A 53317-nucleotide genomic window follows, 5' to 3' on the forward strand; every position below is an offset into this window, starting at 1 on the left:
AAGCAGTGCATTCGTGCGCACAAATGCAAATTTTGCGTTGCAAAATGCTTGTTGGGAAATCCCAAACCCTTTCTGATCTGCACCGTTCCGGTGCAGGCTGCGCATTCTTTCCGAACGCTATTGAATGTGTCAATGCACACTCTCTCCGAAAATCCGGGGCGCTTTTTGGTGCAAGCGTCAATGGCATAATTCCTAAGTTCATGATAGAATAGGTGCGTTGTGTGCCTGACACATGAAAACGGAAAGGACGATGCAGAAATGGAGCAGCTTTATCTGATGCCCGGTGAGGAACGCTACACAAAGTTTCGGGATGAGAACGGTGTGCCCAAAATCCGTTACACCTACTGCTCCCTGCACGGCAAGCTGTTCAATTGCGTGTGCCGCTCAACAGATGAAGCCCAACGGCTGTGTGAAGATTGGCTCGTAACGCAGGATCGCTGCTACATAAACTAAAAAAGTCGCCGAGGATTCCGCCCCATGAAAGGGTTAGAATCCTCGGCGACTTTCGTTTATCGGGTCTGCTGCTTTTCCTGTGCGTCTTTTTCTTCTGTGAAGAACAATTCAATATTTTTCTGTGCCTTTACCAACTCCTGCATTTCTTCTCGTGCCTTGCGATAGTCCGGGTAGGCTGCTTTCTTTTGGGTCAGAAGATCGGAATACTCTGCATTCAGTGCTTTGACCTTCGGCAGCTTTTTTAAGCCAGTTTCATCGAAAGCGGCCTTGGCTACTTTGTGCAGTGTGATTTCTTCCCGGTGAGTATCCAGAAACTTTTTGCTATATCCCGCTTTCCGGTAGGCATCGTAGACTGGGTGGGTCTTGGCGTAATTGACGATGTGCGTTTTCAGCACAGCAATTTCCGCCATCCGTGTTTCGGCGGCTTTGATGGAATCTCCCAGCTGGTGATATTTTTCTGTTGCCGCCGCTGCGCGTTCATTCAGTTCATCTGTGCTGCCAATTTTGTGCTCCTGCAAGAAAATCAGCGTCTTGGACATTTCTTTCAGATTATATTTTTTCGCCCATCGTGCATAGCCTTCGCTTTTGCCCTCGGAGAGCTTTGCCTGAATGTTAACCAGCAATTGGAACGGTTGCTCTTGGGGCGGCTGCTTCTGGTGGGGATGGTGTTCTGCTTTTCCTGCAATCACTGCTTTCAGTTCGTCCTCGCTATAGCCTGCGCCCAGCGTTTTGAATCGGATGAACCGTTTTTGTCGTGCGCCCTTGACGGAAGTGTATTTTCCACGCTTGACCTCATAACCCTGTTGTTCCAGTTTTTGCAGAAAATCTTCGTAATCCTTGGGCTTTTCTGCAAGGATACTGTCGATGATGCCACACAGCCTATCACGATTGCTTTCTTTGGGTGGATAGAGGGTACGTTTCTGCCGTTCCCGGTAGGGCTTTATTTCAATAACAGAGAGTTGATGCTCCAGACAAATCAAGTCGCTCAACCGCTGAACGGCCAGTGCCGAAAAGAAAAAATCCCGGAACTTTTTTGAACCGTCCAATGCGGTGGAGTTGAAAATCACATGGTTATGGATGTGGTGACGGTCCGTGTGCGTTGCCACCACAAAGGCGTGTTTGCCCTTGGTAAAGCGCATGGCTAGTTCGTAGCCCACCTTGTTGGCTTCTTCGGCGGTGATCTCGCCGGGTTTGAACGACTGCCGGATCTGATAGGCAATCACGTCACTTTTCTGTCTGCGCCCGGTAGCAAGTTCATACTGCCGCTTGGTAAGCATAAATTCTTCATCGACTGTCAGAGGACTGCACTCGTGGCAACTCACCAATTCACCTTGCTCGGTCTTATCGGGGTTCTGCACATAATCTGTGCGGCTTTTCAAACAGGCCGCAACGGTCTTTCCCTTATTCTTGTGCAATGCGATCAATCGTGTCGCAGCCATCACGAATCACCCCCTATAAAATGAAAATGCCGCCCGAAGGCGGCAAAGGATTAAAACTATTTCTTACAGTTCTGCAAGCCATTCACTAAAACGCCCGATACCCTCGGTGATGGCAGTTGCACCGAAAAAGAGGATGAAGCAGATGAACTCGGACACCAGCAGGATAAGAAACTGATCCCAAGTTTGACGGCAGGCGGTGTAGATGCCGCAGCCGAAGATGTAGAGCATCAGCGGAGCGACCACATAACTGGACAAAGTGAGCAGCCACTTTGCCATGAGAGCCAAAAACGCCACAAAGAGAGAAATCGGGAAAAGAACAACTTTCTTCAGCATAGACATCATATCAAGCACTTCCTTTCTGTTCGCCCTTATTATAAAGGTATCGACTACTACGTTGCAAGGATGTCAAGCATTATATGTACACCCGCAGTCCTCCAACTGCGGGAATTTTTATAGCTCTGCCAGCTTGGAAAGAATCTGCTTACCGATATCAATCAGTTCATCCAGCCGGGTGCGTAGATCGGCAAGGTCGGCAGAATAGATCTTGCCGCTTTCGTTGACGCGTTTTGCTACCTGATTCAAGTTGTTGCTGCAATTCTGGAGCAAATAAGCCATGCGCCGCAGCTGCGGAAGGTCGAGATTCAGGCAGTAGCCATCCAATGCCATTTTGCGGATATAGGCACTCAGGCTGTGGATGCCCATGCCATACATCTTATCTAAAATGCAGTTCCGTTCTTCATCAGTCACACGAATAAAGAGACGGTGTTCCCGCTTTTTCAAATTATCGGCCCTCCTTATCCAGATAGCTTTTGAACGGCTTAACAGGCTCTGGCTGATTGGCTTTTTCTTCCAGTGCAGACAGCACAGACGGACGAGTTGCGGGTGCTTCGGTTTCCTCTGCTTCTTCGGGAGCATCCTGCGAGGAACTGCGGTCACGGTCGATATTCAATAGAGCATTCAGTTCGGCAAGGCGAGCAGACTTTTCAGCCAGTTCTTCTTCCTGCGCGAAGGGCTTTGCCACTTCAACCTCTGCAGCCTGTTTCTGCTGCTCCAGATTTTGCAGAGCATTTTCGGCGTCTGCAATACGGTCCGTAAAGTTGTCGATGGCATTGTCCAGACGAGTGATATTGCCGCGCGCATCATCGCCCAGCGACACCGGGTAACTCAACTCTGCCCGGAGTACGGCCTGATGCTCATTCTTGAAGCTGTCGAATCGAATGTTCAGTTCAAACCCACGGTAGGTGCCCAGCAGCATCATATCAGCATTGGGCATCTCCTGCCGAGCCAGCAGCAGCCGTTCGCCCGCAGCCTTTTTGTCATCGTACACCATACCTTTGATGGTCATACCGCAGAAGTTTTCTTTGTCCTGCGGGTGTGCTGCTGCAATCTGCGAATCCTGCTGCAAAGCAGCAATGCGGGTTTTCTGTTTCTGGATTTCTTCTGGGAATGTTTTGAGCAGCTTATCTTCCAGACGATATTTCTGATTCTGGAAGTCACCGCGCAGAACTTTCAATTTTGCCACCTGCACGTCCAAATCCATCTTTTCCCGGATGCGCGGGTCACCAGCACACAGAGCCTTGATTTCAGCGTAAGACAGAGCCTGCTCATCAATATCATCGCAGGAGCGCATAGGCGACTTGCTCGTCATGATCTGCGAAATGAACTTCTGCTTATTCTCTAAGGTCTGGTACAAGTAGGCGTCAAATGTCGATTCAGTGACGTAATTATAGACGTACACTTGTTTGTTTTGATTGCCTTGACGGATGATTCTGCCATTGCGCTGAGTCATATCCGACGGACGCCAGCCTACATCCAGATGATGCACTGCCACAAGAAGCGTCTGGACATTTGTACCGGCTCCCATTTTTGCAGTGCTGCCCAGCAGCACACGCACCTGTCCGCTGCGCACCTTGGAGAAAAGTTCTGCTTTCTTGTTCTCCGTATCTGCGTTGTGGATGAACTCGATTTCCTGTTCTGGCACACCAGCAGTGAGCAGCTTGGAGCGGATATCGTCATAGACGTTGAACGAACCGTCACCCTTTGGAGTAGACATATCGCAGAAAATCAGCTGGGTCAGCATCTGTTCCTTGGTGTCGTTCCAGATGCGCAGGACGTTGTTGACGCAGGCATTCAACTTACTGCTGGGGTCATCAGGCAGAGCCGAGTTCATCAACCGCTGATCAAGACCGATTTTGCGGCCATCCGACGTAATTTTCAACATATTATCCACAGAAGGGTCAACAGAACCGCTGTGGACTTCGGCTGCACGTTCGCTCAACGCCTGCACCATGTCCTGCTGGATTTCCGAAGGCTTGACCACTACGGTTTCAAATTTAGCTTGGGGCACTGGCAGGTTCAACTGATCGCTGGTCTTGATATCCGCCGCTTCTTTGAACATCGCCATCAGTTCAGGCAAGTTGAAGAACTTTGCAAAACGAGTGCGTGCACGGTATCCGGTACCTTCGGGCTGGACTTCGTCAAGAGGTTTTCGGTAATTTTTCTAAATTCATCAGGTTGTCCGCAAGGAAGCCCCTTGTGACCTCATGTCTGCACATATCCTTGAACATCTTTTCAATCGGCTTTTTGGCAGTTTCGGACTGCTTCACACACACAATAAAGGTGGTCTTGCCAATCTGTACCGAATAACTCGAATTCTGATTCTTCATTCAATTCCTCCTTAAATCGTCATTTTTTCAATTTGGCTGGCAGACTGGCAACTGTGGGTGTACCATGATTTTCTTGCCAGCCAAAATTTTCTGCCAGCCAAATGGCTTATTCCATCCAAAAGACCTTCTTGCGGCCTTCCACGATCTTGCTTTTCAGGGCATCGCCCAGTTCACGCTTGGCATCCCGGACAGTTCTGCCGGGGATGCCCCTTTCCAGCGCCGCCTTGTCGATGTCCTCGCTGAACACCTGCTTTCCTCCGGCAAGCAGGGTGCAGATCAGGTCTTTGGCTTGCTGGGTCTTGGTTTCACGCTGCGGTTCGATGCCGGACAGCATTTCGTCTGCGGTAATGTCGTACTCGCCGACCCAGCGGAAACCGCCCTCGTCCCCCAGAGAGAACGCCAACGACACTCCCGGCGGGGCAAGGGAACTTTTTTCGTGGGTCAGGATGCGCATGGTGGGGTCGTGCTTCAGCTTGCCGATAAACATGACGCTTCGGACGGCGGCGGCAATGTCGATGGAGCCGAGGCCCCGTTGCAGGCTCTGCATTCCGGCGGCTTTGTTCAGGTGTCCAATCAGCAAAATAGCGCAGCCTGTTCGCTGCGCTACCTGTCCCAACCGCATGAAGATGGGCCGGACTTCGTTCGCCCGGTTCATGTCCACATCGGCACCGAGATACGCCTGGATCGGGTCGATGATGACCAGTCGGGCGTTGTTCTCAATAATGGCTTTTTCAATTCGTTCATCGGAGAGCGTCAACTGCACCTCGCTGTCGTCAATGACCAGCACCCGGTCAAGGTCTGCCCCGGCTTCGATCAGGCGGGGCTTGACCGTATCGCCCAGACCGTCATCTGCGGTCTGGTAGATCACGTTGAAGGGTTCCATGCGCTCCATGTTGGGCAGCAGCTTTCCGTTGGTGCAGGCAGCGGCAAGGTGCATGGCAAAGTAGGTCTTGCCCTCGCCCGGATTGCCTTGTAGCACACTGAGTTTTCCAAAAGGCAGATACGGCTTCCAGAGCCATTCCACCGGGGTCAGTTCCACGTCGCTCATGCGGATAATCTTCACCGTTTCCGGTTTTGACGGCTCTTTCAGCACGATGCTTTTGAAATAATTGCGGTTCGGGATTTCTGCCCGGTGCACGAGAACTTCGTTCCAGTCTTTCATGCAGGGCTGGATGCGGGTCACGCTCACGGTGTCCGGCAGCAGAGCAGCCAGACGCTTGCAGGCATCCTCTCCGGCTTTGTCAGCATCCAGACAGAGGAACACCCGCTCCACGTCCGGGCGTTCTGAGAGAAACTGCCGCAGCGCCTTGCCCGACACCCCGCCCAGCGACAGATAATTGTGTTGCTGCCAATTTTTCGGGAACAGTTCGATGAAAGACAGCAGGTCGATGGGCGCTTCAAAGACCAGCAACTGCTTGTCGGTGCCGCGATGGGCAAAGCCAAATGCCTTTTCTGCACCGGCTGCATCCTGCCGAAACTTTTCCCGAATCCCACGGCTGCTTGCGTAGCGGGGATGCCCGTCTGCATCCCGCCCCACAAAGACCACGTTGTGGTGGGCGGCGTCTTCGTAAATATCTCCGGCGGCGATGAAGAAGTTCACCAGCGAGGGACTGAGTTTCCGTTCCTGTGTCAGATAGTTCAGGATGTTGGCGTTGGTGACATTTCGCAGCGGCAGACGAAACGCCGGAGAGGGGGCGGGGTCAGCCTCCGGCTGGGCTTTGCCCGGCTCTCCGGTCAGCATCTGCACCGCTTCGGGGAAGGACTTGCCGTAAAATTCCATCACGAAATCCACCGGAAAGCCGCCCCTGCTCTGGCTGTGCCGGAACCATTTGTTTCCGCAGACGGTCAGGCTGTCGTGGGTTTTCCAGCGATACTCCTTTCCGCTGCGCACCAGCGTTTCGCCCTGCGCCCGGAGAAAATCTTCCAGATTGGCGGCGTTTGCACGGTCGATCTGGGCTTGGGTGTAGGTCATGCTGCTTCCTCCTTAAAGCTCCTGTGTGTGATTTTTCTGCTCGGCCTTCTTCTGGGATTGCGCCGCCTTGGCTTCTTCCAGCTTTTTCAGCACCGACTCCTTCTCCGGGGTCTTACCGCCCGGTGCGGAAAGCTGCTGCTTATTCAGCACCATGTCGATATACTTGCGGATATTTTTCAGGGCAGAGACGTCCGGCTGCAAGGTTTCCAGTTGGGTGCGCAGCTCTGCGCTGCCGGATTGCAGCGCAGAAAATTCGGCATCCAATGCCGAAAAATCCACCGCTGTGCTGCCGTTCAGCTTCATCAGGGTGCGGACAGCTTTATTGAAGGTGTCCAGCTCGTCCTTGTGCTGGGCGGCGTAAGCGTCCTTGGTCAACTTGAAGTTCTTCTTGATAAAGGTATCGTGGATGGGCTTCAGCTTGGCATGGACGGCGGCAGCATCCTTGATCTGGGCGATTGCCCGCATACGGTTTTCGTTCTGCTTCAACTGCTTGCGGAGAGGGGCGGCGGTCTGGTTCAGGTTAGAAATTGCGGTATCCAGATCCTCGATGGTGTTCAGAGAATGGGCTTTCAGATAGTCCACCGCCCGTTTGACTTCCTCAAAGTCCCGGACAGTGCATTTCAGTTTTGCCTTGCCAGACCAATCGCTGCGCTGCTCGTTGCGAAGGTTGAAGTAATCCACCAACAAGTCGGACAGCGTGGGCTTCTTCGCCTTTTCCAGTGCGTCCAGAAGAATCTGCTTCTTTTCGGTCAGGTCTGCAATCCAGCGTTGCAGCCCACGAATTGCGCTGCGGATGGACTGCATCAGACTGTTGGCGGCTCGAATATCTCGGTTCAGGTTGCCGAGAAAGGTTTCCACTCCACGTTTTTCCATCTGGTGTGCGGCGGGGCCGAGATGCACAGTCGGTATCTGCTGGACGCCCTGCCGCTCAAAGGAGCGCAGGTCAACACGTTCCGGTCTGCCAGCAGCCTCCAGATAGCGGTTGGTGATGGTTTCCCAGCTATGCCGCCAAACCTCGGCGTACTTCTGGTCGTTCCAGTCCACGGTGTTTTCCTTGTGGCACTTCCAGTTCCCGGAGGGGAGTTGAATGCGCTTGCCGTTTTCATCAAGGTCGTATACCTTTCGGGCTTTCGGGAGCCACCTGCCGTGTTCATCCATTGCCCGGAGCGTCAGCAGAATGTGGGCGTGTGGATTGCCATCTCCCTTGTCGTGGATGGCAAAGTCGGCTATCATGCCCTTGGCAACAAACTGCTCATTGCAAAATTCTTTGAGCATGGGAAGATACTGGTCTTTCGGAACTTCTCTCGGAAGTGCCAGCACGATACGGCGGGCAAGCTGGGAATTCCACTGGTTCTCTATGGCTTCCACGGCGTTCCAGAGGGTTGCCCGGTCTGCAAATCCGGGCGGCGCATGGGACGGCAGCATGACTTCGGCGTGGACAAGTTCTTTCATCTTGTTGTAGAATTTCGTTTTCTGGTCGTACTCGCTGAACAGCCGTTCACCGCTCTGATAAGCGGCCCCGGCAACAGCGGACTGTCCTTGGCTGCGCTTGACGATGGTGATTTTGAAATGCGGACACGGAATAGGCATCACCCCCAAACAAAAAGACCGCCCAGCAAGATTGCTCTTGATGAACGGTCTGGAATCATATTCGGTTGTGCTCGCCGCCTTGGAACGGAGTGCTGTGCGCTTCGGCCTCAGGCGGGAGCCGCAAAAGGATAGCTGCAAAGCAGCGCAAGGAAAATGCAGTTTTCCTTGGGATGGAATCGGGCTGGCGCACAAACGCCAGCTTCGATTTCATCGAGCCGTCTGCAAGACCGCAATTTCACCGGAACGGTGTATAATTGCGCCCTTTATTCTAAAGGGTTTTGGACGTTGCTGCGTTCGTGAACGTCATGCACCATCTTTGCAAGTGCCAGCACGACTTCCGGTTGACGGAACGAGATTTTCAGAAGCTCCATAACCTGATCATCAGTCAGTTCTCCCGGACAGACCAGAAAGCTTTCCAGCATTCCGGCACGGGTGCAAAGGCGATGCACACGCTCTCTCCGGTTCAGCTCCGACATCCTGCGTTCAAGGATCTTTTCCCGGTGCTGGCAAGAGCGCAGCTTCTGCTCTGCTTTGGCTTTTTCGTTGCGGAGATAGGCAAGGTCGGTTTTGGGTTGGGTCAATGGCATCACGCTCCTTTTTCAGAAAATAAAAAGCCAAACAATCAGACCTGCTTTGCAACTGATTGTTTGGCGAGGAAAAGCGTATATGGTTTTGGCAGTTGAATCAAACAATGATAACGTGAACAGCACGCTCGTAATCAACTTTGCGAACGTATATTGTGTAGAGCGTTTGATAATTGACCTTTTGAAATGCAGTTCCGGCTCTTTCACGGGTTCCCATTGAAAACAGAGACGGTGATGATAAATCGCGTGCTTTTGTTCGATAGGCTATTCCTGCCTTTTCTAAAAGCGATGTGTATTTTTGGTATTGAGATTGATTCGAGCAAACAACCAGCTCTTTTTGATTGAAAAATGGCAACATAGAAACTCCTAAGCATCTCACTTCTTGTCGAAAAATTTCAGCAGAAGTCCGATTATCAATGCAACGCCGCAGACCAATATAACCAGAATGGTTTGTGATGACAAGACGAAAAGCGGTTGAGGAAGCAGTCCCAGCATTCCACCAATAATAAATAAAAGCAATATTAGAATCACAATTGCAAATAGGATTGGCTTCTATTTTTTCATGCTGACACACTCCCTTCTTCAAGAAACAAACTATTATACGCGAACTCTTATAGATGCATTGAAATCATCTGCATCTTATTGTTACTATACATACAATAGAAGATTTCGTCCATGCTTTTGTACTAACATGGATAAAATCTGTCACGAAATCGGGGTGAACGGTATATCAGCGGTGAACTGGAACCAGCCATTTTCATAGAACATCGTATACTCTCCACTGTATTTTTCGAGAATCAGCCGGATGTTCGCAAGTCCAAAGCCATGCATCTGCGGTTCTGGTTTTGTCGTTGGAATGGAACCACTTATAATTACAACAGGTTCCGATGTGTTTCGGACAGAGATAAAAAAGTCTTGCTGTGCAACGGCCATGACATGAATCGCTTTATCGCCCTTATCATACTGCTGACACGCTTCAATGGCATTATCCAAAAGGTTTGATAGAAGCACTACCATATCGGAGACATCAAATGGAAGATTTGATAGATCATTCACTTCAAAATCAATGCTGATCTTCTTTTGAGTTGCTTCGGCGGCTTTTGTATTGAAAAGTGCGTCCAAGATGGGATGATGTGTGTTGACAAGGAATAGCCGATCAGTTTGCTGTTCGGTGATTTTTTCAAGATATTCTTCAGCGGCAGAATACTCTTGATTCTTCATCAATTGATTTAGGATATTCAGGTGCGCCCGGAAATCGTGAACTTTTTTCCTTTGGGCAGAATAAAGTTCGCTTGCCGAAGTCATGTTTTTCGATTGTAGCTGAATCTGCTGGTTAAGCATCAATAATTGTTCTCTTTCCGATGCTGCATACTCCATTCGCTCCAATAAAAAGAGAATTGCAATGTTTGAAATAAAAATGAGAATACAACAGCCAGCAGAAACAAACTCTTCTATATTGTGACCACTTGTAACGTAAAGTAGGATCACAAGCATTACAAATGATGCACATGGAAATAGAAAGTACAGAATCAGCTGCGAATGTTGAGCATCGCTTCTGGGTCTATTGCCCATACGCTGAAGCATCATTTTGCGAAATAGCGCAATAATAAATAATTCGGCTGAATAATAAGAGATTCCGTAGATTAGCGATAGTGTCTTGTTTGCTTGAAACGTCTGAGCATCCATCCCACAAACCGAAGTTGCAAGCATTCCGACTGCAAAAGATAAACTATAAGTCAAGAGATATTCTACAACGATAAGAAATAATAAAAACTTTCCTGAGATATTCTCATATAGAGTTCTGGCAACAATAAAGCAGGATAGTAGAATCAAGAGAATTTTGACGATTTGGTTTCGATTTAAGGCAATAACACTGAATTCAATGGATGCATACATTAAAATAGTTTGAACTATTACACCGACAAGAAATCTATGATTCCTCCAACGGTGCGAAGCAAAAGCGTCTAAAAACAGACATACGCAGACTGAATCTATGATTGTGTAAACCAAACTGATCAAAGCATCCATCTACTTTTACCTCGCCAATGTAAATATTTCTGTTTTAGCTCACTATAATTCTTTTCGCTTGGAGCCAGACAAAGACCACCGCGCAATTGGACTTTATTGTATTGAAAGATTTCGACATAGTGCATATTGACAAGATAGCTTTTTTGAATACGAAGGAAACCGAGTGGCTCGATTTTTTCGGATAGTTCCGTTATGTTGCCGTAAAATTGGTATGCTGGGCGTTTTTCGTCCAACAAGTGCATAACAATGATTCTTCGATGAGATTCTAAATACAGAATGTCATTTACAGGTACATCGATAATTTCAGAGTTGATTGAAATTGTGACAAGCTGTTTCCGTCGAAGTACTTCTTGGACAGCTGAATCAAAGTAGGAATCAAGTTTAGCAGAGAGATCTGCTTTTAGTAAGTAACGAAAGGCTTGAACTTCAAATCCCTCTGGAGCATACTGAATGAAATTTGTAATGAAGATAATCACAATATTTTCATTTTCTGCTCGTAACTTTCTGGCAAGCTCAATTCCATTTGTTTCGCCCATATCAATATCCAGAAGCGCAATATCATACGGAAGTGATAAGTCTATTTGACTTGGTTGAGAAAATCCATAAAATCTTGATGATACCTGTGTTTCTTCGGTTTTCTTTTCAAGTGTTTCAATGATAGAATCAACGATCTGCCGTTCATCGTCACAAACCAAGACATTCATTTTGAAATCCCTCCATTGCACATGTGCACATGGGACCGCTTTTCATTACACAACATACAGCCCTGTTCCTTACAAGTATAATACGATTATGCCAAAACTTCAAATAGTCAAAAGCCTTTGGTTGACGATTGACTTGTAATATGGCGAAAGGTAGCTTTGGTGTGCTCCCCTAATGCTGGATGTCCACTGTTAGGGAACATACTATCTGTACGCACACCGATTTCGTTACAAAATTTCTCTGTTTTGCTACAAAATTGTGGACGTTGATTGATTCTTGTGCTTTGATGTTATCATAGTTGACCTAATATGTGCATAAGAGGGGAGAAAATCAAATGAGAGGAATAATAATAGTTTTAATGGCGATTTTAGGCGTGATATTCCCTAAATTTTTGGTGAAAGCAATTAAAAGCACTGATAAAAATGATGCTGGTGGAGGTCTTTTGGGTTCACAGATCACTTTTGGAATGCTGATGCTGATAATTGGTATATTTCTCAATTCGTGTATTTAAGGCTGAGTGTTTCGCAAATCCATGCAAAGATAATATGCCATAAAACCGTATTATCAGGTCACAGGAGGACAAAAATGGACAAGAAAAATGATTTCTTTCTTGGTGCGCCTTTACCACTTTGGGGGTGCGTTTCGATATGGCTTGGTAATCTTGTGAGACTAACCCCTGAAAGTGCAGTGCCGTATGCTTGGGCTGCTTTGTTTTTCTCATATGGAATTGTAGCCTTGTATTATATTCAGATGGCAATATCTTTCAAAAGTTGTAGTAATAGCCCAAAAGTGAAGTCCGCATGGATTATGTTGGGAATTTCGACACTATTTTTAGTGGGTTCGATAATTTTAGCTATTCGATAAAGGAAGGTAAAGTCTCTAAACAAGAAGCAAAGGGGGATTTTTGATGGCTTGTAAAAATTGTGGTTATGAAAACAAGTTGGGTGTTCGATATTGCCAACGGTGCGGTCAGTATATTGAACCAAAACGGACATTGGCACAAGAAGTTAAATCGTGGGATTTTAGAAGTCTCGCTGGTGTTGGCCGTAGAGATGTGAATATTGCGCCGCTGTTTACTGCATCACCCGTTCAAACTCCAGCAAAAGCACACCAAACGCCCTCGCCTGTTGAACCGATGCCAGACGGAAGATGGTATTGCCCGGACTGCGGAACATTAAATGCTTCTTCTGAACGTTTTTGCAAAAACTGTGGAAAAGTTCGATAACTATCGTTTAGCATTAAAAACTACGGAAGCTTTACGCTGAAAGCTGTAACTTTAAGCAGACCGGAAAGCTTATAATGAGGGTAGAACAGAAATATGACCAACGAAGATACCACTGATTTTGACGAGCACTTCGCTAAAATTTCGTCCTATATTGTGGACACATTGCACGGCGTTCCACTTGAGATGAACGAGGATGAAAAAGAACAATTTCGCATACAAGTTATTTCAAATCAGTATGCAGAACGTTTGCTAAGTGAAGCCGAAAAGACAGAAACGTATAGAGGTTTATCAAAAATTGATATTCTCCATACAGTTTCTATCCCTCAACTGGCTAGAACAATCCCACTTAAAGGTTTGAATCTCAGTTTAGAAAAATACAGAATGCCGGATGGTGTAATAATAGAGGTTGAGAGTTCGTCACATTATTTGGGGTCATTTAGTGAGAAAAATGATTCTTCCACAAATTGGATAGAAAAGATCATGGAGGGTGTCGGTATTCACTAGATGGATTCTCAAGAAGCATAAACAGCCCGCTATTTGCAGAGAATTCTGGAAGAAAATTGAAGAAAGCATCCTTCCGGCAACAGCATCCCGGACGTTTGTGAACTCTCACAACAGAGATCAAGAACCAATCCCTGCTTTGCGCTTACACCGTTTTGGTGACATTTTTTCTCCGTCTTGCTACAATATTGTGGATTTTTTCTATTTGTGCTTTGCTATTATCAACATCTAAAATGGAAACCGTGATGGAGGTGATTCCAATGCAGATAATTTCCTTGAAAACAAATTGAATGCTTTGGCAAACGGTGGCCAGTTCTCCATTTCCTACGACATCACGATTCCGTAATAAAAGCATTAGATAATGGGTATAAAAGCCACGATTCTTTAGAGTCGAAAGAAAAGAATCGTGGCTTTGTACGTTTGAATTATGGAGCAAGCCAAATGAATAAGAAATTGGAATTTTTTAGCAGTATGGCGGTTGCCTTTATAGTTTTGATATTGGTCTTTCTTTGCATTCGTTTTTCAGGTCAGGGAAAATTTGCTACACATGGAGTAACCAATCCGTCTGATGTAAAATGTATTTATACTTCAGTTTGGCCGGATAATGAATACACTAGGCTTATTTGTGAGCCGGAAAGTGGAACGATAGAATATATATTGGATGGTTCTAATGCTGGGTATTATGCAATCTTTTATAATAATATCTCTGAAGAAGAAATACAAAAATATATTGACCAATTGAAAACCTTAGGATACGCTGAAGAGGCATCGGCTTCAGAAAGCGTTTCGACAGGCGTTTTGCTAAGAAAAGATGAAACATGGATAAGCATTGCATACTCAGAGGGAGGATTTGGAATCCGGATTTCAGTAGAAAAATCCTGAATAAAAGAGATGCTGGGGAATTCCGGTTATCCCTATGATGCAGTGGAAAGAAAATGGATTGCTCAATATGCGAGCCTCCATGACTTGATTTTGATGTTCGGTCACTCAAACCAATGCCGTCAAGTTGGTAGGGGGTAGGTCTAAATTTGTTTGTTTTGGAGTAAGTGCACGGTTTCTGCACGGTTTCAAACTGTGCAGAGGATACGATCATTGGAAAGATACCGCGTGAAGAGATTCTAAAAATTGCAGAGAGCATTTCCTAATTGGCTGAATTTTTGCCCACACGCTTGTAATTATTTACAAATGTGTGGACACTTTTTTGTTGAAGCGTCCAAAGCTGACAAGATTTTGAACTTTTTTCAAAAAAGCTGTCACAAACACAGTGTGAACTACGTTGACTAAACAAAAGCTCCTGTTGGAGTACACAAAATGGAGGTTATGTCTGATGAAACGATTTCAAATAGTGATTCTCACAATCATGCTGGCCAGTTTATCCGCCTGCGCAACAAATTCGCTACCGTCATCCTCCACCGAATCCTCTGTTTCCATATCGGTATCAAATCCACAAGATTTTTTATCAGAACTTGAGGATATGGAAACGAGTCAAATATTAGAAGAACTTAAAATTTCAGATGGCGGATATACCGAAGATTGTTTTTCGGTATTGTCTAAGCGGCTTGTTGAATTTCCAGAAGATACGCTTTGTATACTGAATCATAACAAACTGATGGCTGATACGGATTTTGAAGCGCTTGTCATAACTGGAATTGGAGCAGAACTTCCTTATATTGGGGCGGCAGAAGAAAAAGATACTCTTTACAAATATTTGAAATCTATTTCTACAGATGAAGAATATGCTGAAATAGCATCAAGAATCCTAGACGAATGGCTGTCGGAAAGTGATGGCTCCTAATTTTATCAAAAAAGTGGTGATTCCAATGCAGAGTTCCGTCTTATAAGGAAAATGCTTGAAAGAAGAATAAAAAATGAAATTCCAAACAAAACTCACATTATGCAAAGCTGTATTCATCTTCATAGCAATAGTCGTATGCGCACTATGGGCATTTGAGTTTCGTATAGCAGCTGTTGTTGTACTTTTGATAGACTATATTTTTGATTTTATAACACGTCGTTGTCCTTTTTGTGGGAAGCACTTTTCAATTGTACTAACAGTGAAAGATCGTTGTCCATTTTGCGGAAAATTATTCGAGTAAATATTTTATGGAAGCAGTGGGTATTCCATGCAGAAATAAATGTGTGTGCTATAAAATGTCAGCCAATTATAGGAAGAAACCTATATTCTCTGTAATGGACAATGGTCAATTATGAAAACTATTGCAAAATGAAAATACGATAGCAATCGTACAAAAACAGAAATCCGGAAACTTTTTTGAGTTATTATGGTTCAAAAAAGTTTCCGGATTTTCTGTAATGCTTTTTGAAGAGCCATTCTGTAACAGCCAATCACATTTCTATGAAAAAAGGTCAATCTTCTAGTCTACCGTGATCGCAACCAAGTGAAAGATAATGTTCGATTTCTCCACTCAGCACAAGCTGGGTATATTCCAAGGGCTTGTTATATAAGTAGCCAGTCCAGTTCTGCTCGCTGTGCCGGGGTGTTGCCATATTCGTCCTCAATGACGATGCAGTCGATGGAAAGAATGGTTCCATCCTCGAATCGGGCTTCCGCCCGGTTGGTGTCCATGTTGTAGCGACAGGAAAGCACTTTTTGAGAGTGATTATGGTCGAAATTCTGATTTCGTTTCATTTGAATCGCTCCTTTAATGATTTTGAAATTTAATTTTCAACGATATGTGGTATCTTTTTTCTTTCTCTTAAGTCACCCAACCGCACTGTCCCGCATCTGCCGGACGGTCAATGCAAGCTGCTCCTCGACTTGCTTGTCCAGCTTGGCAAGGTAGCTACCCAGCTCCCCGGACAGGAGCAGTTGATTGTACCGGATGGGATGATGTTCTTTCAGATACCTTTTATGTAAGCGGCCCCACCGCCCGGTGGGGTGCTGCTCTGTCGGGGCTGCTGCGGTCAGGTTCGGCAGATAGTGGTCATTGACAAGGGTGTAGTCCAGACCATTGTTGCTGTCGTGGAGCGTGTTCTTTAAGGTAGTCATGCTGCATTATCCTCCTTTGGTTTCGGCGTTGGGACTGCTTCTGGGTCAGGTTTTGGATTTCCTTTTTTCTTGTGATAGAATTCCAAGGTTTTCCTGTTGTGGTTAATTCTCCTGCACTCATCGGAACAAAATTCCTGCTGGCTGTGTGTAGGCCAGTAGGAGTGACCGCATACGGCACAGGCACGTTGCCGGTAGTAATGACCTCCTCTCTCGGCTTCTCTAGCCGCTTTCTTTTGCTCCTGCCTTGCCTGATTCCAGCAGTCTCTTGAACAGAAAAGCTGTCGGTTGCTCGTAGGTGTAAACATCTTCCCGCAGTGCGGACACGTTTTGGTTTTAATGATCTCGCCACCGTTTTCAGCGATTTTCTTTGCCTTTCGCTTTTCTCGGTAGGCTTTTTCACGTTTGCGCTGCTTTTCCATGTGCTGCCGTTCTTCCTGCTCCTTCTGCGCTTTTAGTTCGGCAAGTTCTTCCTCGGTATAAGCAATATCGACTTGGCCGACATAGTTGAAATAAATGTCAACCTTTTGTGTGCGGGCATTGCCTGCACCCTCGGCTTCATAAACAACGATTTTATCGACAAGTTCGTTAAACATTGAATCGGAGATTTCTGTTGGATTTTTGCACTTACGAATCAGCGAAATGAAATGTTGAATATCAACAGAACTTGACTTATCTTCGGCAATTTCGGATTTCATCGTTTCCATCTTCGATTCCAATTCTGCCTGCTCGCTATCATACTGTGCCATCAGCTGCTTGTACTGTCGTTCGGGCAACAGTCCAGCCATAAGATTTTCGTACAGGCTACGAATAAGGGCAGAAAGCTCATCATAGCGTTTTTGACAACGTTTCAATTCCGATTGGTTCTGCTTCGGCTTTTCTTCACGTTTCTCTCTCCAAAGTGATTGCAGTTCCAAAGCGAAGGTTTCTTCATCTTTTAGAACAAATCTCGAAAAGCGTTTGACCGATGCCAATATCAGGGCTTCAACATTATCGGCACTGATTGAATGGGCAGTACAGCCATTCACTCGACTTGCATATCCACCACAACGATAAGAATATTGAGTAGACCCATCCTTTTTACTGTAGTGTGTTTGCAAGGTCAATCTTCTGCCGCAGTCGGCACAATACAGATACCCGCTTAAACGGTTGGTGTGCGTTCCCCAAGCAGAAGCGCGATTCACTCGGCATCTGCGTTTCTGAACACTATCCCAAAGTTCTTGCGATATAATCGGTTCATGCGTGTTCTGGAAAACGTACTGTTCATCTTCATCTGTTTCTTTTCTCTTGTGAAGTTTGAAATTTGTGCTTACAGATTTTCGTAAAACAGTGTGTCCCAGATATTCCTGCCGACCTAAAATTGTTCTTACGGAGGAGGTGCCCCACAGGTACGGATTGGAGAACTTTGTCCCATTGTACTGCTCCGGGTGATATTTCTTTGCGTATGCAGCAGGAATCAGGACTTTTTCCTCTGTCAACAGTTCTGCGATTGTCCGTGGGCTTTTTCCTTCGTTTGCAAGAAGAAAAATGCGCTTTACGACTTCAGATGCCACCGGATCAACAACAAGTGTCTGCTTGTCGTTCGGCAAACGGTTATATCCATACGGAATAGAGCCGCTGCAACGTTTTCCATCTTTCATCCGGGCATCGAACACAGCCTTGATTTTATTGCTCGTGTCTTTGGCATACCATTCGTTCATAATATTCAAAAACGGAGCAAAATCATTGTCTGAAGCATTGTTGCTGTCGATGCTGTTGTTGATTGCAAGGAATCGGACGTTTTTCTGTGGGAACAGAACTTCCGTATAAAAACCGACTTGCAGATAATTTCGTCCTAAGCGGCTCATATCCTTCACAATAAGCGTTTCGACATTTCCTGCTTCTACCTCTTTTATTAGAGATTGAAAGCCGGGACGGTTGAAATTCACACCTGAAAAGCCATCATCTGTAAAATGGCGGATGTTCTTGAAGCCGTTCTTTTGGGCGTAACCTTCCAGATATTTCTTTTGGTTGGTGATGGAATTCGATTCACCAGCAAGATCATCATCTCTTGACAAACGCTCATAGAGTGCGGTGATTTTTGGTTCTTTAGGCATTTGTTCTACCTCCTTTCTTATGGAATCTTTCAATTTAGGACAATCACGTTTATCGTCCTATTAAAGTATAGCCCTCTGGCGCAAGCTCAATGGCCGTGGTCGTCTCGCCGAAGGTGGATGCCCACGCATCAAAATGGGTCAACCCTTTCTGCTGCAAGGTGTTGTACTGAAGGTAGCGCATGAGGGTGTACATCTCGGTCATGCTGTTGCTCAGGGGTGTACCCGTTGCAAAAATCACGCCACGGCCACCGGTGATTTCATCCAGATAGCGACACTTGCCGAACATATCGCTGGATTTTTGTGCCTCGCTCGTACTCAAACCTGCGACATTACGCATTTTCGTGTACAAGTAGAGGTTCTTAAACGCTTGGCTCTCATCCACAAACAACCTGTCTACGCCCAATTGTTCAAACGTAACCACATCATCTTTACGGTCTGTGCCTTGCAGCTTTTCCAATTTCTGTTTCAAAGACTTGCGCAGCTTTTCCAGCTGCTTTACCGTGAAATGCTCGCCAACCTGCGCTTTCGCTTCTTTGATGGCCTCCTCGATTTCATCCATCTGTTCCTGAATCAGACGCTCCTGTCGTTCTGCGGACAAGGGTATCTTTTCAAACTGGCTGTGTCCGATGATAACCGCATCATAATCACCGGTCGCAATTCTCGCACAGAATTTTTTGCGATTACCGGGTTCAAAATCTTTTTTGCTGGTGACCAGCAGCTTTGCATTGGGGTACAGGCGTAAAAATTCGCTGGCCCATTGTTCCGTCAAATGGTTTGGCACGACAAAAAGACTTTTCTGACACAAGCCCAGACGTTTCAGTTCCATAGCGGAAGCCGCCATCTCAAAGCTCTTGCCGGCACCGACTTCGTGCGCCAAAAGGGTGTTATACCCATACAGCACATGGGCAACCGCATTGCGCTGATGCTCTCGCAAATTGATCTCCGGGTTCATGCCCACAAAATGAATATGACTTCCGTCATACTCACGGGGTCGGGTGCTGTTAAAAAGCTCATTGTACCTCTTCACCAGCAGAGTCCGCCGCTGCGGATCTTTCCAGACCCAGCCAGCGAAAGCATCCTTGATGGCCTGCTGTTTCTGCTGGGCGAGGGTGGTTTCGTTTTGATTCAGCACACGCTTTTCTTTCCCATCCTCCTCGATGGTATCATAAACGCGGCTATCACGCAAATTCAAGGTGTCTTCCAAAATCTTGTAAGCATTGGCCCTGCGGGTACCGTAGGTTTCGGTGGCCATAATGTCACCAAAGCCAGTAGCAGATTTATTGCTGATCCGCCATTCGGAAGTGTAAGGGGAGTAGCGAACGGTGATGGCATTGTTGTAGCGGATACGATAGGGCGGCTGAAAAGTTTCCATCATGAACTGCTGCACAATAGAGGGGGCAAGCCATGTGGCACCCAGCCGCACATCAATTTCAGAAGCTTCCAAATCTTTGGGCTGCGCCTTAGTCAGTGCGTCCACATTGCCCTTGAACTCCGAGCGGCTTTCTGCAGCAAGTTGTGCCATCCGTAGTTTATCGCGCACATTACCCGAAAGGTATTCGTCCGCTGTTTGCCAGCCGGCTTCCGGGTCGTCAGCATCCGCAGCAGGGTCTTTGAAAATCACGCCGGACAATTCGGTGGTGATGCGCTCATAGTTACCGGGAGTGCCCAGCAGTTCTGCCATATAAGGCAGGTCTACTTTGCCATGCTCCCCGATGGACACTGCCAGTGCTTCACTGGGGGTATCCACGCTGGTGACAACACGCTCTGGCCGAATCGTCCGCTTGGTAAACATATCTGCCTTGGACTTGAGATTTTTATTCTCGTCCAGATTCTCCAGCGAGCAGAGCAGATAATAGGAGCTGTCATCATCGAACAGGCGGGCATTTTTCTTGTCGTTGATCAGACCGTATTTTGCAGTAAACGCATCGTAGGCATAATTCAGCTTTGCCTGCGATGCCTTGATATCCTCGTCCGGGAAGTCATTCAACTGCTGGTCGATCAACTCGTTGACGATCTGCCGCAGTTCCACCATGCCAGCCACACGGCCTTTGGCGTTGTCGGACAGTTCAATCTGTGTCATGATGGAGTTCTCGCGGTAGTAGATTTCACCATCCACCACAGTATAGCTGAAATTCTTCACGGTAGGGTCTGCGGGCAGAGTTTTGCGCTGCACTTCCGCATCGGCAACGTCCGGAGCGGCAATCTCCACCGCAGTGTACTGGCCCTCGATGTGCTGCACCGCTTCGGTAAGCTGGTCTGCAAGGTTTGCATCTTCGATTGGTGCAACGGTCAGGTCATGGCCGTACTGGGTGCTTTCTAGTTCCAAATTTCCCAGCACCATTTCCGGATGGTCTACAAAATACTGATTGATATTGAAGCCATCTTCGGTCTGCCCCAGCTGCACCCATGCAGGTTCGATGTCTGCAGGGCGGTCACGCTTCTGCAAAAAGATAATGTCACTGACAACATCCGTACCAGCGTTGGCACGGAACGCACTGTTGGGCAGACGGATAGCACCCAGCAAATCGGCACGTTCTGCCATGTGCTTGCGAGCGGTGCTGTCCTTGCTGTCCATCGTGAAACGGCTGGTCACGAAAGCAATCACGCCGCCCGGTCGGATCTGGTCGATAGTCTTGGCGAAAAAGTAGTTGTGGATAGAAAAACCCAGTTTGTTGTACGCCTTGTCGTTGACTTTGTACTGACCGAAAGGCACATTGCCCACAGCAAGGTCATAGAAATCACGGCGGTCAGTGGTTTCAAATCCGGCCACTGTAATATCTGCCTGCGGGTACAGCTTTTGGGCAATGCGCCCGGTGATGGAATCCAGTTCTACACCGTACAGGCGGCTGCTAGCCATACTGTCAGGCAGCATACCGAAAAAGTTGCCTATACCCATAGACGGTTCCAGAATGTTCCCCGACTGGAAGCCCATCTTTTCCACGGCATCGTAGATGGCACGAATCACGGTAGAGCTGGTGTAGTGCGCGTTCAGCGTGGAAGCGCGGGCGGCGGCATATTCTTCTTTGGAGAGCAGCCCTTTCAGTTGGGTATACTCGGCAGACCAATTTTCCTTGTTGGGGTCAAAGACATCCGCAAGACCGCCCCAGCCTACATACTGCGAAAGCACCTGCTGTTCCTCGGCGGTGGCGCCACGATGCTCCTGCTCCAAAGTACGCAAGGTCTGGATGGCTTCGATGTTTCGGGCGAATTTCTGCTTGGGGCCTCCGACACCCAAATTATCATCTGTAATGTGAAAATTTCCCGCAGCTTCCGGCACAGGTTCAGCGTTCAGGGCTTCATTTGCGGCAGCAGCATTCGGAAAAGTCTGCCATTCACCATTGACTTCTGTGGAGATAGGCAGTTTATCCAATTCTTCATCGGGCGTAGGCTCATCCTGCCGCAGACCGTCCTCAAACTGCTGCTTGTTGATTACCTCGTTATCCCATGACTGCCCATGCGCACTGGTGTCGATGCGCACATCGGTTTCACCCACATAGCCGATTTTTCCTTCGATGGTTCGGGTAGGAAGGTCAACGATAACATTGTCACCGACCTTGTAATCGGGTAGGGGGTGTTCCATCACTTCCTGTTCCTGCTCGTACAACTCCCGGACAAGAGCCAGCGGCTCCTCCCGGAAAATTGGCATCCGCAGTTCTGCCAGTGCCACATCCTGCAAGGTTACGCTGTCCTTATCGAAATTGACGTTATCCACCCGGAAGGCGCGCCCCTCCATGTGGACGGTTGCACCCAGCGGCAGATAATCCTCCCGGCGCAGGTACTTCGTCTGGTGGTGGGTGCCGTCCTCGTTCAGCCCGGCAAGGTAGACGTTCTCGCCGCACTGCCACAGCTGCTTGGCACGGTACACCCACTGGTCGCTGGGGAAGCCGGTGACAGGAACGGTGCCCAGTGCTGTTTCTTTTTCCAGAAGTTTGCCGCCCAGAAGTTCGCAGATTTTCTGGGCATCCTCGCCGTAAAACTCAAACTGTCCGTTCTGTTCAAAGCCCACCAACGCATCCGGGTGCTGCTCCTTCAGGGCGTTGTACTCGGTGGCGGCATCCAGAGGCAGCAGTGCCGGGCGTTCCTCCGCCTTGTTGTGATAATGCTCCAATTCCTCATCTGTGACGCTGACGAGTTCGGAGAAATCCAGAGCTTCCAGTTCGGTTTCGACCAGTTCCTCCAGACTTTCGTACTGCCGCTCGTCTATCAGTACCTCGCCCAGATACCGTTCCACACGGTATCCCACCAAATCTATGTTGACCTGAATAGGAATATCTTCATCGGTGGCGTGGGTGTAGGCAATGCCGATTTTAGCGAGATTGGAAAAGTCCGGCTCGGAATCGTATTCCTCCAAGCAAAACTCCCGGATCAGGTTTTTGGCATGGATCAGGGTGGAATCTGGCTCTGCGCTGACAGGCGCAGGGGGCGTGTAATGCTCCTTCTCCTTGTCCGTCAGGTAGCGGTCGGACTGGATCATCAGGTCGATATACTGTTCCACCTGCGTCCATTTCAGGGTGATTTTCTGGTGGTCAGGATAATGGTCAAATTCCAGCCCCTTCCAGTCGTGGTTGACAAACCCTCTGCTTCCGTCCAGAAAATCGTGGGAGTGCCCACCGATGCCGTACTCATGTGCCAGTGCTTTGGCGCGGAGTTTGCGGTTAGGCTGCGTCTGGTACAGTTCGATGATCCGTTGCTTGCCATCCTGAAAACCGGAACCATGCTTGCGCAGTTCGTTTTCAATTTCAGCCTGTGACAAAACAAAAGCGGAGGGCGATTTTTCGCTCTCCGCTCGGTCAATATGTTCGATTTGTTGGGCTTCGATGGGGATGACGGCATCCAGAAGACTTAGCTGTAGATCAGTTCCGTCCGAATCACTTCCTCGACCTGCTCCCGCAGGCTGTTCATGTGCTGCACCCACGCTATCTGGTTCTTCTCTTTGTCCGGTGCCGGGTTCTTCGCCAGCAGATCGACTATCATCTGCTCCTTCATTGCTGCTGCGGTCTGCTCCAGTTCGGTCAGAGTCGGGTACAGGCTCCCGTTCAGGAGCATCGTGTGGTACAGCACCGGGTGCTGCTGTTTCAGAAAGTTCAGGCGCATCCTGCCGTACTTGCCCAGCGGGGTCTTTGGCTGATGCAGGGTCAGGTTCGGGAGAAGATAATCCCCGGTCTGCGTGTAACTCAGATTGCTGCTCATATTCATGCTGGCTCCTTTCATTGTTTCGGCGGCGGATGGTCGTTTTGACTGCCCGCTCTACGGTGCGCAGGACTTCGCGGCTGATGTCGCTGACTGCGGCACCGAGTGTGTAGACAGTGTCCGGGGTGGAAAAATTGTAGATAGCCTGAAAACTGTCTTTGTCAAAATAGCCATCCGGTTCAAATCCGCACCGTTCCAGCAGCGTGTAAGTGATGCTGATTGCGGCGGCAGACTTGAACTGCATTTCCAACCCGGCACTATCATAATCCATCAGCAGCGAACCGTCAACGATGGCGCTGATGTCCTCGCTGTTGTTGTCCCAGTAATCCGCCACCAGTTTCCCGGCAACATCCGCAAGCTGCTGGCTGACACGCTCTCCGCTGATGCCGTAGGTGGCGGCGAGCATTTCTGAAACCGGCTGTTTCAGGTCATCGTTGTACTGCCACAGGTCGGGGTCACGGGAATTACGGCGCACCCCGGTGTCCGACACATCGAAAACGTAGTGCAGGCGCGGGAATCCGCTGGATTCATCCAGCAGGGCGATGCCCTTAGAACCGCGCCGGACATAACGGTTCATCCGGTTGTTCCAGATGTCATAGTCGGCGCAGGCGGTGGCATCGGGCCGCTGGGCGTAGATCATCAGCTGGTCTGCAAAGGGGTACTTGTACAGCCTGGATGCGGTGGTCAGGTAGTCCGTCCAGCTTTCCCAGTACCGGGTCAGACCATTCGCCGTTTGCTGGGCGAGGTTAAGGTATTCTTGCGTTTTGTTTGGCATTTTGGCCTCCTTTCAGCTCTGTGGTAAACAAAAAAGCGAGCGGCCTTTTCAGGTCACTCGCTTATGGAATCTATGGTAGTTTATGGCGCACTTCGGCCTTCCGGTCTTGCTGCCTGCGGGCTGATACGCCGTCTGCATAAGAGCGACACCTTTGTGCTGGCTGTAGACCTGCCCAGCGGCATCAACACGGATACCGGGGAGGTTGCCGAGGGTGCTGCCCATGCAGATTTGACCGTAATCTTCGACAGTTATAAGCCTTTGCATATGGCAGAAGCTTCTGCGCCGCTGTGCGGAAAAATCATCTGTGCTGACATTGGCATCCGGGATGAATGGCACCCGGAGTTTTGACGAAGGCTTGCCGCTGCGGAAAAATACCGGGAAACAAAAAATGCCCCCGGAGGGCTTGTTGCGGCTCTCCGGGGGGCATCTTATGTGCGTTGTGCCTTGGCGCACACGACCGGCGTTTTACTCGATTGCAATCAGATTCGGGTTCTCAGGCAAAGCCTTCGTCTGCTGAGGAGCAGGCAGCTCGACGTGCAGGACGCCATCCTCGAACTTTGCGTGGATGTCTTCCTTCTTCACATCGCCCACGTAGAAACTGCGTGCGCAGGTGCCGGAGAAGGATTCGTGCCGCAGATAGCGGCCCTTCTTATCCTTTTCGTCATTACTGTGGCTGCGCACTGCCTGAATGGTCAGGTAGCCGTCGTTCAGATCCATCTGAACGTCTTCCTTCTTGCAGCCCGGCAGGTCAACAGCTACTTCGTAACCGTTGTCCGTCTGTTTGACATCGGTCTTCATCATGTTTGCACCACGCTTACCAAAGGTATCACGAGCCTCACGGTTCATCATACGTTCCAGTGCAGCGTCATTCCAGAACGGATCGAAGAAATCATCGAACAGGTTTTCATGGAAAACAGTCGGCATAAGCATAAATCATTCCTCCAATCCCGGCGTTCGGGTCGGGGCAAAAAATCTGAAGCGTCCACTCGGAAGAGCTTTCCGGGGAGTCTTGCGGCTCTCCTTTTTCCCTTCCTCCTGAGCACGCCACTGTTATAGCACTGCATTTTAGCACTGTCAATAGTAGAGTGCTAATATTCACAAAAAAATAATACTTTTGCAACAATATCTTGTATCTGTCTTTCCCCCATTACCACAATGAGACAAAAATCAACACCGGGAGATGGAATCGCACACCGTTTTCTTTCCGGCTTATCCCATTTTGGCGCAAAAAAGCTAGGATTCAGTTGTTTTCCTGCTGCTTTGTATGATTTTTGCCATCGTTTTGCAGCCGCTTTTCCAGTGCGGACTGCTTGGCAAGAATGGCGTTTACTTTATCGTACAGGTCCTCGATCATGATCTCGGTCTTCAGGTTGACTTTATAGTCATTTTCCGCTCTGCGGCGGTCTTTTTCCTCCTGACGGTTCTGGCTCATCATGATCAACGGTGCCTGAATTGCCGCCACACAGGACAGTACCAGATTCAGCAGAATAAACGGATACGGGTCAAACGCTTTGGCAGCCAGCACCGTGTTGACCACCATCCAAAGAATCAGAACACCGGTAAAGGAAAAGATAAACGCCCAGCTTCCGGCAAATTTTGCAATGGAATCTGCTGCACGCTGCCCCAGCGTATACTTTTCTTTTTCGCTTTCAGGACTGACGGAGATCTTACTGTCTGCCAGCAGATTCAGCACTTCCTCATCGGTCATGTCGTGCCGGATGTCCTTGAGCACTTCTTTTAATAGTTTTCTGTTTTCCTTCATAACGGTCACTCCTCTCTCATGGATGTTCTTGGGTGGTAAACGGGAATTTATCAGTATCTCTTTTTGCATGTTTTGGGTATCGTTGCTTCATAACTCATATCAAGCAACATTTTGATTTTGTCATCTGATACGCTGCACATCCAGTGCAACAGTAATCCAGCTATCCTTGCTCATGTGATACGCCGGGAAGAAGCCGGGTTCCTCTCGTAGTGTGCCAATCAGAATTGGGTCACATTTGAAATCGACCACTTCCAGCATTTCTTCGCCTTGCAGCCCCAGCTTGTTCTTTGGTACATAGCGGATGGGGAAACTGCTCAGTTTGGGCGCAAAGGCGTGTTCCGTCAGCACAAAATCCACCTGTGCCTCGGTCATCATGTCATGGATGCGCCCGGTGGGAAAATCCGGCTCGGCTGGGACATATCGGCCGCCGCATTTGAGTACCGCCAGAATCGAGGCAATCATCTCGGTTCGGTGACGCATGACGATGCCGATGCTGTGTACTTCCTGCGGAAAGCTGCACGTGATCATATCCACCATGTTGGACAGCTCTCCAAAAGTCATGGTGCGGTCGTTTTCAATGATAGCCGGGGCATTTTCATGTTCTTTAACTACCTTCTGAAAAAGCGAATAGATCGTATCCATCGTTTTATCTCCTTGTCGGTTTATCTATTTAATATCCAGTGAATGCCAGCCGCTGTGCGCTTGTTGCACGCCTGATAGTGGCTGCCACTGTTCAGTACGAAGGTGGTTTCGATGCCTTTCCCGTGGCACAGTGTTTCTATCTCCTGCGTATTCTGCTGCACAACGTTCAAAATCGGATTATCGGTGGAGCTCTCCTTGTCTCCGAGAGAAAAATACAGACAGTCAGGTTTGCGCTTCATCTCATGGGAGCACACATATTCCATGATGCCCTCAAACCAGAAGGAACCTGACATACTCGCTGCGCGGGCAAACACATCCGTTTGGTAGAGAGCGTAGAGGGTGAACAGCCCGGCCAGCGAGTAACCGGCGAGGCCCCGCCAGGCGGGCGCACCGGGAAGGAGTGCTTCCGCTTCCGGCATAATTTCATCCAGAAGCAGTTTCAGGTAATCATCCGCACCCCCGGTGCAGGGCGTATCGTGTTTAGAGATCGGCCCCATATACCACGGTGTCATGTCATGATCCCATTTCAGCTTACTGACCGCCACCAGACTGAAATCTGGGCAGCCGAGCGCCATCAGGTTTTTATACACACTGTTAACGGCATTGGAAAAGGTGTTGAGATAGATAACTGGGCTGCCCGGCTTTGCGCTTGGGTATATGTCCACTCTTTTTTGTTCTATGGTTAAAGAAGTCACCTTGTTGCCTCCTCTCTTGACGATTCATTGTATAAATATTGTACGGTATCCGAAAACGAAAGCAAGTACGCAGAAAGTTCGTACATAGTATCAAACTACTGACCAAGGCTATAAACAGGAGAAAGTAGCCGTTGGCGATGTTGTCTGTCTATATGTTACGGCCCCGGTTTCCGCTGTTCTATATCGGTGCGAAGCTACAGAAGTCAATATTCCTTACCGTTATGATGATGGCAACGTACATATGAACCATGTGATGAGATTGAAAAAGCTGGATCAGTACAACCCGTCTTTTCTCCCGTTTGAGAAGCTGAAAGCCTATGGGATTGGTGCGGTACGTGGGCCACGAAGAATGCCTCACAGTCTGATTTGCGAACTGGAAAGGAATCGGTATGAGCAGTGATATTTGGAATCCCTGGCATGGCTGCCGCAAATACAGTGAGGGCTGTGACCACTGCTATATGTACTATCTGGACAATGAACGGGGCAAATCAGGCGGGGAAATTTATAAAGTCAAGACAAATTCCGATTTGTCGAGTTCAGTATACCACACCAAATGGCATTGTGAAAGAGAGTATGTATGCCGCCCGCAGGCGGCAAAGATCAGTCCAGTGGAAATTCCAGTTCGGCAAACTCTGCATCGGTCAGCAGTTTCAGCTTTTCGATAACACCCTCCGACAGTTCCCGCAGGGCGGTTTCGTCGGGCATCAGGTAGCACTGCATCAGCCGCAACTCGTGGATAAGCCCTAGTCGGGTGCCGGTGTTGTAGATCATCATCAGGGTCAATTCCTCGTGGTCAAAGTTCATGTTCATCCCTCGCTTTCCGGCAGACGGTAGGATTGCACTCCGGGGCATCGCACTTTTCTTTGAGATTCATCAGAACCGAAGCACGTTCCGGCTTTTTATCCAGAAACCCCTGTAAATCTTTGAAGCCGATGCTGTCCACATAATGCACAGACACCTCGCCATTGCGTTTAAGCGCGATCACATCGCTAACCGACAGACTGTGTCCCTCAAAATCTTGCGGACGGGAGAGGTTAAACACCTGAAACAGTTCTTCCAAAACCTCGTTGCTCGGAACATCCTGCCACATGGCGGGCAGATCAGCATAGTAGGTGACCTCGTAATGCTTCGGGTCTGGCGTTTTGCCCCGACGATGCAGTTCCCGCATGGAAGCAAATCTTTCATCGAGGATTTTTTCGTCATGCCGCAGCTGCATCACCATATAAACATCGCACCCTGCGTTCAGAAACTTCTGCGGGATGTCTGTCATGGGTTCATCGTCAAAATTCTGGTTCCATTTTTGCTGCATCGTCCACCTCACAGTTCTGGCGCAGAACGTGCAGGGGATTTTGGCGCAGCCGTATCACTTGCCAGTTCTGCCAGCTTTTCCAGTGTGGAAGGGCGATGGTCTGCACTCAGTTCCTCGGCTTCCGCAACTTTATCCATGACTGCATCGTAGTCCTGCAGTAGCCGCCGGCCCTTTTCCATGTGGTGTGCTTCCAGAATCTGCTCACGTGCTTCCTGAATGGTCAGTTCCGGGGCACCCAGCTGCCCACCGTCCATTACGGAATAATCACTGTGGTAAATAGTGTAGTCCCAGCCGTCCTCACAGGACTGGATAGCAAGATAGCCCTTGCCGCCCAGTTCCCATGCAGCCTGCTCGTCCTGTGTCTGAATTTCCGGGTAGAAGTCGGCATGGTTTCGTTCCATGACCTCGGCAAACTGGCAGATGTGGAACACATTGCCCAAACCGCCCATGTCAAAGTGGTAATCATCCAGATGTTCCAGCCGTGCCGTAAAGCTGCGCCCATCCGGGTAATCCACCTGTACAACTCCGCCATCTGGAATGCGGTAGAGGTCGTCATAGTGGCTGTTGATGAGACGAATATCCTTCGGCAGCGTTTCCGGCTCCCAGATGCGCCGTCTGCCGATACCAGCTTGCGGGATGCTTTCGAGGATCTTTACGCTTTCCTGTTGGATGGCCTTGCGGTCATCGTCCGAAAGTTCAAACAGATACCAGTTCCGGGCAGCAGGAATGGCGTTCCTGCCATCGGGCGGCAGGTTCTTTTCCGAGATCTGCCCGCTTTCCAGCGGCTCACCAGTTACCTTGTTATAAGTGGCAAAGCCGACCCCTGCACCGTTTTCTCGGAGATGCAGATAGCGTTCATCGTTGATAAGGTAGACCGCTTCTTTTATCTGCTCCATCAGCACCCACCTTCAAATTCCAGCGAAAACTTGCTGCGGCCATCGGGTTCAGTGCTCAGCAGGACGGTGGCGTTGTAGGTCTTGCCCTTGGCGCTCTTGCAGTCCTTCAGCCGGACACGGCCATCCCGCAGCAGCTTGTCCGCCATTCGGCCATCCAAACGCTTGCCCAGACGCTTAAAGAACGCATTGTCCTTCCACAGCACGAAACGGCAAGGGTTGGATTCACAGAACCAGCCTTTTTCACGCTCTACAACATTTGCACCGCAATTCGGGCAGACACCAATGATTTTGTTTTTCATAAGTGCATTCGCTCCTTTTTTCATTTCCGTGTTCTTTACCAGTTCGGTAATCATCGTATTGATCTCGGTCATAAATTCGCTCGGCTCCATTTCGCCACGTTCGATTTGCAGCAGCTTTGTTTCCCAATCGGCGGTCATTTCCGGGGATTGGATTTCTTCGGGCATCACGGTGATGAGGGCTTTTCCCTTGTCGGTGGGCAGCAGCACCTTGGTTTTCTTGGTGCCCTTGCGCTCCAGAAAGCCCTTCTGCACCAGCTTTTCGATGGTGGCAGCTCTGGTTGCTGGAGTGCCGATGCCCTGACGCTCTACACCCTCCGGCATACTGTCTGCACTGGCGGTTTCCATCGCATGAAGTAGAAGGTCCTCGGTGAAATGCTTCGGCGGGGACGTTTGACCTTCTTTCAGTTCGGCACCGGCAATGCTGCACTGGCTCTGCTCCTTTACATCCGGCAGAACCGCCGGTTCTTTTTGCTTGCCCAGCAGCTCGCCCAGCATTTTCCGCTCCACAGCTTTCCATCCCTCGGACAGCACCACCTTGCCCTTTGCGGAGAACTCCTCCCCGGCGCAGATGGTGATAATCGTGGTTTCAGCATAGCGGTGCGGCTCACCCACGGCGCAGAGCAGCCGTGCAGCAATCAACCGCAGGATATTCCGCTCTCCGGCAGGGAGGGCGGCAAGATCTGCGTTTGCCATGCTTTTCGTGGGCAGCAGCGCATGGTGGTCGGTGACTTTGCTGCCATTGATGACCTGCTGCACATGGATGGAAAGTGGCTCCTCCACGGCAAACGCCTTGCCCGTATCCGTCACCAACCCCGGCAGGGATGCCGCCATATCCTCCGTCAAAAATCGGCTGTCTGTGCGGGGGTAGGTGATGAGCCGTTTTTCGTAAAGGCTTTGGGCATAATCCAACGTCTGCTGCGCCGTAAATCCCAACAGACGGTTTGCATCCCGCTGCAATGCAGTAAGGTCATAGAGTTGCGGTGGGCTTTCGGATTTCTCCTTGCGTTCCATCTTTTGCACCGTGGCACGCCCCTCCTTTCGGCATTTGGAAAGCAACAATTCGGCATCCGCTTTCTGAGCAAACCGTTTGCTGGATGCGGTGCCGCCGTCTGCGAGGGTCAAGGTAACCGTGTAGAATTTCTCTGGGGTAAAGGCGGCAATGGCGGCTTCCCGCACTACGGTCATAGCAAGCACCGGGGTCATAACACGCCCTACCGCCAGCGGTTGACCGTACAGGCACGAAAAAAGCCGGGACGCATTGATACCGACCATCCAGTCGGCACGTTCCCGGCAGAGTGCTGCATTGTACAGCGCATCGTATTCAGTTGACGGTTTGAGATGGGCGAAACCCTCCCGGATGGCCCTTTCTTCCATGCTGGACAGCCACAAGCGGGAAAAGGGCTTTTTGCAGCCCGCTTGCTGGTACACCAGCCGGAAGATGAGTTCGCCCTCACGCCCTGCGTCTGTAGGATAGTTCTCGGAGGTGACTTTTCTGACATTGTTACTCGATGGCATCCAATGGGCCGATAAAGCGGTAGAAAATCTGGATTTTCTGGACGTATTCGCCATCAACCTTTTCCGCTTTGGATACCAGAATCTTGTCAATCAGCTGATGCAGAATCTTATAGTTCAGTTCGGTGATGCCAGCGTACTTGCTGACTTCATCAATAAAATCCTGAATCTTGTCCAGCTGACCGTGTTCAGCACGGCCTTCCCGCTCGTACTGCTCAATCTTCTCGGTCAGTTCAGCCTGTTCTTTGTCGTAGCGATCTGCAAGCATTTGAAAACGTTTCTCCGGGAGAAGTCCCTTTGATACGTCCTCATAAAGTTTTGCATACAGGTCTTCGATTTCTGCGATTCGTGCTTTACACTGCTTCAAATCCCGTTTGTGCTGCGCCTGGTCAGAGGACACCCGGAGGTGCATCTGATTTGCAATCTTCTTCACAAGGGCTTCCCGATTACTCACAGCGGCCTTTGCGTGTGCCTGAATGTCCGCAAAGACAGCTTCATGCAGAACACGGGCTTCCAAATTATGAGAGTCACAGGCTTTCGCACCATATTTCCGATAAGTGCTGCAACAATAAAAGGTCTGATCCAGAACACTGTTACGTTTGCGCCTGTGCTCGACCTTGACTAACATCGTTCTGCCGCAGTCTGCACAGCGGACGATGCCCTTGAAGATATTGTCGTAGTCGGTCTTATCGCACATAAAACTACTGGAACGGCTGTAAAGGATTCGCTGCACGTTCTCCCAACGGTCTTGTGGGATGATTGCTTCATGTGTATTCGGAACGATAGCGCGTTCTTCAAACGGAATATAACGCCGCTTTTTGGATTTCATGGACACGGTGGGCTTGGCTTCGTAGATGATGTGTCCGGCGTAGACTGGGCTGTGCAGAACCTGACTGATATAGGCACTGTCCCAATCATACATCTTTTCATCATCAATAAAGCGGCCAAACATCTCCTTCTTGTAGTAACACGGCTTCAAGACTTTTTCATCGTGGAGCCGCTTGGCGATGCGGTGAAGCCCCAGCCCTTCCTCTGCCATTGAATAGATATACTCAACAACGGGGGCGGTGTTCGGGTCGATCACAAGGTGATTGTGGTCGGCAGGGTCTTTCTGGTAGCCAAACGGTGCGCCGCTGGAGATATACTTTCCACTTTTCTTGCGTGTCCGAAGGGCACTCTTGATTTTTCGGGAAGTGTCTTTGGCGTACATTTCATTGATGATGTTTCGGAACGGGGCAATATCCATCTGAGATTGCTCGTTGGAATCATAACCATCGTTGATTGCAATATAGCGGACACCGTGCTCAGGAAAGAAGATTTCCATATACGTTCCGGTTTCGATGTGGTTGCGTCCAAGTCGGGACTGGTCTTTGGTAATGACTGTTGCCACCTTTCCTTCCCGGATATCATCCAGAAGTTCCTGAAAGGCAGGGCGGTCAGAGTTCGTACCGCTGTAACCATCATCGACATAGTACTGGCAATTCCCGAAACCGTTGCGTGTGGCATACTCCATAAGCATCGCCTTTTGAGTGCGGATGCTCAGGCTTTCGCTGTTTGAACCGTCATCTTTTGACAGCCGGCAGTATAAAGCAGTTACTTTTTTGTCCTTTTCCATGTGTACCTCCATAATGGAAAAGAGACCTCATCAATCACATTGTAGCGGATGCTGCGTGATGATGCAAGCCCTTTTCCGCAGTAAAACGTCCAATTAACCAGCGGCGAGATACGATTCGGCAGTTTTACGAATTTCTTCTTCCGCAAGCCGCTGAAAAAGCGTATTCATCGGCACATTGCCGATATAATGGCGTTCCACGATCAGGCGCACAGACTTCGGACTTCTCGGCGCACGTTTGCGTGTAGTGGGCTTCTTCTCAGATTTTTCTTTGTTCAAGGGCAGACCTCCTCATTCATGTGGTGCAAATACGGAAAGGAATGGATGGATTCTATTCGTTTTTCTCTTTTTGTTTTATTACGTTGGTTAGGTGAAAGTTTTCTTTGATACAGTCTTAAAGGCTGCTATACTGCATAGGAAAAATCTCTTTTGCAGATGCCATTAAGAATCTGCATCGCAGAATCGTGATTTTGGCGGTTCTTGAATCGTGAAAAACGCAGAACTATTCAACATTTGGAATTTTTACAAAGATGTGATTGGGCGAAGAAAACCGCGTTCGTCTGCGCTCAATCAATCCCGCAGCGTCCAATTCCTTAAGCGCACTGGAAACACTGACCGTGCTGCGCCCTAGCTGCTCAGCCAAAGAGCAAATCGTAAAAATGACAAACACGAAACCTCGTTCATCTGTCCAGAGATTTTTCTGCGAGAGCGTGGCACGGTCGAGCAGCAGCGCATAAGTCATTTTTGCAGTCTGGCTCAGGTCAAGTTCCAAAAGAAAGCGTGGGTATGGGAGAAACGGCGGCAGCGGAGTTTGCGTGGTAAGATATTCTGAAATGTTGATCACCTCCAGCTGAAGCAGAAATCGGAAACAAAGCGTATGTAACGAGAATTGGTGGGTTCCAATTCTCCAGTCGCAGAAAAGCACGAAACAAGTGCTCAACTGCGTTAATAAGTTAAGGTCTCCCATATTGGTCCTCGACTTCCCTAGGAGTGGGGAATCGTCCGGCGGCGGACTTGCACCGCACCATTGGCGTTTCAGCCACCCCGTCTTCGTTATGACCGGGCTGCGAGTTACAGAAGTACCTTTTGTGAAGTACCGGACGATTGAACTATTCTGTTTTCAAAGAACGGAGTTTTATAGAAAATCTTCGGAATTTAAGGCTTCCGAAAAATTGTCCCTCTACTTACGAGCCATCGAAAACGGCCCAAAAGTAGCCCGAAAAAGAAATTTGTTGAAAAGTTTTTGGAAAATATAGTTGAAGTGGCTGCTTGATTAAAATAACATTGATCCATGGGCGACCGACGGAGGACGAAACTTTGCAGCAGCGGCAGTGCCTGAAGTTGAAAGTGGTCTTGAAAAAGATGCCCTACACTTGGTAGGCATCGAGAACGCCTGTTTCGTAGCATTGGTGAGAAACTTGTAATTGAATTGTAATTCTTGAGACCGAATCTCCGCTTTTGAAAAAATCCTCTCAATAGGTAGGCAACGAAAACAGCCCAAAGACAACCATCTTTTTGAGAATTAACAAAAAGGTCACAAATGACTGGCCTTCAAAGAAACACTTCTACTATTAACAGAAAAAGTGGCCTAAAATGGGGGGTGTTGGAGAAAATTTCCGCCTTAAAAATACGCCTCTACTCACTAGCCAACGAGAATAGTCAAAAGCTAACAAAAACATACGAATTATGTATTTCTGCCACTGATTGCAACGGCGTATCGGTGACAGAAAGATCGTTTAGAGCGATTCTTCGCGGTTTGGGGTGGTGGAAATCGTTTTGTAGTTGGACTTTTTCTGCTGAAGCTGCTCCAGCTGTTTCAGCACCGATTCCTTCTCCGGCATCTTGCCGCCCGGCGCGGAAAGCTGCTGCTTATTCAGCACCATGTCGATATACTTGCGGATATTTTTCAGTGCAGAGATATCCGGCTGCAAGGTTTCCAGTTGGGTGCGCAGCTCTGCGCTGCCGGATTGCAGCGCAGAAAATTCGGCATCCAATGCCGAAAAATCTACCGCTGTGCTGCCGTTCAGTTTCATCAGAGTGCGGACAGCTTTATTAAAGGTGTCCAGCTCCTCTTTGTGCTGGGCGGCATAAGCGTCCTTGGTCAACTTGAAGTTCTTCTTGATAAAGGTGTCGTGGATGGGCTTCAGCTTGGCATGGGCGGCGGCAGCATCCTTGATCTGGGCGATTGCCCGCATACGGCTTTCGTTCTGCTTCAACTGCCTGCGGAGAGGGGCGGCGGTCTGGTTCAGGTTAGAAATTGCGGTATCCAGATTCTCAATGGTGTTCAGAGAATGGGCTTTCAGATAGTCCACCGCCCGTTTGACTTCCTCAAAGTCCCGAACAGTGCATTTCAGTTTTGCCTTGCCAGACCAATCACTGCGCTGCTCATTGCGGAGATTGAAGTAGTCCACCAGCAGGTCGGACAGCGTGGGCTCTTTCGCCTTTTCCAGAGCGTCCAGAAGAAGCCGCTTCTTTTCGTTCAGGTCTGCGATCCAGTGTTGCAGACCACGAATTGCACTGCGGATGGACTGCATCAGGCTGTTGGCGGCTCGAATGTCCCGGTTGAGATTTCCGAGAAATGTTTCGATTCCCCGTTTTTCCATCTGGTGTGCAGCAGGGCCGAGATGAACGGTCGGTATCTGCTGGATGCCGCCCTGCCGCTCAAAGGAGCGCAGGTCAACACGTTCCGGTCTGCCAGCAGCCTCCAGATAGCGGTTTGTGATGGTCTCCCAACTGTGCCGCCAGACCTTGGCATACTTCTGGTCGTTCCAGTCCACCGTGTTTTCCTTGTGGCACTTCCAGTTGCCAGAGGGGAGCTGGATGCGCTCACCGTTTTCGTCAAGGTCGTATACCTTTCGGGCTTTCGGGAGCCAATTGCCATGTTCGTCCATTGCCCGGAGCGTCAGCAGAATGTGAGCGTGTGGGTTGCCATCTCCTTTGTCGTGGATGGCAAAGTCAGCAATCATACCCTTGGAAACAAACTGCTCCTGACAGAATTCCTTTATCATGGAGAGATACTGTTCTTTCGGCACCTCCACCGGAAACGCCAGCACGATGCGCCGGGCAAGCTGGGAGTTCCACTGGTTCTCCACGGCTTCCACGGCGTTCCAAAGTGTTGCCCGGTCTGCATATCCGGGTGGCGCATGGGACGGCAGCATGATCTCGGCATGGACAAGTTCCTTCTTCTTGTTGTAGAATTTTGTTTTCTGGTCGTACTCGCTGAACAGCCGTTCGCCGCTCTGATAAGCGGCCCCGGCAACAGCGGACTGACCTTGGCTGCGCTTGACGATGGTGATTTTGAAATGCGGACACGGAATAGGTATCACCTCCAAACAAAAAGACCGCCCAGCAAGATTGCTCTTGATGAACGGTCTGGGATCGTATTCGGTTTTGCTCGCCGCCTTGGAACGGAGTGCTATGCGCTTTGGTCTCAGGCGGGAGCCGCAAAAGGATAGCTGCAAAGCAGCGCAAGGAAAATGCAGTTTTCCTTGGGATGGAATCGGGCTGGCGCACAAACGCCAGCTTCGATTTCATCGAGCCGTCTGCAAGACCGCAATTTCACCGGAACGGTGTATAATTGCGCCCTTTATTCTAAAGGGTTTGAAACGCTGCGGCGTTCCTGCAAGTCGTGAATCATCTTTGCAAGTGCCAGCGCAACTTCTGGTTGACGGAACGCAATTTTCAGCAGCTCCATCACCTGATCGTTGGTGAGTTCTTCCGGCGCAATCAGAAAACTTTCCAGCATTCCGGCACGGGTACACAGACGATGCACACGGGCTTTGCGGGTCAGCTCCGGTATCTGATGTTCCAGAATTTTCTCACGGTGCTTGTAGTAGCGTAGCTGCTGCTCCGCTTTGGCTTTTTCGCTGCGGAGATAGGCAAGGTCGGATTTGGGCTGGGTCATAGCATCACGCTCCTTTACAAAATAAAGAGCCAAACAATCAGTATAAAGGCTGATCATTTGGCTGTGGAAACATATTTAATTTTCGCAGTTCAAGCGGACTTGGACGGTAAACACACCGTCTTTCTTTTTCGTATAGAAGTCACCATGGTTCTCCTGAACGATACGATTTATATTTTTTAGTCCGTAACCGTGATACTCTCCGATGCGGATTCCGCGAGAAGTATCACTGTATGGGTTTTCCAGCCGATAGAAGAGGCTTCGATACTGCTTGCGCAGCTGTAGATGAATGATTCTCTGTTCCGCTGGCAGGTCGCAACAGGCTTCGATGGCATTGTCAAATGTGTTTCCGATAATGATGCTCAAAGACAACGATGAGATCGTCAGGACTTCAGGAATCGTCACATCCAGTTTGACGTTGATGTTATTCCTTTCCGCAATTCGTAAGTAATAATTCAAAAGAGCATCAACAACAGGATTTCCGACCGCAGAAATATTTGTGGAACGCTCGAAAACATCCGTGGCAGCCTGCGCAATCTTGTGAAGTTCTTCGGTATCACCGTGTTCTGCAACTGCCTGCATCGCCAGGATGTATTTCTTCACATCATGCCGCAGAGAACGGACTTCTTCCTGGCGTTCTTTGAGCTGCTGGTAGTATTCCATTTGAAGATTGTACTGCTGTTCGTTGAACTTAACTTTGAATTTTTCCAGTTCATTTTCCCGGAGAGCTTCCACATAGAACACGATCAGGATGTTTATAAGGAGAAGCACCGCCATAAGACCGACCATATAATCCGGGAAATACTCATCCGCAGTATGATACTGTGCCACATAACAGACAGCAATACTTGCGATTTGAATCGCAATGATCGGCAGCAGCCATAGGATACGCAGAGCATTTCCTTTTCGGCTGAAAAAATGTGAGATCAGGACTACGAGTGGAATTTGAATCAGGTTTGAAAAAACAACATAGACCAACCGTGCTGCCCCAGCCTGCATTAGAATGTCGGTATCCGGGATACGCAGCCCAATCAGAAGCATTGCAAGCACTTCCACCAAAGCAATCAGTGTGAAGAAAGCTCCGCTTGCAAAAACCGCCTGCCACGGTCGAACCTCATAGAACAGCAATGCAAGGAAAAATCCGCCAACTAAAAGATAGATCGTGCGCTGCGTCACCCAATCCGGGAATAAACTCAAAGCACACTGCCCAGCAATCAAGAGTGCAACATAGGCATAGAACCACCTTGAGACGGGCTCCTTTTTGGGAAACAGCCGACCGATAAAAAGCAGCAACAGGGCAATGTTGGCAAAGCTCCCTGCAAACTCAACGAAATAATAAAGCATCATCTTCCCAAATAAGCGTTGAAGATCTGATTGAACTCCTGACGCTTCCTCCTGCTGATCGGCAGCTGATGTCCGCTGGAAAGAAAAACAGCGGTTCCCGTAGCGTAAACAATGTGTTCCATGTTGACGAGATAACTTTTGTGTGGTGACACAAAGCACCGTTTGGGAAGCTGCTCCAAGGCTTCAGGAATGCTCATTCGCAATGTAAGGTCTTGCTCCTTGCAGTGAATCAGAACTTTATGTTCGTGGCTTTCCAGAAAGTAAATGTCCGATGTTTCCAAGGACATGGTAACACCATCGTATTCGATCGTGAAATGTTTGGAGTTCAGTTCCTGAAGGACGGCATCCATTGCCGCAGCGAACAGCGTCTGATCCAAAGGTTTGACAAGGTAGCGGAATGCAATGCCATATCCCTGCACAGCGTACTCATGCCGCTTCGTGACAAATACCACCAAAGGATGCTTCTCCATCTGAATCAAAGACTGCGCCAGCTGAAAACCGTTGGATGGCATCTCGATATCGAGAAGAAGCAGATCAAAGGATTTCTTCTGCATTTGCAATTCGCTCAGAAGTTCGTTTCCATCCATGTAAGTTTCAATGTCAAAGCAGCCTTGCACATCGTACTGCTGGACGCTTTGAACAATGCCATCAAGGTCTGATTTCTCATCATCGCAGACTGCAACGTGGTACTTCAGCATTTCGACAACCTCCACAAAATAATGTCCTGCTACTATTATAGACTGTGCAAAGGCTCCTTACAAGTAGCCTGACCTACCACTTTTGTCACCAGAACGACCAGTTTTGCCAAACCTCTTGATTTTGCTGAAATTTATGATACAGTGAAGCAAAAATCAGAAGATAAGGTGGCGCAACTGCAATGTGGGAACGCACGCTGTCTCAGAAATTAGTCCGTCTTTTCTGCGAACAAAAAGTGGTAGACGAATCAAAAGCGGATGCGTATGTCTATGGGTACGAGTTGCTCATATCGTCTGTTGTAAGTGTTTTGCTTGTCATCCTCGTCTCTGCCGTGTGTGGTGATGTTCGATACTCACTTTCATTTTTGATTGGGTTTATCCCGCAGAGAATCTACATTGGTGGATATCATGCAACGTCGCACACCAGATGCTATCTGGCATTTACCGGACTGGCACTTATCTGCATTTTGCTGAGTAAAGTAATTGCAGCCAATCACCTTTTTCGTATCCTGACAACAGCAGCTCTTATGGGCATCGCTATCTTTTTCTCTCCGATAGAAGCAACGAATAAGCCTTTAGGCAAAAAGAAGCGGTTAAGCTATAAGATGGTCGCATCTGTTCTTTCGTCAATAGATTTCCTGTTTGCCATTTTCAATGTGCTTCCGGACACCCGCAGTATAACGGTATACTACATTTCAAAATGGGTTTTAGTGATTTTTGCAATCATTCCGTTTTTTCAGAAACAAGCGAAGATATCCTAAGGTACGAGGGCGTTCATGTGTTTTCAGAAGATGAATGCTCTAAAAAATATCAAACGGAGGTAACAGAAATGAAAAAGATTATGTTGCTCTTGAGCAAGGTCACTTGCATTATGGCAATGGCTCTCGCAGTCTTGAGCGTGAACAGCACCTGTGGCTTTACGGCATATCAGCCGGATGTCCCGGAATCGCTTGAGCATGACTGAAATTCATATGAAAGGTAAGATAGCGATACTCTTACGGGATATATTTCTTGATAATTTTCTAAAAGGAACTGTTCGATTATGTTGGAGCTGCTTTCATTCATTATGTTGATTGTTCGTCAGCTTTTCTATATTCTAGGCGTCCTTGCATTTGGAAAATATCTCTTGAAAAAGTGAGAGCATCGATAATCAATGTACTTCGGAGGTGTTTCCGATGCACAGATGAGAGTCCGTTGTTCTATAGGAATGCATGAAAGGAAAAAACAAAATGAAAACAAAAACATATTTGCGTTATATTTCCTGCGTGTTAGCGGTGCTGCTTTGTGTTGCTTCCATTATGCCCATTGCCTTTGCAGATTCAACAAATCATGGCAATAGCGAATCTCTTTTGACAGGATCAAATTATTCTGTTTCGTACTCGATGAATGGAAAAGATGTTGTTGAACAGCTTACAATTCGTGATGGAGGTATCACACGAATTACGCGTACGGTGCATCCTAATGATGTGATGGACATTGTTGTTGTAGGTGCATCTGGTGAATCAACAACATCAACTGCAAGAAGTGACTATAGCTTGTTCTATGAAATTTATCAAGATCAGCAAAATTACAAAAACGGACAGCTGGCACAAATTCCTGCACTCACTGGAAGCGAGGTGACAGGGTCGCAGTTCAAGCACCGCTATGTTGGCACAAGTGCAACCGATACGGTTTATGCTAGTGATTTGCGTAAATGCAAAAAAGCATCTGATGTAGCCAGTATTTTAGCAACTGCATGGGGAAGCACACCAGCAGCAGTTATTTCTTCTACAGCATCGTTTATTTTCGATCAGATGCTTCAGAGTATGTCCTCGGACTGCTATAAAGTGACAATATCTTCTATTACGTATGAAGTCCTATTTTCCTATGACAATAGCTACTATACACATTGCTATCATCAAACTGTCAAGGAATATAAGTCAAATGGCTCTTTGATTCGGTCTAAAACGGATTATTATCAGGCCATTGGTGGCTGATAGTGACTTCAAAGAACAGGGAGAACATGTAATGGGATTCTTTAAGCAAAAAGGGCCACTCCAAAGAGATTTCTGCGAAGTATTGCTATATGTTGTGGCTTTATGGGCATTGAAGCCAGCAAGCCTTCAGGATATCCTGACGGTGAATCAATGCGATGGAATGTGGTTCTTTTCCGCAGCATTTTTTGCCATTGTTTTTGTAGGAATCGTTTCAGATTATCTTCTGATTACAAATCATTTCGTTGCATGGAAAGCAATACACGGCAATGTCAATCAAACAACATTTCAGGAACTTCAGAAATTTGCGCTGTGCGAAAATCAAAAAGTTGCTATTGAGCCAAAGTTGGCAAGTTGTATTTTAGTGGTTTTGGCAGGTTGTTTAACAGCGGCATTCGTATGGTTCACATTTATTTGCCGATGAGCATACACCTGAGTTGAAAATTTGCGGCTTTATAGTGTGATGAGGTGGCTGTTAGTGATATTGCTTTTGATCACGATGATGCCAATATACTAAAATTTTGTAAGAGGTGATTCCAGTGCAGAATTAAGCGAAAAAGAATCCAAATTGTAGCTGGGTGACTTGTAACAGTCAATAAAATATAAGGAGCAAATCGACATGAAAAAGATGACCCGAAATGAATTCCTTAAAATGGCTGGAACGAGTGCTGCGTTGGTTGTTTTCAACACAGTTTTGATGCCTGCTGCTGTTGCAGTTGAACCAGGCGTTGTAGCACTTTCTTCCAAAAAATCTAGTATCGAAATTGATAAAGGAACAACTGTAAACTCTGCAACATTCAAACTTGTCCCAATTTCTCGCGAAACCTTCTGGGGCGATGCTGGTTCATGTACACTTGATTATCTGTCTGAAGGGTATATCCAATGGACGATTACCGTTCCGGGTGCAGTAATTGTTTCCTTTGAAGGTAACCTGCATTTCAATAAACTTGGTACACCCTTTGGAACCTTTGATCATGCCATTTCTGCATACGGCACAATCGGTACGGAAGATGTAAAATATGGACTCTCTAAAGGAAAATGGGAGGTTGAGTTTACTGGAATTGCTACTGCGGCTAACGGCGATATGTATAGTGTCGTTGATGGCGCAACATTAGCTTTCAGTGTCACCAAATGATTCTGCCATATAATCTACGTATTTGATTTTTACAAAATAGCTTATCACATAGAACAAGCCCCACCTGCAGTAGATTCTTCGATTTGGAATATCTATTGTAGGTGGGGCTTTTAGATAAATTTATTTATTCAAGTTTGCCTTTATGTCTTTAAGGAGTTTTTATAGAGAGATAGCTTAAAAAACGATGATATCACAATTGCTGGATTTCTTGTTCGGCCAACCAAGCGAGTTTATTCCAGTTGTTTACACGACACCGTTTGCCGATAAATTCCAATATTTTTTTGTGAGTTTCTTTTGGCAGAGTATCGCCATTATGACATGCAAGAAATGTAAAAGGTTTAGGGATGTCTTCTTTTTTATCGGCCAATAATAAAATATATCCGATATACTTTCCCTGTTCAGATATCACATAAAATTCAGGTAGACAGTTTTCTTTACTGCTCTGAACAATTTCTTTAAAAATGTCTAATGGTATTTTTTGGGGAACAGCAGAGGCATAGACGTATTGAATGGCATTATCTTCATTTTTCAACCATGTAATCTCCATACTTATCTTCTTTTCCTTTTTGCAAACACAGTTAAAGCATTAAATATATTGTTATTATACCACATTTGTTGTGTGTTGGACTATGATTTGAAATTATTTGGCATTTTAACCAGTTTATCAAATGACTTATTGTGCGAGTAAGAGAATTTTAATCATAATCATTCGCTTGACCAATTTGTAACACAAAATACGTTACAATGATTTTCGGCGGTAGCCATGAAAAAACGATGACACTCAATCCTCCGTGTCAACCCCACTGTAAAGTAGCGGGTTGAGGATGTTCTGAGGCAGTTGGGCATCCTGTTGGCGACGGCAGAGCCATCCGTGAACCGGGCTTCCACTCGGTTGGTGTCTATGTTGTAGCGGAAGGAAAGCAGTTTTTGAGAGTGATTATGGTCGAAATTCTGATTTCGTTTCATTTGAATAGCTCCTTTAATGATTTTGAAATTTGATTTTTGACGAGATGAGGTCTCTTTTTTCTTTCTCTTGAGTCACCTAACCGCACTACCCTGCATCCGTAGCACAGATCACGCTGTCCACATCCGGGCGGTGCATAAGTTTTTGCAGGATGTCAAACTGCTTTTTGGTGCTGGCAGACACCAGATACTGCCACCTTTCCGGCAGGATGGGCAAATCTGCGATGCTCCACTTGACGTACTTGGCATCGTAGACATTGGGTGGAGCCAGCTCTACCAAATGCCCAACACACCAGCTTACCAGATAGCCGTTGCCCTCAAGGTAGCCATCCTGACGGCTGGTTGCACCGAGGACTTTGGCATAGGACATGGCCACCGATGGTTTTTCCGCCACGACTAATTTTGCGATAGGAATCCCTCCAATCTGTTTTGGATTGCAATATGTAAGGCGGCAAACGCCGCCTTAAAATCAGATAGGTTCGGTATCTTCTTCGCCTGTCTCCTCCGGCTCATCCTCCACAGGGATCTCAAAATCGCCCTTGTCCTCGGTGTAGTTTGCATCGGGGTCAAGGGCTTCCTTTTCTGCCTGCTTTTTCTGCTTCTGCTTCATAAAGGTGTAAATGCCGCCGCCAGCAACCAAACCGACCAGCGCCAGCACGCCTAAGAATGTGGCAGCATACTTCGTGACTTTGTTGCCGCCAGTCTGTTCAGAACCGGATGCCGCCGCTTCTTTCGCTGCTTTCTTGGCATCCTCCTCAGCCTGCTTACGCTCCTGTTCAGCCTGTGCCGCCGCTTCCTTTTCGGCGGTATAGGCTTCGGCATCTTCATCTTCCATCAGGGAGAGCAGGTCGGCTTCATCCACAAGGTTCATAAAGTGGACGGTCTGCTGTCCCTTGGCATTGCGGTCGATGACCAGATAAAAGGTGGCTCCCGACTTCGACACCAGCGTAATGAACTGCTGTCCGCTGCCATCGGAGTAGTCAGTGTGGTAATCGTCCACCAGCGTCAGATTGCCCTCCGGGGTCAGAGCACCGTTTTCCTCATCGGTCACGGTGACAGCCTCTTCCTCTTCGGTGGCAGCAGTCAGGACAGGCTGTTCCACTTCCTCCACAGGCTCGCCGTCATAGGCAAAAGCAGGAGCTGCCATGCCAGCGCACAGTGCCACCGACAGCACCAGCGCACATACCTTATTCATCATCTTCATTATCGGGGCCCTCCTTATCAATGGTAGCACCGACTGCGGACAGCGCAGCCGGGTTCGGGGTGGAAGTTGCGGACTGCCGCAGCAGGGCGGCAAGCTGTTCCGGCGTGACCTTTGCCGTCCGAACCATCTCGTTCACTTCGGCGGCTTCCGCTTCCTGAATGCGCCGCTCAAGGCTTTCGATGCGGTTGTTGATCTTGATGCGCCGCTCCTTCTCTTTTTCCAGAGAAGCGCGCAGCTTATCGATTTTTTCGCTCATACTTTCCTCCAATCATTTTGAGAGCCGCCCAAAACCGGACAGGTATTTCTGCCAGTAGGACGAGTGAATATCAGCATACTTTATGGGGTCTCCGGCAGACACCATCTTGCCGTTTCCAAGGTAGTAGAGTAGGAAAGTGCCGCCTTATCGTATTTCTACGACAGGTTTGCACAGACCTCTCCCAGAACCGTGCTTGCGCCTCTCAACGCACACGGCTCCCCATTTTTTGCTCCATTTCAAAAGTTATTCCGTTTTAGTTCCATGATGAATTCTCATGTGGCATTTGTGGCACACAACGATTGTCTTGCGCCTCTTTGCCAGCATGACTTTTTCCCAATCAGCTTTACCTTTCAGGTTTTTGACCTTGTTTACATGGTGGATTTCATAGCTATCGCTGTCTGTACAGCCGCAGACTTCACAGACTTTGGCCTTCAGACGTTCCTCGAAGGAGGTTGTGTTGTGCGAATAGCGATACGCCAAATCGGGCACTTTTTCCGTCAAATCTTTGCCTTTGCAATCGCTGTACTTAGCGAACATCATACGGCGTTTTCCCTTTTTGGTTTCATACGGAACGCCCCATGCACCAGTCCCATCTCTGTATTCATAACGAACCTTAGCAATTCGGGAGCGATGCTTGTTTGCGAGTGTTTTCAGACAGCTGTATTCCATCAGATAACCAAAGTAAACGAGCTTGTTGAAGTTGCTTGCAATGGCATAATAGTTACAGAGTCCTCGGAGTTCCGCATTATAAATCATTACGATTTCCAAATCCGTGCGGTTCAGCAGAATTGGGCGATGAATAGGAATCAACCTCTTTCCATCCCTTTCAGCGATGCTATGGGACAGTAAATAGGTCTCCACCTTATCTTTCAGTGGAATATTGAGTTCCACTTTGTTGTTCATAGTACGCATTTTTCGTTTTCCAGAGCGTTTGACACTGGCATCCCTGCGCACCCGAACATCAAAACCAAGGAATCGGGCAGGAGTATTGCTGTGCGTAATAAGGGTCTTTTCTTGACTCAACTCCATTTTCAGAGTGTCCCGGACAAAATCCGTGAGTTTTGCCTTAATCGCTTCGCATTCCTCTCTTGTCCCATTGACTGCAATCAGAAAGTCATCTGCATAGCGAACATATTTCAATCGCTTATCGGTACACGCTTTTGCAGGTGTCCGAAACAACTGCTTTGTCAGTTGCTTGTGCTGAGCAATCAGCTGCTCCCGCATTGTTCCTTCAGCTTTCTTGATTTTCTCATGCAGTGCATCTCGTTTGTGTCTTATCGTGTTGTATTCTTCCGTAAAGTTTCTCGGATTGTATCCGTGGTCAAATTCCTTCTTCAGCTGCATAATATACCTGTCCAGTTCGTTCAGATAAATGTTTGCAAGAATCGGGGAGATGATTCCACCCTGCGGGCATCCGCTATAGGTTTCATGGAAGTTCCAATCTTCCATATAGCCGGCTTTCAGAAACATACGAATCAGGTTCAGAAAACGAGCGTCCTTGATTTTTCGGTTCAGCACATCAATCAGCGTGGAATGGTCGATATTATCAAAGCATCCCTTGATGTCACCCTCAATGAACCACTTTGCTCCGGTAAACTCATGCTTGATCATGGCAAGTGCCGTGTGGCAGCTTCTGCCCGGTCTAAAGCCGTGGGAATAGATAGAGAAAATTGGCTCGTAGATGGCTTCCAGAATCATACGGATAGCTTCTTGCACCAGCTTGTCAGCGAATACAGGAAGTCCCAACGGGCGCAGCTTACCGTTCTTCTTTTGAATATAGGTTCTGCGTACCGGCTTGGGTTCATATGACCCTGTTCTCAATGCTTCAATGATGGCTGTCACATACTGCTCGCTAAATCCATCAGCCGTATCATCATTCACACCCTTCGTTCCTGCACCCTTATTGGAGTAAAGATGCTGGTAGGCAATGAAGTAAATATCCGGCCTCAAAAGATAGCGGTACAGTCGTGTAAACACTTCATCTTGGTTCTTTTGGGAATTTTCTTGTAATTTTGTTAAAATCTCCATTGTTGATTTCATTGAGGCTTTCCTCTCTAATCAATTTCTGATTTTAATGCGCAAAAAACTGCTTCTCTTCGCCATGTGAGCGGCTTTCCCGCATCCGATTTTACGGCTTTTCCTGTCAATTCAGGATTCTCGGACTACTATAGAAGCTCCGTTGTCATGCCAGATTTTCAGTGTCATCTTTCTAGCATAGCTTTGAAATTTATCACATTACTGCATTACACATAGCTTTTTCAAGCGTTCTGGTTTAGACAATCTCCAGTTGACGATAGTAGTAGGTCAATGTGAATTATCGGATATGCTTTCGTTCCGTTACTATCGGTTCTCCGACGTGCCGTACAGGGGATTAGCAACCCATAGGAAGGACTCTATTTCCTATGGTCTCTGTACCAAAGGGTTCAGACAATTTTCCTTTGCCCACACGTAACGAGGGCTTGGAACTCACCTTAAACAATTCAGTTTTATCCTTATATTCACTTATCCTTGCGGTTCAGTCGTGCCCGATTGTCTTTAGGCAACTTACCGCTTTCCTGCCGTGCTCTTTTCCCGTACATCTTTCGACTTTCGGTAAAGCAGGTGGATTCCCGCGTTGCTTTGCGGGGTAGTACCTTAGCCACAGCCTCCTTTCTCTACTTCTACTATCGTCCTTACTGGACGCACGATGCCCACATGACTTTTCCCCGGCGTATCATACGTTCCTTCAAAGAAAACAAGGTCGCCGGGCTTTGCTTCGGCTTCGGAAATGTGCTGGCTCTTGTTCCACAGACCGTTGGCGGTGGTGCGCCCCACATTGTAGCCGTTCTGGTTGTAGACCCAGCAAACGTAGCCGGAGCAATCAAACCCGGTTTCCGGGGTAGAACCGCCCCAGACGTAGGGCGTGCCCACATACTTTTGCGCCTCCTTGTAGATAGCGGCAAACTCGCTGTCCGTCAGGGCTTCCGCAGGAACCTGATAGTCGATGCCGGGTGTGCCGGAGCCATCGGAGCCACCGGGCGGCAGACCGCCGTTGAACAGATAAGGCCGACCACCCAGCGTATCCTGAAAGATCTCATAGCGTTTCCACTGGTCGTTGTCCAGTTCCTCCCGGATAACCACTTCCAGCCCTTTATTCACCAATTTGGTGTGGAAGATGCGGTACTCATAAGGCACCTGTGTGGGAACTGGGATTCCTGCCGGACTGATGACCCAGACGGTCTTATACCGTATCTGCACCTCCACCCATGTGGTCAGCTTGTACTGCTTTTTGAAGGTCTCCTTCAACTTGCCCTGCACCTCTGACCGGGTGTAATCGTCATAGAGAGTCGTGAGAAAAGAGGTCAACTGCCATGGGTCATGCTCGATGGGGTCAAGGTGATACTGGTACTCGTTGTAGCCGGGATGGTCGGTGGGGGTACGCTTGATCTTTTTGTCCAGCTCCTTTTCCAGCTTCTTGTAGTCGGTTTCGGCTCCCCGGATGTCCCGGTCCTCTGCGGTGTAAATGGTCTGACCGGATACCTGCGTGGTGCCTGAAAACAGAATGGAACAGGACGAAAATGCCGACATGACCAGCAGCAAGAGCAAAAGAAAAACGCCCACGATCACCAGAACGTGTGCGTTGCCCTTGGCGGCATTCATCAGCCCTTTCACAGCGGTGCTGACGGCAGTTTTGCCCTTTTCTACCGCCTGTTCCATGCTGGACCGGGAGGCAGATGCACCGTTGGATGCCGCCTTGCCGCCTGCGGTCTGTGCCGCTGTACCCGAATGGGCGGTGGCATAGTGACTTTTACGGATTTCTTGCCGTTGTTTCCAGCGTGAAAGCCAGTTGGAACTGCCCTCGCCGATGCCGGATGCGCCTGCATCTTGTGCTGCAGGCGGCTTCTGCACGGAAGATTTTGCGGTTCGGGCCCTTTTCTTGCCCTGCATCTTGGCTTTCTTTTTCAGCTTTCTGGCGTAACGGCTCTTGGAAATATCGTGGGTAGTCTCGGCAGCTTTTTCGCCCTCGCTTAAAGCCTGCGTGCCCACATTGTCGTCCTCGTACTGATCAATCTCTCGATGTGCCGCAGACCGGGCGGCAGCAGCGGCATACATAGCACGTTTCTGCTGCTTTGTCATGCGGGATGCTTCATCCGGGGTTATCTCGGCTTTGCCAAAACGCAGATGCTGGGATTTCTCCGCAGCTTTGTCTGCATCCTGTTTCAGTTTCTGCTTTTTGGGCACCGACTGCTCCACTTTAGACTTTTTCGGAGGGGAGCGCGTAGCCGTGCGCTCCTTTTCCTCCTCGAATTTCAGCTTCGGCTGTTTCTCACTCATGCTTTTGCGCCTCCGCAACTTCGGAAAGGCGGGTCGTAAGGATGCGGTAGAGTTCAAGGTCTTTCGGGAAGTGGTCAACAAAGGGCAGGATCACGTTACCGAAAAACAGCAGCCCCTCACCTTCGCCGGAGTGGGTCACATAGGAAAGCTGATGGGGCGAGATGTTGAGCTGCTTTGCGAGAATCTGCCGGTCTCCGTTGGCCTGATTGAGCATATACACAAAGTCCGAATTCTCGAAAATATTCGATACTTCAGGACTTGCCAGCAGATCTTTGACGTTCTGCGTTAGGGCTGTCGGGATGCCACCCCACTTACGAAAACGCTTCCAAATTTCAACGCTGTATGCCGCAGTTTGCTCCTCTTTCAGCAAAAGGTGGAACTCGTCTGCATAGTACCGGGTGGATTTTCCGGCACTACGGTTGGCGGTGACACGCCCCCACACAGCATCCTGCACGATGAGCATACCGAGTTTTTTCAGCTGCTTGCCAAGCTGTTTGATGTCAAAACAGACGATGCGGTTATTGATATCCACGTTGGTGTGGTGGTTGAAAATGTTCAGACTGCCCTTGACGTAGATTTCCAGCGCAGCCGCCACATGGCGGGCTTCCGGTTCATCTTGCGTCAGCAGGGCGTTGTACAGATCTTCCAACAGCGGCATATTTTCCGGGGTGGGATTCTCGAAATACTTGCGATAGATCACATGGACGCAGCGGTCAATGACCGTCTTTTCCACCGGCTGCAAGCCTTCTTTGCCTCCCACCACCAGTTCGCACAGGGATAGCACAAAGTCGGCTTTCAAAGCCAGCGGGTTATCCTCTTCCGAATAGTTGCTGTTGATGTCCATCGGGTTGATATACTGGGTGCTGGCAGGGCTGATGTGGATGACCTGCCCATGCAGACGCTCCACCAGCGGAGCGTAATCGGCTGGGTCAGCGATGTTACCACCGCCTTCCCGCCTAAGAACCGTACGTGACAGTTTCCCGTCATACGGCTCAAGCATTTCATCACTTCTTCAAGCGGTTCTCAGCATAAATACGCTGACAGGTGCAATGAACGTAGCGCATATTGCGAACATCTTCCATGCCAGCCTTTGCCTTTGGTGCAAGGTAGAAGATTTCTCTTTCTTCCGTTACATCCATCGGCATTCCGCAGTGGTAGCACAGTCCGTTCTGTTTTTTCCAAATCATCTTGAATTTTCCAGTCAGCCGGTGCATTCCTTTATCGAATTTCCTTTTTTGGAAATACGCCTCATCGAGGAACGGATTTGCAGTAGCTTTTATCTTGGTATGTCGCACAATGACTGTGCTGTCCGCCCGTATCAGCTCCTTGTTTTCCGTAGAGAACACCCAGTTCCGATTACCGACACGATGCCAGTATCTCGTGGAAATCCACCACTTGTTCTTCTTTGGGTGCCGTCTTTTAGCCCATCGCCACAGCAGTTCGTACAGGACATAGTCCAGATGCGCGAACGCATCACTTGCGCATACGGACTGGTGGTAATTAGTCCAACCTCGAATTTGTTCATTCAACTTCATAATCAGAACATCTTGCTGCCACGCTTTTCCTCTGCGGAGAATCGTGTCAGAGATATTGGAAACGATAGCCTTAACCGCCTTTTGGGAAGGCTTGATAATCAGCTTTTCGTTATACTTTCTGAAGTTCCAGCCGAGGAAGTCGAAACCATCGTCAATGTTGGTGACAACGGTCTTTTCATCAGAAAGTTCCAATCCGCGTTCAGCGAGAAACTCTCGAATCAGCTCCTTTGCTTCAAGAGCCAGTTCAGGTGTTGCCGCTGTGACCACAAAATCGTCTGCATAGCGGACGAAGTTTACTTTGTGGGCATTCTTAAATCTTGAATCGACCTTACCGAGCGCGTTCGTGTGAAAGCGTTTGACCAGCTTCTTCTCGATACCATCCAGCGTCATGTTCGCCAGAATGGGGGAGATAATACCACCTTGCGGAGTTCCTTCCTCGGTAGGAAAGAGTTCGCGCTGATAGATAAATCCCGCCTTTAAGAACTGCTTCAAAATGTTCTTGTCCATGGGGATATTCGCCAGAAGCCAATCATGGCTGATATGGTCGAAGCAACCTTTGATGTCACCCTCCAAAACCCACTTCGGAGAAATGTGCTTGCGCGACAGTGCATTGAACAGATATTCGCAGGCATCCTGTGCGCATCTTCCTTTTCGGAAACCAAAGGATTTCCCATCTGCTGTTGTTTCCGCCACCGGCTCCAGTGCCAAAGCATAAAGAGCCTGCATTGCGCGGTCATACATCGTGGGAATCCCCAACGGACGTTTTTTCTTCTTGTCCTTCTTTTCGATATACACTCTACGGAGAGGACGTGCACGATACCTTTTATCTGTCAGCGATAGAGCCGCTGCCATTTTCTTCGCCGGAGTGTTCCAGAGAACACCATCTACACCGGGAGTTCTGCGCCCGTCGTTGGTTACGACACGCTTGACAGCCAGTGCTTTGGCGTAAAAGGAATGTGTCAGAAGATACTGAAGTCGTTTTACTGCGTTGTAGTCTTTTTGCTGAGTTGCCTTGACAATCCTGATTTGTAGCCTGTTGACTTCCCGCTCTGCCTTATGCCAATCAATGTTTTTCCATTGGGCACTCAACATAGCTTCGTCCGACAGCTTCTCAGAAGTTTTACCTTCCGTCGTTGAATACTTATCGTTCACAGGAATACCTCCAATCTTGCCATGAAATACCCGGAATAAGTCAGCACCCTTTCAGGTCAGGGCAAATTTTGAACCCCTATGCTCACCGTTACAGTGAACCTTTCGCTTTTTATTCCATCTCATACCCTCTGCGCCATTTCTTCCTCTTGCGAGGTCGATACCTTTGTTCAAGGAACGCATAGGGTTTTCCACGTTCCACGTAATGCATAATTCTCGAATGCCTTAGCCGCCATCTTTGAACCGGGAGGATTTGTGTCCATTTGCTTCGGGGTAGCGAAAGGCCCCTCGGCCACCTCCAACACCTTTTGGTGTAGGTGTATCAGCCTTATTTCACCTATTCCCTGTAACGATCCTTACGATGATTCACATTACGTTCGACATAGCATTCTTTACCCTAACAGTACATCCGCTTTAGGCTGGCAGATTTCCCATATTGTCCTGTGAGCTTCCCAACGCCGGCTTTTGACCAGTGCAGGTCACAGTAGGGTTACTCCAAATGGATAGAGCAGTGTTTATACACAATACATTACGCGACTTCGTGTCGCACCTCACATTCCGGGTCGCAGATGATAATATCATCGTCCGTCACGAGGAACGCATTGCAGATCTCACGCTTTGCGCTGAAAGACTTGCCGGAACCGGGAGTGCCGAGAATCAGACCGTTGGGGTTCTTTAGTTTCTTCCGGTCTACCATGATAAGATTGTTGGACAGAGCGTTCAAGCCATAATACAGGCTTTCCTTGCCGTTGTCGAACAACTCCTGCGTGGTAAACGGCACAAAAATTGCCGTGCTGCTGGTGGTCAGACCCCGCTGGATCTCGATCTGGCAGTCTGCCAGCGGCAGCGAGGACATAAGCCCCTGCTCCTGCTGAAAATCAAGGCGGCATAATTCGCAGTTATGCTTCTGGGCAATGCTGACTGCCTGAAACACGTTGGTTTCCAGTTCCTGCTCGGTCTTGCCGGTGTTCAGCACCAGAAAAGTGACAAGGAACATCCGCTCGTTCTGGCTCTGTAATTCCTTCAAAAGTGCCTTGGCATCTCTGCCGTAGGTTGCCAAATCAGACGGCAGCACGTCCATATCGTATCCTGCGCGGACGGCTTTTTTCTGCTCTTCGATTTTGCTGCGGTCCAGTTCCGTGATGGTGTGCTTGATGGTTTTGATGGCCTTGTTCTGGTCAACGGACTGGATGTGCATGGTAACGATCTGACTGGAATCCATATCAAGGAAATCCTTCAGCAACTGGTCGCTCAGGTCAGAAGCCGTGATATTCAGAAAGCTGACCGCTCCGAAGATGCCGCCCATCTGAAAGGTGCGGCTGTTCTTAAACGCCAGCGCAGTGGGGGCAATGGCATCCTTTACGGACAGACCACTGGGCACAAGGTCTTTCCAGTTGAAGTGGAACTTGTTGGCTCCATCCATGTTCAGCATCCCGTGCATCAGCCGCAGACGCTCCGTACCGTCCAACGGCTTTGCCAGAACGCCCAACCTGTGAAAGTTGTTCATCAGGTCGTTCTGGATGTGCTCCAACCGAGGTTTGACCTGCGCCATGCTGTCGCCCTCGATGCCGTAGGTCAGAAACTTTGTTTTCGTCAGGCCGTTGTTTCCCTTGGAAAGCTGCTGCCGCAACATCTGGCTGTACTCGGCTCGCACATCATCAAAGCCATCCTGCTGGTACGGGATGCGGATGGACTTCTCGAAGTCTGCCGAATCGGTGGCGGTATTCACGAAAGACAGTTCAAAGTGGATAGAGCTGTCGAAAAAGTTGAGAAAAGAGCACCATTCCTCAAAGATGGCGGTCTTGTCCTCCTGCTGCGCCAACTGATAGTTGATATCCTGATACTGGATGGTGCGGGTGTAGTAGCCGGGACGGACACGGCAGGTGCCGTCCT

General features: G+C 48.5%; 52 protein-coding genes and 5 pseudogenes. 15 read left to right on the forward strand and 42 right to left on the reverse strand.

Annotation, left to right across the window (positions count from 1 at the left end):
* Both ACNSPV_RS13780 and ACNSPV_RS13785 read left to right on the forward strand, forming a co-directional pair.
* Nucleotides 1-212: hypothetical protein (locus ACNSPV_RS13780; protein WP_418268309.1), on the forward strand; the 212-nt coding region annotated here is incomplete at its 5' end.
* 46 nt (nucleotides 213-258) lie between these two features.
* Nucleotides 259-453: a DUF3873 family protein gene (locus ACNSPV_RS13785; protein WP_005924624.1), complete on the forward strand. Its 195-nt coding sequence runs from the start codon at nucleotides 259-261 to the stop codon at nucleotides 451-453.
* A 56-nt stretch (nucleotides 454-509) separates the two neighbouring features.
* On the opposite strand, the gene ACNSPV_RS13790 is transcribed toward ACNSPV_RS13785, so the two are convergent.
* The 11 genes from ACNSPV_RS13790 to ACNSPV_RS13840 all read right to left on the reverse strand — a co-directional run bounded on the left by ACNSPV_RS13790 (nucleotide 510) and on the right by ACNSPV_RS13840 (nucleotide 11436).
* Nucleotides 510-1892, reverse strand: a complete 1383-nt coding sequence (locus ACNSPV_RS13790) for a relaxase/mobilization nuclease domain-containing protein (protein WP_215675910.1) — start codon at nucleotides 1890-1892, stop codon at nucleotides 510-512.
* Between the two features lie 63 nt (nucleotides 1893-1955).
* The gene (locus ACNSPV_RS13795; protein ID WP_154261226.1) at nucleotides 1956-2234 is read right to left on the reverse strand and encodes a hypothetical protein; all 279 of its coding nucleotides are present in this window, start codon (nucleotides 2232-2234) and stop codon (nucleotides 1956-1958) included.
* Between the two features lie 108 nt (nucleotides 2235-2342).
* The gene (locus ACNSPV_RS13800; protein ID WP_154261224.1) at nucleotides 2343-2672 is read right to left on the reverse strand and encodes a plasmid mobilization protein; all 330 of its coding nucleotides are present in this window, start codon (nucleotides 2670-2672) and stop codon (nucleotides 2343-2345) included.
* Between the two features lies 1 nt (nucleotide 2673).
* Nucleotides 2674-4308 (reverse strand): helicase C-terminal domain-containing protein, encoded by a 1635-nt coding sequence (locus ACNSPV_RS13805; RefSeq protein ID WP_348585056.1) that lies wholly within the window; start codon nucleotides 4306-4308, stop codon nucleotides 2674-2676.
* Between the two features lie 61 nt (nucleotides 4309-4369).
* Nucleotides 4370-4558 (reverse strand): transposase, encoded by a 189-nt coding sequence (locus ACNSPV_RS13810; protein ID WP_348585057.1) that lies wholly within the window; start codon nucleotides 4556-4558, stop codon nucleotides 4370-4372.
* A gap of 106 nt (nucleotides 4559-4664) precedes the next feature.
* Nucleotides 4665-6530, reverse strand: a complete 1866-nt coding sequence (locus tag ACNSPV_RS13815) for an AAA family ATPase (RefSeq protein WP_348585058.1) — start codon at nucleotides 6528-6530, stop codon at nucleotides 4665-4667.
* A 12-nt stretch (nucleotides 6531-6542) separates the two neighbouring features.
* Complete coding sequence (gene mobQ, locus ACNSPV_RS13820) at nucleotides 6543-8114, reverse strand: MobQ family relaxase (protein ID WP_348585172.1); 1572 nt, start codon at nucleotides 8112-8114, stop codon at nucleotides 6543-6545.
* Nucleotides 8115-8383: 269 nt separating this feature from the next.
* Nucleotides 8384-8707, reverse strand: coding sequence for a DUF3847 domain-containing protein (locus ACNSPV_RS13825; protein WP_113621046.1), 324 nt, complete (start codon nucleotides 8705-8707; stop codon nucleotides 8384-8386).
* A gap of 97 nt (nucleotides 8708-8804) precedes the next feature.
* The gene (locus ACNSPV_RS13830; protein WP_348585059.1) at nucleotides 8805-9278 is read right to left on the reverse strand and encodes a hypothetical protein; all 474 of its coding nucleotides are present in this window, start codon (nucleotides 9276-9278) and stop codon (nucleotides 8805-8807) included.
* Between the two features lie 131 nt (nucleotides 9279-9409).
* Nucleotides 9410-10732 carry a sensor histidine kinase gene (locus ACNSPV_RS13835; RefSeq protein ID WP_348585060.1) on the reverse strand — a complete coding sequence of 441 codons (1323 nt, stop codon included), beginning with the start codon at nucleotides 10730-10732 and terminating at the stop codon, nucleotides 9410-9412.
* Entirely contained in the window at nucleotides 10720-11436 is a 717-nt protein-coding gene (locus ACNSPV_RS13840) for a LytR/AlgR family response regulator transcription factor (protein ID WP_113998237.1), read from the reverse strand. The genes ACNSPV_RS13835 and ACNSPV_RS13840 overlap by 13 nt, the downstream gene beginning before the upstream one ends.
* Before the next feature lie 583 nt (nucleotides 11437-12019).
* Here ACNSPV_RS13840 and ACNSPV_RS13845 point away from each other — a divergent pair.
* The 5 genes from ACNSPV_RS13845 to ACNSPV_RS13865 all read left to right on the forward strand — a co-directional run bounded on the left by ACNSPV_RS13845 (nucleotide 12020) and on the right by ACNSPV_RS13865 (nucleotide 14955).
* Nucleotides 12020-12298: a hypothetical protein gene (locus tag ACNSPV_RS13845; RefSeq protein WP_015537337.1), complete on the forward strand. Its 279-nt coding sequence runs from the start codon at nucleotides 12020-12022 to the stop codon at nucleotides 12296-12298.
* A 43-nt stretch (nucleotides 12299-12341) separates the two neighbouring features.
* Complete coding sequence (locus ACNSPV_RS13850; RefSeq protein WP_097783021.1) at nucleotides 12342-12659, forward strand: double zinc ribbon domain-containing protein; 318 nt, start codon at nucleotides 12342-12344, stop codon at nucleotides 12657-12659.
* A 93-nt stretch (nucleotides 12660-12752) separates the two neighbouring features.
* On the forward strand, nucleotides 12753-13163 hold the full coding sequence (locus ACNSPV_RS13855) for a hypothetical protein (RefSeq protein ID WP_112115049.1): 411 nt from the start codon (nucleotides 12753-12755) through the stop codon (nucleotides 13161-13163).
* Nucleotides 13164-13601: 438 nt separating this feature from the next.
* Nucleotides 13602-14042, forward strand: coding sequence for a hypothetical protein (locus ACNSPV_RS13860; RefSeq protein ID WP_348585063.1), 441 nt, complete (start codon nucleotides 13602-13604; stop codon nucleotides 14040-14042).
* 445 nt (nucleotides 14043-14487) lie between these two features.
* On the forward strand, nucleotides 14488-14955 hold the full coding sequence (locus tag ACNSPV_RS13865) for a hypothetical protein (protein WP_242651835.1): 468 nt from the start codon (nucleotides 14488-14490) through the stop codon (nucleotides 14953-14955).
* Between the two features lie 572 nt (nucleotides 14956-15527).
* On the opposite strand, the pseudogene ACNSPV_RS13870 reads toward ACNSPV_RS13865, so the two are convergent.
* The 5 genes and pseudogenes from ACNSPV_RS13870 to ACNSPV_RS13890 form a co-directional block, all read right to left on the reverse strand.
* Nucleotides 15528-15810: pseudogene (locus ACNSPV_RS13870) on the reverse strand (DUF6061 family protein).
* A 72-nt stretch (nucleotides 15811-15882) separates the two neighbouring features.
* A complete protein-coding gene (locus ACNSPV_RS13875; RefSeq protein ID WP_217212493.1) occupies nucleotides 15883-16170 on the reverse strand; it encodes a TnpV protein in 288 nt (95 codons plus the stop codon).
* A complete protein-coding gene (locus ACNSPV_RS13880; RefSeq protein ID WP_348585065.1) occupies nucleotides 16167-18263 on the reverse strand; it encodes a recombinase family protein in 2097 nt (698 codons plus the stop codon). The genes ACNSPV_RS13875 and ACNSPV_RS13880 overlap by 4 nt, the downstream gene beginning before the upstream one ends.
* A 70-nt stretch (nucleotides 18264-18333) precedes the next feature.
* Nucleotides 18334-22938 (reverse strand): annotated as a pseudogene (locus tag ACNSPV_RS13885) (DEAD/DEAH box helicase family protein); the annotation flags it as partial.
* A gap of 167 nt (nucleotides 22939-23105) precedes the next feature.
* Nucleotides 23106-23459 (reverse strand): TnpV protein, encoded by a 354-nt coding sequence (locus ACNSPV_RS13890; protein WP_117930556.1) that lies wholly within the window; start codon nucleotides 23457-23459, stop codon nucleotides 23106-23108.
* Between ACNSPV_RS13890 and ACNSPV_RS13895 the strand changes: the two genes are divergently transcribed.
* Both ACNSPV_RS13895 and ACNSPV_RS13900 read left to right on the forward strand, forming a co-directional pair.
* A complete protein-coding gene (locus ACNSPV_RS13895) occupies nucleotides 23458-23865 on the forward strand; it encodes a hypothetical protein (protein WP_249253816.1) in 408 nt (135 codons plus the stop codon). The two genes, ACNSPV_RS13890 and ACNSPV_RS13895, sit on opposite strands and share 2 nt — an antisense overlap.
* A 426-nt stretch (nucleotides 23866-24291) precedes the next feature.
* A complete protein-coding gene (locus ACNSPV_RS13900; protein ID WP_005924641.1) occupies nucleotides 24292-24576 on the forward strand; it encodes an NAD(P)H-hydrate epimerase in 285 nt (94 codons plus the stop codon).
* A gap of 117 nt (nucleotides 24577-24693) precedes the next feature.
* On the opposite strand, the gene ACNSPV_RS13905 is transcribed toward ACNSPV_RS13900, so the two are convergent.
* The 4 genes from ACNSPV_RS13905 to ACNSPV_RS13920 all read right to left on the reverse strand — a co-directional run bounded on the left by ACNSPV_RS13905 (nucleotide 24694) and on the right by ACNSPV_RS13920 (nucleotide 27327).
* Nucleotides 24694-25158: an Hsp20/alpha crystallin family protein gene (locus ACNSPV_RS13905; RefSeq protein WP_005924644.1), complete on the reverse strand. Its 465-nt coding sequence runs from the start codon at nucleotides 25156-25158 to the stop codon at nucleotides 24694-24696.
* Between the two features lie 310 nt (nucleotides 25159-25468).
* The gene (locus tag ACNSPV_RS13910; protein ID WP_005924646.1) at nucleotides 25469-26059 is read right to left on the reverse strand and encodes a DUF1003 domain-containing protein; all 591 of its coding nucleotides are present in this window, start codon (nucleotides 26057-26059) and stop codon (nucleotides 25469-25471) included.
* 51 nt (nucleotides 26060-26110) lie between these two features.
* Complete coding sequence (locus ACNSPV_RS13915) at nucleotides 26111-26632, reverse strand: AMP-binding protein (RefSeq protein WP_348585067.1); 522 nt, start codon at nucleotides 26630-26632, stop codon at nucleotides 26111-26113.
* Between the two features lie 20 nt (nucleotides 26633-26652).
* The gene (locus ACNSPV_RS13920) at nucleotides 26653-27327 is read right to left on the reverse strand and encodes an alpha/beta hydrolase (RefSeq protein ID WP_337678691.1); all 675 of its coding nucleotides are present in this window, start codon (nucleotides 27325-27327) and stop codon (nucleotides 26653-26655) included.
* A 389-nt stretch (nucleotides 27328-27716) separates the two neighbouring features.
* Here ACNSPV_RS13920 and ACNSPV_RS13925 point away from each other — a divergent pair, with 389 nt between their 5' ends.
* The gene (locus ACNSPV_RS13925; protein ID WP_348585068.1) at nucleotides 27717-27992 is read left to right on the forward strand and encodes a DUF5131 family protein; all 276 of its coding nucleotides are present in this window, start codon (nucleotides 27717-27719) and stop codon (nucleotides 27990-27992) included.
* Here the strand turns inward: ACNSPV_RS13925 and ACNSPV_RS13930 are convergent.
* From ACNSPV_RS13930 to ACNSPV_RS13980, 11 genes are all read right to left on the reverse strand, one after another.
* Nucleotides 27928-28131, reverse strand: a complete 204-nt coding sequence (locus ACNSPV_RS13930; protein ID WP_348585070.1) for a transposon-transfer assisting family protein — start codon at nucleotides 28129-28131, stop codon at nucleotides 27928-27930. The genes ACNSPV_RS13925 and ACNSPV_RS13930 overlap by 65 nt on opposite strands.
* Nucleotides 28121-28636, reverse strand: coding sequence for a YodL domain-containing protein (locus ACNSPV_RS13935; protein ID WP_348585072.1), 516 nt, complete (start codon nucleotides 28634-28636; stop codon nucleotides 28121-28123). Before ACNSPV_RS13935 ends, ACNSPV_RS13930 begins: the two co-directional genes overlap by 11 nt.
* Nucleotides 28637-28644: 8 nt before the next feature.
* Nucleotides 28645-29532 carry an LPD16 domain-containing protein gene (locus tag ACNSPV_RS13940; RefSeq protein WP_418268310.1) on the reverse strand — a complete coding sequence of 296 codons (888 nt, stop codon included), beginning with the start codon at nucleotides 29530-29532 and terminating at the stop codon, nucleotides 28645-28647.
* Nucleotides 29532-31346: a DNA topoisomerase gene (locus tag ACNSPV_RS13945; protein WP_371290864.1), complete on the reverse strand. Its 1815-nt coding sequence runs from the start codon at nucleotides 31344-31346 to the stop codon at nucleotides 29532-29534. The genes ACNSPV_RS13940 and ACNSPV_RS13945 overlap by 1 nt, the downstream gene beginning before the upstream one ends.
* On the reverse strand, nucleotides 31333-32958 hold the full coding sequence (locus tag ACNSPV_RS13950) for a recombinase family protein (RefSeq protein WP_348585078.1): 1626 nt from the start codon (nucleotides 32956-32958) through the stop codon (nucleotides 31333-31335). The genes ACNSPV_RS13945 and ACNSPV_RS13950 overlap by 14 nt, the downstream gene beginning before the upstream one ends.
* Nucleotides 32959-33051: 93 nt before the next feature.
* Nucleotides 33052-33234 carry a hypothetical protein gene (locus ACNSPV_RS13955; RefSeq protein ID WP_005924684.1) on the reverse strand — a complete coding sequence of 61 codons (183 nt, stop codon included), beginning with the start codon at nucleotides 33232-33234 and terminating at the stop codon, nucleotides 33052-33054.
* A 223-nt stretch (nucleotides 33235-33457) separates the two neighbouring features.
* A complete protein-coding gene (locus ACNSPV_RS13960) occupies nucleotides 33458-33922 on the reverse strand; it encodes a replication initiator protein A (protein ID WP_242699957.1) in 465 nt (154 codons plus the stop codon).
* Nucleotides 33923-34691: 769 nt separating this feature from the next.
* Nucleotides 34692-36272, reverse strand: a complete 1581-nt coding sequence (gene mobQ, locus ACNSPV_RS13965; protein WP_348585173.1) for a MobQ family relaxase — start codon at nucleotides 36270-36272, stop codon at nucleotides 34692-34694.
* A gap of 269 nt (nucleotides 36273-36541) precedes the next feature.
* Nucleotides 36542-36859 carry a DUF3847 domain-containing protein gene (locus ACNSPV_RS13970; RefSeq protein ID WP_055185906.1) on the reverse strand — a complete coding sequence of 106 codons (318 nt, stop codon included), beginning with the start codon at nucleotides 36857-36859 and terminating at the stop codon, nucleotides 36542-36544.
* A gap of 75 nt (nucleotides 36860-36934) precedes the next feature.
* Nucleotides 36935-38203: a GHKL domain-containing protein gene (locus ACNSPV_RS13975; RefSeq protein ID WP_348585009.1), complete on the reverse strand. Its 1269-nt coding sequence runs from the start codon at nucleotides 38201-38203 to the stop codon at nucleotides 36935-36937.
* Nucleotides 38200-38898: a LytTR family DNA-binding domain-containing protein gene (locus ACNSPV_RS13980; RefSeq protein ID WP_348585008.1), complete on the reverse strand. Its 699-nt coding sequence runs from the start codon at nucleotides 38896-38898 to the stop codon at nucleotides 38200-38202. The genes ACNSPV_RS13975 and ACNSPV_RS13980 overlap by 4 nt, the downstream gene beginning before the upstream one ends.
* Nucleotides 38899-39077: 179 nt before the next feature.
* Here ACNSPV_RS13980 and ACNSPV_RS13985 point away from each other — a divergent pair, with 179 nt between their 5' ends.
* From ACNSPV_RS13985 to ACNSPV_RS14005, 5 genes are all read left to right on the forward strand, one after another.
* Nucleotides 39078-39656 (forward strand): accessory gene regulator B family protein, encoded by a 579-nt coding sequence (locus ACNSPV_RS13985; protein WP_097783063.1) that lies wholly within the window; start codon nucleotides 39078-39080, stop codon nucleotides 39654-39656.
* 68 nt (nucleotides 39657-39724) lie between these two features.
* Nucleotides 39725-39859 carry a cyclic lactone autoinducer peptide gene (locus ACNSPV_RS13990; protein ID WP_165852945.1) on the forward strand — a complete coding sequence of 45 codons (135 nt, stop codon included), beginning with the start codon at nucleotides 39725-39727 and terminating at the stop codon, nucleotides 39857-39859.
* A 265-nt stretch (nucleotides 39860-40124) separates the two neighbouring features.
* Entirely contained in the window at nucleotides 40125-40871 is a 747-nt protein-coding gene (locus ACNSPV_RS13995) for a hypothetical protein (RefSeq protein ID WP_133300985.1), read from the forward strand.
* A gap of 31 nt (nucleotides 40872-40902) precedes the next feature.
* Nucleotides 40903-41292: a hypothetical protein gene (locus ACNSPV_RS14000; RefSeq protein WP_055187026.1), complete on the forward strand. Its 390-nt coding sequence runs from the start codon at nucleotides 40903-40905 to the stop codon at nucleotides 41290-41292.
* 195 nt (nucleotides 41293-41487) lie between these two features.
* Nucleotides 41488-42003: a hypothetical protein gene (locus ACNSPV_RS14005; protein ID WP_055187025.1), complete on the forward strand. Its 516-nt coding sequence runs from the start codon at nucleotides 41488-41490 to the stop codon at nucleotides 42001-42003.
* A 190-nt stretch (nucleotides 42004-42193) separates the two neighbouring features.
* Here ACNSPV_RS14005 and ACNSPV_RS14010 read toward each other — a convergent pair whose 3' ends face one another.
* From ACNSPV_RS14010 to ACNSPV_RS14060, 11 genes and pseudogenes are all read right to left on the reverse strand, one after another.
* Nucleotides 42194-42550, reverse strand: a complete 357-nt coding sequence (locus tag ACNSPV_RS14010) for a hypothetical protein (RefSeq protein ID WP_055187024.1) — start codon at nucleotides 42548-42550, stop codon at nucleotides 42194-42196.
* 158 nt (nucleotides 42551-42708) lie between these two features.
* Nucleotides 42709-42969 (reverse strand): DUF6061 family protein, encoded by a 261-nt coding sequence (locus ACNSPV_RS14015; RefSeq protein ID WP_081028504.1) that lies wholly within the window; start codon nucleotides 42967-42969, stop codon nucleotides 42709-42711.
* Between the two features lie 88 nt (nucleotides 42970-43057).
* Nucleotides 43058-43375: pseudogene (locus ACNSPV_RS14020) on the reverse strand (toprim domain-containing protein); the annotation flags it as partial.
* A 60-nt stretch (nucleotides 43376-43435) separates the two neighbouring features.
* Nucleotides 43436-44170 (reverse strand): DUF4366 domain-containing protein, encoded by a 735-nt coding sequence (locus ACNSPV_RS14025; RefSeq protein ID WP_348585080.1) that lies wholly within the window; start codon nucleotides 44168-44170, stop codon nucleotides 43436-43438.
* Nucleotides 44154-44426 (reverse strand): DUF4315 family protein, encoded by a 273-nt coding sequence (locus ACNSPV_RS14030; RefSeq protein ID WP_348585082.1) that lies wholly within the window; start codon nucleotides 44424-44426, stop codon nucleotides 44154-44156. The genes ACNSPV_RS14025 and ACNSPV_RS14030 overlap by 17 nt, the downstream gene beginning before the upstream one ends.
* A gap of 12 nt (nucleotides 44427-44438) precedes the next feature.
* Nucleotides 44439-44549: pseudogene (locus ACNSPV_RS14035) on the reverse strand (peptidase P60); the annotation flags it as partial.
* 120 nt (nucleotides 44550-44669) lie between these two features.
* Nucleotides 44670-46466, reverse strand: a complete 1797-nt coding sequence (locus ACNSPV_RS14040; protein WP_227613826.1) for a reverse transcriptase domain-containing protein — start codon at nucleotides 46464-46466, stop codon at nucleotides 44670-44672.
* A 594-nt stretch (nucleotides 46467-47060) separates the two neighbouring features.
* On the reverse strand, nucleotides 47061-48740 hold the full coding sequence (locus tag ACNSPV_RS14045) for a CD1108 family mobile element protein (protein WP_348585083.1): 1680 nt from the start codon (nucleotides 48738-48740) through the stop codon (nucleotides 47061-47063).
* Nucleotides 48733-49740 carry a VirB4-like conjugal transfer ATPase, CD1110 family gene (locus ACNSPV_RS14050; protein ID WP_348585085.1) on the reverse strand — a complete coding sequence of 336 codons (1008 nt, stop codon included), beginning with the start codon at nucleotides 49738-49740 and terminating at the stop codon, nucleotides 48733-48735. The genes ACNSPV_RS14045 and ACNSPV_RS14050 overlap by 8 nt, the downstream gene beginning before the upstream one ends.
* 4 nt (nucleotides 49741-49744) lie before the next feature.
* Complete coding sequence (gene ltrA, locus ACNSPV_RS14055; RefSeq protein ID WP_348583378.1) at nucleotides 49745-51427, reverse strand: group II intron reverse transcriptase/maturase; 1683 nt, start codon at nucleotides 51425-51427, stop codon at nucleotides 49745-49747.
* A gap of 547 nt (nucleotides 51428-51974) precedes the next feature.
* Nucleotides 51975-53317, reverse strand: a pseudogene (locus tag ACNSPV_RS14060) (VirB4-like conjugal transfer ATPase, CD1110 family); the annotation flags it as partial.

Source organism: Faecalibacterium sp. 3 (assembly GCF_048323735.1).
In the GTDB taxonomy this organism is placed as follows: domain Bacteria; phylum Bacillota; class Clostridia; order Oscillospirales; family Ruminococcaceae; genus Faecalibacterium; species Faecalibacterium wellingii.

Bases quoted from the DNA above. Each gene is read 5' to 3' on its own strand.
- ACNSPV_RS13925 (WP_348585068.1), top strand. From the start codon at position 27,717: ATGAGCAGTGATATTTGGAATCCCTGGCATGGCTGCCGCAAATACAGT.
- ACNSPV_RS14015 (WP_081028504.1), bottom strand. From the start codon at position 42,969: ATGAAACGAAATCAGAATTTCGACCATAATCACTCTCAAAAACTGCTT.
- ACNSPV_RS13785 (WP_005924624.1), top strand. From the start codon at position 259: ATGGAGCAGCTTTATCTGATGCCCGGTGAGGAACGCTACACAAAGTTT.
- ACNSPV_RS14030 (WP_348585082.1), bottom strand. From the start codon at position 44,426: ATGAGCGAAAAAATCGATAAGCTGCGCGCTTCTCTGGAAAAAGAGAAG.
- ACNSPV_RS13940 (WP_418268310.1), bottom strand. From the start codon at position 29,532: ATGGAGCAGATAAAAGAAGCGGTCTACCTTATCAACGATGAACGCTAT.
- ACNSPV_RS13860 (WP_348585063.1), top strand. From the start codon at position 13,602: ATGAATAAGAAATTGGAATTTTTTAGCAGTATGGCGGTTGCCTTTATA.
- ACNSPV_RS13985 (WP_097783063.1), top strand. From the start codon at position 39,078: ATGTGGGAACGCACGCTGTCTCAGAAATTAGTCCGTCTTTTCTGCGAA.
- ACNSPV_RS13890 (WP_117930556.1), bottom strand. From the start codon at position 23,459: ATGAATATGAGCAGCAATCTGAGTTACACGCAGACCGGGGATTATCTT.
- ACNSPV_RS13835 (WP_348585060.1), bottom strand. From the start codon at position 10,732: ATGGATGCTTTGATCAGTTTGGTTTACACAATCATAGATTCAGTCTGC.
- ACNSPV_RS13855 (WP_112115049.1), top strand. From the start codon at position 12,753: ATGACCAACGAAGATACCACTGATTTTGACGAGCACTTCGCTAAAATT.
- ACNSPV_RS14045 (WP_348585083.1), bottom strand. From the start codon at position 48,740: ATGAGTGAGAAACAGCCGAAGCTGAAATTCGAGGAGGAAAAGGAGCGC.
- ACNSPV_RS13935 (WP_348585072.1), bottom strand. From the start codon at position 28,636: ATGCAGCAAAAATGGAACCAGAATTTTGACGATGAACCCATGACAGAC.
- ACNSPV_RS13790 (WP_215675910.1), bottom strand. From the start codon at position 1,892: ATGGCTGCGACACGATTGATCGCATTGCACAAGAATAAGGGAAAGACC.
- ACNSPV_RS14040 (WP_227613826.1), bottom strand. From the start codon at position 46,466: ATGAAATCAACAATGGAGATTTTAACAAAATTACAAGAAAATTCCCAA.
- ACNSPV_RS13975 (WP_348585009.1), bottom strand. From the start codon at position 38,203: ATGATGCTTTATTATTTCGTTGAGTTTGCAGGGAGCTTTGCCAACATT.
- ACNSPV_RS14000 (WP_055187026.1), top strand. From the start codon at position 40,903: ATGGGATTCTTTAAGCAAAAAGGGCCACTCCAAAGAGATTTCTGCGAA.
- ACNSPV_RS13930 (WP_348585070.1), bottom strand. From the start codon at position 28,131: ATGAACTTTGACCACGAGGAATTGACCCTGATGATGATCTACAACACC.
- ACNSPV_RS14005 (WP_055187025.1), top strand. From the start codon at position 41,488: ATGAAAAAGATGACCCGAAATGAATTCCTTAAAATGGCTGGAACGAGT.
- ACNSPV_RS13905 (WP_005924644.1), bottom strand. From the start codon at position 25,158: ATGCTTATGCCGACTGTTTTCCATGAAAACCTGTTCGATGATTTCTTC.
- ACNSPV_RS13900 (WP_005924641.1), top strand. From the start codon at position 24,292: ATGGAATCTATGGTAGTTTATGGCGCACTTCGGCCTTCCGGTCTTGCT.
- ACNSPV_RS13850 (WP_097783021.1), top strand. From the start codon at position 12,342: ATGGCTTGTAAAAATTGTGGTTATGAAAACAAGTTGGGTGTTCGATAT.
- ACNSPV_RS14025 (WP_348585080.1), bottom strand. From the start codon at position 44,170: ATGAAGATGATGAATAAGGTATGTGCGCTGGTGCTGTCGGTGGCACTG.
- ACNSPV_RS13795 (WP_154261226.1), bottom strand. From the start codon at position 2,234: ATGATGTCTATGCTGAAGAAAGTTGTTCTTTTCCCGATTTCTCTCTTT.
- ACNSPV_RS13865 (WP_242651835.1), top strand. From the start codon at position 14,488: ATGAAACGATTTCAAATAGTGATTCTCACAATCATGCTGGCCAGTTTA.
- ACNSPV_RS13960 (WP_242699957.1), bottom strand. From the start codon at position 33,922: ATGGGAGACCTTAACTTATTAACGCAGTTGAGCACTTGTTTCGTGCTT.
- ACNSPV_RS13880 (WP_348585065.1), bottom strand. From the start codon at position 18,263: ATGCCTAAAGAACCAAAAATCACCGCACTCTATGAGCGTTTGTCAAGA.
- ACNSPV_RS13840 (WP_113998237.1), bottom strand. From the start codon at position 11,436: ATGAATGTCTTGGTTTGTGACGATGAACGGCAGATCGTTGATTCTATC.
- ACNSPV_RS13845 (WP_015537337.1), top strand. From the start codon at position 12,020: ATGGACAAGAAAAATGATTTCTTTCTTGGTGCGCCTTTACCACTTTGG.
- ACNSPV_RS13915 (WP_348585067.1), bottom strand. From the start codon at position 26,632: ATGGATACGATCTATTCGCTTTTTCAGAAGGTAGTTAAAGAACATGAA.
- ACNSPV_RS13995 (WP_133300985.1), top strand. From the start codon at position 40,125: ATGAAAACAAAAACATATTTGCGTTATATTTCCTGCGTGTTAGCGGTG.
- ACNSPV_RS13825 (WP_113621046.1), bottom strand. From the start codon at position 8,707: ATGCCATTGACCCAACCCAAAACCGACCTTGCCTATCTCCGCAACGAA.
- ACNSPV_RS13950 (WP_348585078.1), bottom strand. From the start codon at position 32,958: ATGGAAAAGGACAAAAAAGTAACTGCTTTATACTGCCGGCTGTCAAAA.
- ACNSPV_RS13815 (WP_348585058.1), bottom strand. From the start codon at position 6,530: ATGACCTACACCCAAGCCCAGATCGACCGTGCAAACGCCGCCAATCTG.
- ACNSPV_RS13875 (WP_217212493.1), bottom strand. From the start codon at position 16,170: ATGACTACCTTAAAGAACACGCTCCACGACAGCAACAATGGTCTGGAC.
- ACNSPV_RS14010 (WP_055187024.1), bottom strand. From the start codon at position 42,550: ATGGAGATTACATGGTTGAAAAATGAAGATAATGCCATTCAATACGTC.
- ACNSPV_RS13970 (WP_055185906.1), bottom strand. From the start codon at position 36,859: ATGACCCAGCCCAAATCCGACCTTGCCTATCTCCGCAGCGAAAAAGCC.
- ACNSPV_RS13990 (WP_165852945.1), top strand. From the start codon at position 39,725: ATGAAAAAGATTATGTTGCTCTTGAGCAAGGTCACTTGCATTATGGCA.
- ACNSPV_RS13980 (WP_348585008.1), bottom strand. From the start codon at position 38,898: ATGCTGAAGTACCACGTTGCAGTCTGCGATGATGAGAAATCAGACCTT.
- ACNSPV_RS14050 (WP_348585085.1), bottom strand. From the start codon at position 49,740: ATGCTTGAGCCGTATGACGGGAAACTGTCACGTACGGTTCTTAGGCGG.
- ACNSPV_RS13810 (WP_348585057.1), bottom strand. From the start codon at position 4,558: ATGAAGAATCAGAATTCGAGTTATTCGGTACAGATTGGCAAGACCACC.
- ACNSPV_RS13910 (WP_005924646.1), bottom strand. From the start codon at position 26,059: ATGCAAAAAGAGATACTGATAAATTCCCGTTTACCACCCAAGAACATC.
- ACNSPV_RS13945 (WP_371290864.1), bottom strand. From the start codon at position 31,346: ATGCCATCGAGTAACAATGTCAGAAAAGTCACCTCCGAGAACTATCCT.
- ACNSPV_RS13895 (WP_249253816.1), top strand. From the start codon at position 23,458: ATGCTGGCTCCTTTCATTGTTTCGGCGGCGGATGGTCGTTTTGACTGC.